Origin of the sequence: Planotetraspora sp. GP83, assembly GCF_041262585.1 — a bacterium.
In the GTDB taxonomy this organism is placed as follows: domain Bacteria; phylum Actinomycetota; class Actinomycetes; order Streptosporangiales; family Streptosporangiaceae; genus JAOEGB01.
In genome coordinates this window covers 1-55,851 of the sequence record NZ_JBGCBZ010000035.1, presented here as the reverse complement: position 1 = coordinate 55,851, position 55,851 = coordinate 1, and the positions used below count along the sequence as shown (strand labels likewise).

General features: G+C 69.3%; 56 protein-coding genes and 2 pseudogenes (1 of these 58 only partly in view). 27 read left to right on the top strand and 31 right to left on the bottom strand.

Annotated elements, in window-relative coordinates:
• The 3 genes from ABH927_RS32330 to ABH927_RS32320 form a co-directional block, all read left to right on the top strand.
• Positions 1-736, top strand: the 3' portion of a protein-coding gene (locus tag ABH927_RS32330; protein ID WP_370027936.1) for an epoxide hydrolase family protein. 521 nt of this gene lie to the left of the window's left edge; the window shows 736 of its 1,257 coding nt (coding positions 522-1,257); its start codon lies off the left edge, out of view; its stop codon occupies positions 734-736.
• Positions 737-842: 106 nt separating this feature from the next.
• Positions 843-2,669 (top strand): multicopper oxidase family protein, encoded by a 1,827-nt coding sequence (locus ABH927_RS32325; protein ID WP_370027934.1) that lies wholly within the window; start codon positions 843-845, stop codon positions 2,667-2,669.
• 139 nt (positions 2,670-2,808) lie between these two features.
• The gene (locus ABH927_RS32320; RefSeq protein ID WP_370027932.1) at positions 2,809-3,231 is read left to right on the top strand and encodes a YchJ family protein; all 423 of its coding nucleotides are present in this window, start codon (positions 2,809-2,811) and stop codon (positions 3,229-3,231) included.
• A gap of 129 nt (positions 3,232-3,360) precedes the next feature.
• Here ABH927_RS32320 and ABH927_RS32315 read toward each other — a convergent pair whose 3' ends face one another.
• Positions 3,361-4,953, bottom strand: coding sequence for an FAD-dependent oxidoreductase (locus ABH927_RS32315; protein WP_370027931.1), 1,593 nt, complete (start codon positions 4,951-4,953; stop codon positions 3,361-3,363).
• Positions 4,954-5,026: 73 nt separating this feature from the next.
• Here ABH927_RS32315 and ABH927_RS32310 point away from each other — a divergent pair, with 73 nt between their 5' ends.
• From ABH927_RS32310 to ABH927_RS32295, 4 genes are all read left to right on the top strand, one after another.
• The gene (locus ABH927_RS32310) at positions 5,027-5,605 is read left to right on the top strand and encodes a helix-turn-helix domain-containing protein (protein WP_370027929.1); all 579 of its coding nucleotides are present in this window, start codon (positions 5,027-5,029) and stop codon (positions 5,603-5,605) included.
• A 115-nt stretch (positions 5,606-5,720) separates the two neighbouring features.
• The gene (locus ABH927_RS32305) at positions 5,721-7,358 is read left to right on the top strand and encodes an ABC-F family ATP-binding cassette domain-containing protein (protein ID WP_370027927.1); all 1,638 of its coding nucleotides are present in this window, start codon (positions 5,721-5,723) and stop codon (positions 7,356-7,358) included.
• Positions 7,359-7,905: 547 nt separating this feature from the next.
• Complete coding sequence (locus tag ABH927_RS32300; RefSeq protein ID WP_370027925.1) at positions 7,906-8,319, top strand: ribonuclease domain-containing protein; 414 nt, start codon at positions 7,906-7,908, stop codon at positions 8,317-8,319.
• A gap of 8 nt (positions 8,320-8,327) precedes the next feature.
• The gene (locus ABH927_RS32295) at positions 8,328-8,702 is read left to right on the top strand and encodes a barstar family protein (RefSeq protein ID WP_370027923.1); all 375 of its coding nucleotides are present in this window, start codon (positions 8,328-8,330) and stop codon (positions 8,700-8,702) included.
• A 166-nt stretch (positions 8,703-8,868) separates the two neighbouring features.
• On the opposite strand, the gene ABH927_RS32290 is transcribed toward ABH927_RS32295, so the two are convergent.
• Positions 8,869-9,267 (bottom strand): RidA family protein, encoded by a 399-nt coding sequence (locus ABH927_RS32290; RefSeq protein WP_370027922.1) that lies wholly within the window; start codon positions 9,265-9,267, stop codon positions 8,869-8,871.
• A gap of 54 nt (positions 9,268-9,321) precedes the next feature.
• Here ABH927_RS32290 and ABH927_RS32285 point away from each other — a divergent pair, with 54 nt between their 5' ends.
• Together ABH927_RS32285 and ABH927_RS32280 are read left to right on the top strand one after the other, a co-directional pair.
• Positions 9,322-10,221, top strand: a complete 900-nt coding sequence (locus tag ABH927_RS32285; RefSeq protein WP_370027920.1) for an NAD-dependent protein deacetylase — start codon at positions 9,322-9,324, stop codon at positions 10,219-10,221.
• Between the two features lie 137 nt (positions 10,222-10,358).
• Positions 10,359-10,517, top strand: a pseudogene (locus tag ABH927_RS32280) (cyanate hydratase); the annotation flags it as partial.
• Between the two features lie 685 nt (positions 10,518-11,202).
• Here the strand turns inward: ABH927_RS32280 and ABH927_RS32275 are convergent.
• A complete protein-coding gene (locus tag ABH927_RS32275; protein WP_370027918.1) occupies positions 11,203-11,358 on the bottom strand; it encodes a hypothetical protein in 156 nt (51 codons plus the stop codon).
• Positions 11,359-11,399: 41 nt separating this feature from the next.
• Between ABH927_RS32275 and ABH927_RS32270 the strand changes: the two genes are divergently transcribed.
• A complete protein-coding gene (locus tag ABH927_RS32270) occupies positions 11,400-11,837 on the top strand; it encodes a hypothetical protein (protein WP_370027916.1) in 438 nt (145 codons plus the stop codon).
• A gap of 188 nt (positions 11,838-12,025) precedes the next feature.
• Here ABH927_RS32270 and ABH927_RS32265 read toward each other — a convergent pair whose 3' ends face one another.
• The 12 genes and pseudogenes from ABH927_RS32265 to ABH927_RS32210 all read right to left on the bottom strand — a co-directional run bounded on the left by ABH927_RS32265 (position 12,026) and on the right by ABH927_RS32210 (position 22,998).
• On the bottom strand, positions 12,026-12,892 hold the full coding sequence (locus tag ABH927_RS32265; protein ID WP_370027914.1) for an ATP-grasp domain-containing protein: 867 nt from the start codon (positions 12,890-12,892) through the stop codon (positions 12,026-12,028).
• A 350-nt stretch (positions 12,893-13,242) separates the two neighbouring features.
• Positions 13,243-14,397 (bottom strand): NADAR family protein, encoded by a 1,155-nt coding sequence (locus ABH927_RS32260; protein WP_370027912.1) that lies wholly within the window; start codon positions 14,395-14,397, stop codon positions 13,243-13,245.
• A 30-nt stretch (positions 14,398-14,427) separates the two neighbouring features.
• Positions 14,428-14,769, bottom strand: a complete 342-nt coding sequence (locus tag ABH927_RS32255) for a CoA transferase (protein ID WP_370027910.1) — start codon at positions 14,767-14,769, stop codon at positions 14,428-14,430.
• The gene (locus tag ABH927_RS32250; protein ID WP_370027908.1) at positions 14,757-14,894 is read right to left on the bottom strand and encodes a hypothetical protein; all 138 of its coding nucleotides are present in this window, start codon (positions 14,892-14,894) and stop codon (positions 14,757-14,759) included. The genes ABH927_RS32255 and ABH927_RS32250 overlap by 13 nt, the downstream gene beginning before the upstream one ends.
• Before the next feature lie 357 nt (positions 14,895-15,251).
• Complete coding sequence (locus tag ABH927_RS32245; protein ID WP_370027906.1) at positions 15,252-15,953, bottom strand: hypothetical protein; 702 nt, start codon at positions 15,951-15,953, stop codon at positions 15,252-15,254.
• Positions 15,950-16,408 (bottom strand): annotated as a pseudogene (locus tag ABH927_RS32240) (sigma-70 family RNA polymerase sigma factor); the annotation flags it as partial. The gene ABH927_RS32245 and the pseudogene ABH927_RS32240, both read right to left, overlap by 4 nt.
• Before the next feature lie 494 nt (positions 16,409-16,902).
• A complete protein-coding gene (locus ABH927_RS32235) occupies positions 16,903-18,117 on the bottom strand; it encodes an RNA polymerase sigma factor (protein WP_370027905.1) in 1,215 nt (404 codons plus the stop codon).
• Positions 18,117-18,497, bottom strand: a complete 381-nt coding sequence (locus ABH927_RS32230; RefSeq protein WP_370027903.1) for a YciI family protein — start codon at positions 18,495-18,497, stop codon at positions 18,117-18,119. The genes ABH927_RS32235 and ABH927_RS32230 overlap by 1 nt, the downstream gene beginning before the upstream one ends.
• A 222-nt stretch (positions 18,498-18,719) precedes the next feature.
• Positions 18,720-19,112 (bottom strand): hypothetical protein, encoded by a 393-nt coding sequence (locus ABH927_RS32225; RefSeq protein WP_370027901.1) that lies wholly within the window; start codon positions 19,110-19,112, stop codon positions 18,720-18,722.
• Positions 19,113-19,433: 321 nt separating this feature from the next.
• Positions 19,434-21,221: a biotin carboxylase N-terminal domain-containing protein gene (locus tag ABH927_RS32220; RefSeq protein WP_370027899.1), complete on the bottom strand. Its 1,788-nt coding sequence runs from the start codon at positions 21,219-21,221 to the stop codon at positions 19,434-19,436.
• Positions 21,218-21,436, bottom strand: coding sequence for an acyl-CoA carboxylase epsilon subunit (locus tag ABH927_RS32215; RefSeq protein ID WP_370027898.1), 219 nt, complete (start codon positions 21,434-21,436; stop codon positions 21,218-21,220). The genes ABH927_RS32220 and ABH927_RS32215 overlap by 4 nt, the downstream gene beginning before the upstream one ends.
• Complete coding sequence (locus tag ABH927_RS32210; protein ID WP_370027896.1) at positions 21,433-22,998, bottom strand: acyl-CoA carboxylase subunit beta; 1,566 nt, start codon at positions 22,996-22,998, stop codon at positions 21,433-21,435. The genes ABH927_RS32215 and ABH927_RS32210 overlap by 4 nt, the downstream gene beginning before the upstream one ends.
• Positions 22,999-23,095: 97 nt before the next feature.
• On the opposite strand from ABH927_RS32210, the gene ABH927_RS32205 reads away from it, so the two are divergent.
• The 5 genes from ABH927_RS32205 (at position 23,096) to ABH927_RS32185 (ending at position 27,309) form a co-directional block, all read left to right on the top strand.
• Complete coding sequence (locus tag ABH927_RS32205) at positions 23,096-23,785, top strand: TetR/AcrR family transcriptional regulator (protein WP_370027894.1); 690 nt, start codon at positions 23,096-23,098, stop codon at positions 23,783-23,785.
• Between the two features lie 254 nt (positions 23,786-24,039).
• Entirely contained in the window at positions 24,040-25,500 is a 1,461-nt protein-coding gene (locus ABH927_RS32200) for a radical SAM protein (protein ID WP_370027892.1), read from the top strand.
• A gap of 178 nt (positions 25,501-25,678) precedes the next feature.
• Positions 25,679-26,440, top strand: coding sequence for a hypothetical protein (locus tag ABH927_RS32195; RefSeq protein ID WP_370027890.1), 762 nt, complete (start codon positions 25,679-25,681; stop codon positions 26,438-26,440).
• Between the two features lie 450 nt (positions 26,441-26,890).
• Positions 26,891-26,974, top strand: a complete 84-nt coding sequence (locus ABH927_RS32190; RefSeq protein ID WP_370027958.1) for a hypothetical protein — start codon at positions 26,891-26,893, stop codon at positions 26,972-26,974.
• 59 nt (positions 26,975-27,033) lie between these two features.
• Positions 27,034-27,309 carry a hypothetical protein gene (locus ABH927_RS32185; protein ID WP_370027888.1) on the top strand — a complete coding sequence of 92 codons (276 nt, stop codon included), beginning with the start codon at positions 27,034-27,036 and terminating at the stop codon, positions 27,307-27,309.
• Positions 27,310-27,422: 113 nt separating this feature from the next.
• On the opposite strand, the gene ABH927_RS32180 is transcribed toward ABH927_RS32185, so the two are convergent.
• Positions 27,423-27,782, bottom strand: a complete 360-nt coding sequence (locus tag ABH927_RS32180; protein WP_370027887.1) for a hypothetical protein — start codon at positions 27,780-27,782, stop codon at positions 27,423-27,425.
• A 497-nt stretch (positions 27,783-28,279) separates the two neighbouring features.
• Positions 28,280-30,877 carry a rifamycin-inactivating phosphotransferase gene (gene rph / locus ABH927_RS32175; protein ID WP_370027885.1) on the bottom strand — a complete coding sequence of 866 codons (2,598 nt, stop codon included), beginning with the start codon at positions 30,875-30,877 and terminating at the stop codon, positions 28,280-28,282.
• Between the two features lie 628 nt (positions 30,878-31,505).
• Between rph and ABH927_RS32170 the strand changes: the two genes are divergently transcribed.
• Positions 31,506-31,772, top strand: coding sequence for a DUF2399 domain-containing protein (locus ABH927_RS32170; RefSeq protein ID WP_370027883.1), 267 nt, complete (start codon positions 31,506-31,508; stop codon positions 31,770-31,772).
• Here ABH927_RS32170 and ABH927_RS32165 read toward each other — a convergent pair.
• The 3 genes from ABH927_RS32165 to ABH927_RS32155 are packed head-to-tail and all read right to left on the bottom strand — an operon-like array spanning position 31,760 to position 37,114.
• A complete protein-coding gene (locus ABH927_RS32165; RefSeq protein ID WP_370027881.1) occupies positions 31,760-33,244 on the bottom strand; it encodes a hypothetical protein in 1,485 nt (494 codons plus the stop codon). The genes ABH927_RS32170 and ABH927_RS32165 overlap by 13 nt on opposite strands.
• The gene (locus tag ABH927_RS32160; RefSeq protein ID WP_370027879.1) at positions 33,241-35,496 is read right to left on the bottom strand and encodes a tetratricopeptide repeat protein; all 2,256 of its coding nucleotides are present in this window, start codon (positions 35,494-35,496) and stop codon (positions 33,241-33,243) included. Before ABH927_RS32160 ends, ABH927_RS32165 begins: the two co-directional genes overlap by 4 nt.
• A gap of 1 nt (position 35,497) precedes the next feature.
• Complete coding sequence (locus ABH927_RS32155; protein WP_370027877.1) at positions 35,498-37,114, bottom strand: trypsin-like peptidase domain-containing protein; 1,617 nt, start codon at positions 37,112-37,114, stop codon at positions 35,498-35,500.
• A 359-nt stretch (positions 37,115-37,473) separates the two neighbouring features.
• Between ABH927_RS32155 and ABH927_RS32150 the strand changes: the two genes are divergently transcribed.
• The 5 genes from ABH927_RS32150 (at position 37,474) to ABH927_RS32130 (ending at position 41,549) form a co-directional block, all read left to right on the top strand.
• Positions 37,474-38,463, top strand: a complete 990-nt coding sequence (locus ABH927_RS32150) for an extracellular solute-binding protein (RefSeq protein ID WP_370027875.1) — start codon at positions 37,474-37,476, stop codon at positions 38,461-38,463.
• The gene (locus ABH927_RS32145; protein WP_370027873.1) at positions 38,460-39,740 is read left to right on the top strand and encodes a hypothetical protein; all 1,281 of its coding nucleotides are present in this window, start codon (positions 38,460-38,462) and stop codon (positions 39,738-39,740) included. The genes ABH927_RS32150 and ABH927_RS32145 overlap by 4 nt, the downstream gene beginning before the upstream one ends.
• 23 nt (positions 39,741-39,763) lie before the next feature.
• A complete protein-coding gene (locus tag ABH927_RS32140) occupies positions 39,764-40,837 on the top strand; it encodes a transporter substrate-binding domain-containing protein (protein WP_370027871.1) in 1,074 nt (357 codons plus the stop codon).
• Between the two features lie 27 nt (positions 40,838-40,864).
• Positions 40,865-41,242 carry a CU044_2847 family protein gene (locus ABH927_RS32135; protein WP_370027869.1) on the top strand — a complete coding sequence of 126 codons (378 nt, stop codon included), beginning with the start codon at positions 40,865-40,867 and terminating at the stop codon, positions 41,240-41,242.
• 127 nt (positions 41,243-41,369) lie between these two features.
• Positions 41,370-41,549, top strand: a complete 180-nt coding sequence (locus ABH927_RS32130) for a hypothetical protein (protein ID WP_370027867.1) — start codon at positions 41,370-41,372, stop codon at positions 41,547-41,549.
• A 168-nt stretch (positions 41,550-41,717) separates the two neighbouring features.
• Here ABH927_RS32130 and ABH927_RS32125 read toward each other — a convergent pair whose 3' ends face one another.
• Complete coding sequence (locus tag ABH927_RS32125) at positions 41,718-42,086, bottom strand: DUF427 domain-containing protein (RefSeq protein WP_370027864.1); 369 nt, start codon at positions 42,084-42,086, stop codon at positions 41,718-41,720.
• A 71-nt stretch (positions 42,087-42,157) separates the two neighbouring features.
• Here ABH927_RS32125 and ABH927_RS32120 point away from each other — a divergent pair, with 71 nt between their 5' ends.
• Together ABH927_RS32120 and ABH927_RS32115 are read left to right on the top strand one after the other, a co-directional pair.
• Positions 42,158-42,436 (top strand): DUF1905 domain-containing protein, encoded by a 279-nt coding sequence (locus ABH927_RS32120; RefSeq protein WP_370027863.1) that lies wholly within the window; start codon positions 42,158-42,160, stop codon positions 42,434-42,436.
• Between the two features lie 125 nt (positions 42,437-42,561).
• Positions 42,562-42,729 (top strand): hypothetical protein, encoded by a 168-nt coding sequence (locus ABH927_RS32115; RefSeq protein ID WP_370027861.1) that lies wholly within the window; start codon positions 42,562-42,564, stop codon positions 42,727-42,729.
• A 665-nt stretch (positions 42,730-43,394) separates the two neighbouring features.
• Here the strand turns inward: ABH927_RS32115 and ABH927_RS32110 are convergent.
• Positions 43,395-44,000 carry a class I SAM-dependent methyltransferase gene (locus ABH927_RS32110; protein WP_370027859.1) on the bottom strand — a complete coding sequence of 202 codons (606 nt, stop codon included), beginning with the start codon at positions 43,998-44,000 and terminating at the stop codon, positions 43,395-43,397.
• Between the two features lie 208 nt (positions 44,001-44,208).
• Positions 44,209-44,508, bottom strand: a complete 300-nt coding sequence (locus tag ABH927_RS32105; RefSeq protein WP_370027857.1) for a hypothetical protein — start codon at positions 44,506-44,508, stop codon at positions 44,209-44,211.
• Between the two features lie 586 nt (positions 44,509-45,094).
• Between ABH927_RS32105 and ABH927_RS32100 the strand changes: the two genes are divergently transcribed.
• On the top strand, positions 45,095-46,624 hold the full coding sequence (locus ABH927_RS32100; protein WP_370027855.1) for a carboxylesterase/lipase family protein: 1,530 nt from the start codon (positions 45,095-45,097) through the stop codon (positions 46,622-46,624).
• Between the two features lie 843 nt (positions 46,625-47,467).
• Here the strand turns inward: ABH927_RS32100 and ABH927_RS32095 are convergent.
• From ABH927_RS32095 to ABH927_RS32080, 4 genes are all read right to left on the bottom strand, one after another.
• On the bottom strand, positions 47,468-48,265 hold the full coding sequence (locus tag ABH927_RS32095) for an SDR family NAD(P)-dependent oxidoreductase (RefSeq protein WP_370027853.1): 798 nt from the start codon (positions 48,263-48,265) through the stop codon (positions 47,468-47,470).
• Between the two features lie 284 nt (positions 48,266-48,549).
• Entirely contained in the window at positions 48,550-49,671 is a 1,122-nt protein-coding gene (locus ABH927_RS32090) for an aldehyde dehydrogenase family protein (RefSeq protein ID WP_370027851.1), read from the bottom strand.
• A gap of 246 nt (positions 49,672-49,917) precedes the next feature.
• Positions 49,918-50,235, bottom strand: a complete 318-nt coding sequence (locus ABH927_RS32085; RefSeq protein ID WP_370027849.1) for a hypothetical protein — start codon at positions 50,233-50,235, stop codon at positions 49,918-49,920.
• Positions 50,232-50,915 carry a hypothetical protein gene (locus ABH927_RS32080; protein WP_370027847.1) on the bottom strand — a complete coding sequence of 228 codons (684 nt, stop codon included), beginning with the start codon at positions 50,913-50,915 and terminating at the stop codon, positions 50,232-50,234. Before ABH927_RS32080 ends, ABH927_RS32085 begins: the two co-directional genes overlap by 4 nt.
• Before the next feature lie 182 nt (positions 50,916-51,097).
• Here ABH927_RS32080 and ABH927_RS32075 point away from each other — a divergent pair, with 182 nt between their 5' ends.
• Positions 51,098-51,790, top strand: coding sequence for a TetR/AcrR family transcriptional regulator (locus ABH927_RS32075; RefSeq protein WP_370027845.1), 693 nt, complete (start codon positions 51,098-51,100; stop codon positions 51,788-51,790).
• Between the two features lie 523 nt (positions 51,791-52,313).
• Here the strand turns inward: ABH927_RS32075 and ABH927_RS32070 are convergent.
• The 4 genes from ABH927_RS32070 to ABH927_RS32055 form a co-directional block, all read right to left on the bottom strand.
• On the bottom strand, positions 52,314-52,457 hold the full coding sequence (locus ABH927_RS32070; RefSeq protein WP_370027843.1) for an alpha/beta fold hydrolase: 144 nt from the start codon (positions 52,455-52,457) through the stop codon (positions 52,314-52,316).
• A gap of 55 nt (positions 52,458-52,512) precedes the next feature.
• Complete coding sequence (locus ABH927_RS32065) at positions 52,513-53,409, bottom strand: alpha/beta fold hydrolase (RefSeq protein ID WP_370027841.1); 897 nt, start codon at positions 53,407-53,409, stop codon at positions 52,513-52,515.
• Between the two features lie 99 nt (positions 53,410-53,508).
• A complete protein-coding gene (locus ABH927_RS32060; protein ID WP_370027956.1) occupies positions 53,509-54,426 on the bottom strand; it encodes an RNA polymerase sigma factor in 918 nt (305 codons plus the stop codon).
• 11 nt (positions 54,427-54,437) lie between these two features.
• Positions 54,438-54,650, bottom strand: coding sequence for a hypothetical protein (locus ABH927_RS32055; protein WP_370027960.1), 213 nt, complete (start codon positions 54,648-54,650; stop codon positions 54,438-54,440).
• Positions 54,651-54,870: 220 nt separating this feature from the next.
• Between ABH927_RS32055 and ABH927_RS32050 the strand changes: the two genes are divergently transcribed.
• A complete protein-coding gene (locus tag ABH927_RS32050; protein ID WP_370027839.1) occupies positions 54,871-55,002 on the top strand; it encodes a hypothetical protein in 132 nt (43 codons plus the stop codon).
• A gap of 331 nt (positions 55,003-55,333) precedes the next feature.
• Positions 55,334-55,522 (top strand): hypothetical protein, encoded by a 189-nt coding sequence (locus ABH927_RS32045; RefSeq protein WP_370027837.1) that lies wholly within the window; start codon positions 55,334-55,336, stop codon positions 55,520-55,522.
• Positions 55,523-55,851 lie beyond the last annotated feature (329 nt).

Genomic DNA, 55,851 nt, shown 5'->3' with positions numbered 1-55,851 from the left:
CTGGCACACCCTCATGACCCGCACCCTCGGCTACGACAAGTACGCCGCCGCCGGCTGCGACGTCGGAGCGCTGGTCACCGGCCAGCTCGGGCACAAGTACGCCGATGAGCTGCACGGCATCCACATCGGCTCCGGCCAGAAGCTCACCATGTTCAACGGCGACCGGGCCTGGGACCTCAGCGGTGGCCGGCCCATCCCTGACGGGCTGCCCGCCGACATCCACGCCCGGATCGTAACGTTGGAGAAGCGGTTCGCGGCCCATCTCGCCGCACACGTGCTCGGCCCGAGCACGCTCGCCCACGGACTGTCCGACTCACCCGCCGGAATGCTCGCCTGGATCCTGGAACGCTGGGTGAACTGGAGCGACAACGGCGGCGACGTCGAGACCGTGTTCACCAAAGACGACCTGCTCACCCACGCCATGATCTTCTGGGTCACGAATTCGATCGGCACCTCCATTCGCACCTACGCCAACAACAACCGCTACCCGTGGACCCCGTCCCACGACCGGCAGCCGGCCATCGAGGCGCCCACCGGCATCACCTTCGTCGGCTACGAAAACCCGCCCGGCGTCAGCACCGGCCAGCGCGTGCAGAACTTCCTCGACGGTGACCGCGCCGCTTGGTACAACCACGTCAACCTCAACGCCCACGAGCACGGCGGCCACTTCATCCCATGGGAAATCCCCGGCGAGTGGGTTGACGACCTCCGCCGAACCTTCCGCGGTCGCCGATAACGAGACCCCCAGAACGTCTTTAAGGGGCTTTGACCGGCCGCCGTCTAGCGTTGGCAGAAAGGGGCTCCGCGAGGCGTGCCGGAATGGGCCCATCGGAGGCGCGGCGATGTTGAGCAGACGGGAGTTCGCGCGCCTGGCCGCGGTGGCGGCCGGTGCCGGAATATCCGGAATATGCGGTGTGGGCGTGACGGCTCGCAGGCTCCGCAAGTACGCCGACCCGTTGCCCCGTCTGCCCGTGGCCGTTCCCGACGTGTCCGTGGTCCCCGGCGCCGACCACTACGAGCTGACCATGCGCCAGCAGCCGTGGCGCTTCCACACCGACCTCGGCACCACCGTCGCCTGGGGTTTCTGGGCATCCGACCCGTCCGGCCGGGGCAGGGCCGCCGGGCTCGGCTGTCTGGGGCCGACCCTGGTGGCGCGGCGGGGCCGGCCGTCGATCGTCCGGTACCGCGACCGATTGCCGGCCACCCATCTGCTGCGCCGCTCCATCGACCAGACCCTGTGGCGACCACTGCCCGGCGTCCCCCCGGATCCGCCGGGCGGCCGGCATATGGACATGCCACGGGACGTGACGGTGTGGAACGTCGTCCACCTGCACGGCGGATGGAGCCCGCCGCAGTCGGACGGCAACCCGGCCGCCTGGTTCACCCCGCAGGGCCTGCACGGCCCCCTGTACGGCACGCTGCCCGGAGCCGCGCCCAACGAGGCGATCTACGCCTACGGCAACCGCCAGCGGGCGACGATGCTGTGGTATCACGACCACGCGATGAACCTCACCCGGCTCAACAACTACGCGGGACTGGCCGGGATCTACATGATCCGGGATCAGGCCGAGGAGACGCTCGGACTCCCGCAGGGACGCTTCGAGGTCCCCCTGATCGTGCAGGACCGCACGTTCAACCGGGACGGCTCGCTCTTCTACCCCTCGAAGGGAGTGACCTCGTACCATCCGATCTGGTCCCCGGAGTTCTTCGGGGACACGCCGGTCGTGAACGGCAAGGCATTCCCGTTCCTGGCGGTCGAGCCGCGCCGCTACCGGCTGCGCGTGCTCAACGCCTCGAACTCGCGCTTCTACCACCTGTGGTTGGGCGACGGCCGGACGCGGCTGCCGTTCTGGCTCATCGGGATCGGCGGCGGCCTCCGCGGTCACCCTTTGCCCTGCACGGACCTGGTGATGGCCCCGGCGGACCGGGCGGACATCATCGTCGACTTCGCCTCAGTGCCCGTCGGCAGCGCCCTCACCCTCATGAACGACGCCGCCGCGCCGTACCCCGGTGGAGGGGGCGGGCCGGCCATCCCCGAGATCATGCAGTTCCGCGTGACCGAGCCCCTGAGCGCCCGCGACCCCACCACACCGCCCGGCAAGCTGGCCCTTCCGCCGTTCGAGCCGCTCCAGCCCGCCACAGGGACGAAGTGGCGGGAGCGCGTCCTGACCGAGACGACCGACCGGCACGACAACTCCGTCCACATGCAGATCAACGGACGCTACTTCTTCGAGCCGGTGGACGACTTCGTCCGCGCGGACGCCACCGAGGTCTGGGAATACGTCAACACCACCGCGGACGCCCACCCCATGCACGTGCACCTCGTGCAGTTCCACATCTACAACCGGCAGAAGTTCAGGGCCGAGGACTACAACAGGGACTACGGCCGGTGGCTGGCGGCGGGCCGCCCGCACGGGAGGAGGCCCGTCCTGGCCAGGTATCTCACCGGGCCGCCCACGCCCCCGGAGCCGGACGAGCAGGGCTGGCGGGACAGCTTCATCGCCTTACCGAAGATGGTGAACAGGATCATCGCCACCTACACCACGGCACCGCCGGTTCCCGGGATCGACGGCACCGGCACCACGTTCCCGGCCGACTACATCCACCACTGCCACATCCTCGAACACGAGGACAACGACATGATGCGCCCCTGGCAACTCGTCGGCTGACGGACCCCGCCTCGGTGCGGCCGGCCCGCCTGAGGCCGGTGGCGGGTGTGGTTGTCCGGGCCCGCCCGCCACCGGCGGATCACAGGTGACGGCTGCCTGATCGGCGTCACCGGCGAAGCGGTAACGGAGAATGGACGGCATGTCACGCACTAGGCCGAGCCGCGCCTCGGCGCTCGTCAACGCCGCGGCAGGCTGCCCCTGCGGCCTGCCGGCCACCTACACCGAGTGCTGCGGGCGGTACCACGCCGGGCAGGCCGCTCCCACCGCAGAGGCCCTGATGCGCTCTCGCTACGCCGCGTTCGCCGTCGAGGAGGAGACCTACCTGCTGCGGACCTGGCACCCCAGCACGCGCCCGGCCGGTATCGGCTTCGAACCCGGCATGCGGTGGACCGGACTGGAGATCGAAGCCACCTCAGGAGGAAGCCCCTTCCACACGACCGGCACCGTCACCTTCCGTGCCCGCTACACCTACCGGGGAAAGCCCGGTGAACTATACGAAAAGAGCCGCTTCGCCCGGCACGAGGGCGCCTGGGTCTACCTCGACGCCATTCTCACAACCTGACCCAACCGCAAGTGCGGTGTCGCGACCAGCAAGCCGATCCACGTACCGGACCAGACCCGCCGACCGCCGAGATCCGACTGACCGCCAACCTCCCAAACCCCACCATCTGCGCCCCCTCGGCGGCCTGTGCTACGAAGGCGAGAGGCGGCGTGCGACCAGGACGGCGTCGTGGATGGTGATGGCGCGCCCGTCGGGATCCACAGCGGCGCGCGGACGGGTCTCGGCCGCCAGCACCCGCCACGCGGTGGGGTCGAGCGAGGCGGCGACTTCCTCGGCGGTGAACATCATGTCCGGGAAGTGCATCCGGTGGGCGGTGGTCCGTAGGTCGGAGGGGTGGTGTCCGACGATCAGCAGGATTCCGCCAGGAGTCACCGCGGCAGCCAGCCGCGCGTACAGTCCCCGCCGCGTGTCGCCGGGCAGGTGCATGAACTGCGACGACACCAGGTCGTACGCGCCCTCGGCGGGAGGCTGGTCGCGTAGGTCGGCGTGCGTCCATGTGATGCGGCTGGCGACCTGCGCGCCCGCGGCCGCGGCGTGGGCGGCGGCCCGCTCCAGCGCGGTGGTGGAGATGTCGACCGCGGTGACGGTCCACCCGCGTTCGGCGAGCCAGATCGCGTCGGCGCCTTCACCGCTGCCGACGTCGAGTGCCCGTCCGGGGGCGAGCTCGGCGGCTTCGGCGACGAGCTGCGGGTTGGGGCGTCCACTCCACAGCGCCGGGCGGGCGCTGTAGCGCTCCTCCCAGGCGTCCTGCTCGAACATGGTGCGCGCCTGGTGCCGGTACGCGTCGACGGCGTCGCGGGTGTCCTCGGCGACGAGGTCGGCGTTGATCGCGGCACCGGCCTTCAGGCCCGCCGCGGCAGCCACGATCACCTGAGCCTGTACGTCGGCCACGTTGCCCGCCACCCACACGCCCGGCACGCTGGTGGCTCCGGTGGGGTCGGCGGGAACCTGGCTGCCGACGACCTGACCTCCGAACTCCACGTCGACCGGTTTCAGCCCGAGCGACTCCAGCACATCCGCGCGGGCGGACAACCGCGGCGAGACGACCACTCCGTCGAGCGCGACGATCTCGCCCGAGGCCAGCCGTACGCCGGTGAGCGTGTCGCCGGCCACCTCCAGCCCCGCGACGGGCCCGTCCACGACGGTGATCCCGCGCGCCGCCAGCCGCTCGGCCTGCTCCGCACCCGGTGCCGGAGTGTGGTGCAGCAGGACCAGGACGTGCGGGCTCCACTGCCGCCACAGCTCCGCCTGGTGCCAGGCCAGCGGCCCGGTCGCCAGGACGCCGATGCGCCGGTCGCGGACCTCCCACCCGTGGCAGTACGGGCAGTGCAGCACGTCCCGGCCCCAGCGCTGGGCCAACCCCGGCACGTCGGGCAGCTCGTCGACGAGCCCGGTGGCCACCAGCAGCCGCCGCGCCCGCACGGAGCGCGCGCCGTCCAGCGTCACCAGGAAGCCGTCGCCGTCCTTCGCGGCGGCCTCGACCCGCCCGGCGACGATCCGGCCGCCATACCGGGTCACCTCGTCCCGCCCGGCAGCCACCAGCTCGGCGGGTGGCGTGCCCTCCCGGGTCAGGTAGTTGTGCACGTGCCCGGCAGGCGCGTTGCGCGGCTGCCCGGCATCGACCACCAGCACCGACCGCCGCGCCCGCACCAGCGCCAGGGCGCCACTGAGCCCGGCGGCGCCACCGCCCACCACGACCACGTCGTACGCCTCGTCCACCATGAGTCTCCCTACACTCGTTGCCTGCGCCCACGGTGCACCCGGCCTGCTTGAGTCGACAAGTAACATTGCCGACATGGCAAAAGCCGACGCCGCGGTCCTGGCCTTCGTGGGCCCGCGGCTGCGCGCGCTGCGCAAGGAGCGCGGCACCACCCTGACCCAGCTCGCGGAGACCACCGGCATCTCGGTCAGCACCCTGTCCCGCCTCGAATCCGGCGAGCGCAGACCCACCCTGGAGTTGCTGCTGCCGCTCGCGCGCGCCTACCAGGTGCCCCTCGACGAGCTCGTCGGCGCGCCGCCGGTCGGTGACCCACGGGTGCGGTTGAAGCCGATCAAGCACGCGGGCATGACGGTCGTGCCGCTGACCCAGCACGCCGGCGGGCTGATGGCGTGGAAGATGGTCATCGGCGCCACCCGCCAGGAACCCGATCCACGTACGCACGAGGGCTACGAGTGGCTTTACGTGCTCAGCGGGAAGCTGCGGCTGGTGCTCGCCGAGCACGACGTCATCCTCAAGTCGGGGGAGGCCGCGGAGTTCGACACCCGGGTACCGCACTGGTTCGGCAGCACCGGAGACGCGCCGGTGGAGGTCCTCAGCCTGTTCGGACCGCAGGGCGAACGCATGCACGTCCGCGCGAAACCGCGCGGCACGTAATCCGGCGGCGCCGCCCCGGGTTGATCGCCGCGCTCCCCCAGGCACTGCCGGGGGAACCCGTGGCGGTGGTAACCGTTAGCTTCCGCGCGGGGCGCTGGATAGCATCGGTCAGGATATGAGCGCAACCATCGTCGTGAAGGACCTCGCGGCCGGGCACGGCGAGCGAGTCCTGTTTTCCGGGCTCGACCTCGTGGTCGCCCCTGGCGACGTCATCGGGCTGGTCGGGGTCAACGGCGCGGGCAAGTCGACGCTGCTCCGCCTGCTCGCCGGCCTCGACGCGCCGGAGCAAGGCGACATCCGGCTCTCCCCGGCCACGGCCGTCGTCGGCCACCTTCCCCAGGAGCCGGAGCGCAGGCCGGACGAGACCGTCCGCCGGTTCCTCGCCCGCCGTACCGGCGTCGCGGAGGCGCAGCGCGACCTCGACGCCGCCACGCAGGCACTGGTCGAGGGCTCGCCGGGCGCCGACGACGCCTACAGCACGAGCCTGGAGCGCTGGCTCACACTGGGCGGCGCGGACCTCGACGAGCGCGCCGCCGAGGTGGCCGCCGACCTGGGCCTCATGATCGACCTCGACCAGCCCATGACCTCGCTGTCCGGCGGTCAGGCGGCCCGCGCGGGGCTCGCCTCGCTGCTTCTGAGCCGCTACGACGTCTTCCTGCTCGACGAGCCGACGAACGACCTCGACCTCGACGGGCTCGACCGGCTGGAGAGGTTCGTGACCGGCCTGCGCTCGGGCACGGTGCTGGTCAGCCACGACCGCGAGTTCCTGGCGAGGACCGTCACCAGCGTGCTGGAGCTCGACCTGGCCCAGCAGGAGGTGCGGTTGTACGGCGGCGGCTACCAGGCATACCTGGACGAGCGCGAGGTCGCGCGGACGCACGCCAGACAGCAATACGACCAGTACGCCGAGACCCGCGCCCAGCTTGAGCTGCGCGCCCGCACCCAGCGTGCCTGGATGGAGAAGGGCGTCAAGAACGCGCGCCGCAAGATGAGCGACAACGACAAGATCGGGCGGAACGCCCGGGTCGAGACGACCGAGAAGCAGGCCGCGAAGGCTCGACAGACGGAGAAGCTGATCGAGCGGCTGGAGGCGGTGGACGAGCCGCGCAAGGAGTGGGAGCTGCGCATGGAGATCGCCGCCGCGCCCCGCGCCGGAGCCGTCGTCGCCACCCTGCGTGGCGCGGTCGCGCGCCGCGGCTCCTTCACCCTTGGTCCCGTCGATCTGGAGATCGGCTGGGCCGAGCGGGTGGCCATCACCGGGGCCAACGGCTCGGGCAAGTCCACGCTGCTGGCCGCGCTGCTCGGCCGGCTCCCGCTGGAGGAGGGCCACGCCGCGCTCGGCCCCGGCGTGGTGGTCGGAGAGGTGGACCAGGCACGAGGACTCTTCCTCGGAGACGAGCCGCTGCTCGACGCCTTCGGGGCGCTGGTCTCGCCGATGCCGCCCGCGGAGGTGCGCACGCTGCTGGCGAAGTTCGGGCTGAAGGCCGCGCACGTGACGCGCCCGGCGGCGACCCTGTCACCCGGCGAGCGGACCCGGGCGGCTCTGGCGTTGCTGCAGGCCAGGGGCGTCAACCTGCTCGTGCTCGACGAGCCTACCAACCATCTCGATCTGCCCGCCATCGAACAGCTTGAGTCGGCGCTCGCGCACTACCCCGGCACGCTGCTGCTCGTCACACACGACCGGAGAATGCTCCAGGCGGTACAGGTGAGCCGCCACCTGAAGGTCAGCGCGGGACGGATCACGGAGGTCTGAGTAAGGCACCGGGGGCGAGGAACAGGTCGCGCGTCACCTCTCACTAGGAGGGTGAGCCGGGGTGACATGGTCCCGAACCGCGGCGGCCCGGGCCGAGAGGAGCGCGCCAAGGGCGTCGCACTCATCCGGGGTGAGCGGGGCGCGGGCGAAGAGGTAGAGCATGTCGCCGGGCCCGTCGACGAGTTCGACGGGCAGCGGGCGGGGAGGCGTCTTGGTGGTCATGATGGGATCATTCTTGCGGGTGCCACCGACAGAACCACGGCCCGTGGCGAGGGCCGGCGGTCGATCTGCGGTCGGGGCCGACCGTCCGCGATGCGGCCATCGGCACCGGCCATGTCAGGATCGTGGCGGCGCACCGGCTTCGTGAGGTAACCGGCTTCGTGAGGTAACCGGCATCGACTACGTGCCGACGGGCCCGGTAATGCCGGAGGCGCTTTCCGGCCGCGAAGAGTTCACCTACCTTTGACGGTCTTTCCCTTCTTTTGGCCTGATTCCACGGTGATCATGACGGGTGTCTGCCGCCCTCCCTCCCCCTCAAGGAGGCTTCATGCACACCCCGCATCGCCCCCGAGCTTCGTGGCCGGCACGGCTCACCGTCGTGCTCGCCGCCATCGTCTCCCTGACCGGTGTGGCCGGTATCGCCCCCGCGCAGGCGTCGGTCTACAACTCCTGCACCATCTCCCGATGCTCCGACGCGCGTACGGCCAACTCGATCTGGGCGTCCAAGGGCTACCCCACCACCAGTGGGTGGTACTCCTGGCCGGACGGCAAGTACAACTACACCGGTGGGCGCTTCTACAACCGCGAGGGCCAGCTCCCCAGCGGCGCCACCTACTACGAGTACGACGTGTACTCCCGGGCGCGGGGAGCGGCGCGTGACGCCTACCGGATCGTCGTCAACCGCAGCACCGGCGTGACCTGGTTCTCCCCCAACCACTACACCGACTTCTACAGACTCTAGGAACTCCCATGACCGCCGCACGTCCGCTGCCGCAATGGCTGACGGTGTCCACCGGCCCGGCGCCGGCGGTCATCGACGGGAGCGCATGCCCGACCCGCGCCGCCTTCTTCGAGGAGGCGGCGCGGGTTCTGCGGTTTCCCGGCTACTTCGGCCGTAACTGGGACGCGTTCGCCGACTCCCTCGGCGATGCGACTCGTGCCGGGAAGGTCGCCCTTGTCGTGGAGCACGCCGAGGACCTCCTCAACGCCGAACCCCCCGAACAGTTGGCCACACTGCTGGCCGTACTGGCCGAGATCGCCGGGGCCGGGCTGACCTTGACGCTGTGCACCGACCCGGACCACGAAGCCCTGCTCCGCCGGCGGGCCGCCGAAGCCCTCACCTGATCAGGTTGTTCGGGTCCTCATCGATCTCGCCGACGACCTGCTGGGTATGCGTGCAGCCGTCCTGCTCCCCGCGGGCCGCCGTACTTGCCGCGCGCGGATGTAGAGGTCGGTGCCGCCGTGCGGCAGCCGCCCGCTGCGCTTCAGCCTTCAAAGCGGAGTGTCAGCTTCATCGTGGATCCAGCACGGCGTCGAGCTCCACTTCGACGAGCCATGCGGGGTCGATGAACCGCGACACCTCAACGAAGGTGCAAGCAGGCCGGACTGCGGCGAATCGCTCGCCATGAGCGCGAGCCGCCTCCTCCCATCTCGTCACGTCCGTCAGCATGATGCGGGTTCGGATGACATCCTCGATCGACGCGCCCACATCGCGAAGCGCCCGCTCAGCGATGTCCAGGCACCGCACCGTCTGGGTGTACACGTCGCCCGGCCCGATGGTGGAGCCGTCGTCTCCGATTGGGGCCGTGCCAGCTACGGCGACGTGCTGTCCTGCCCGCACCGCCCGCGAGAAGCCGATTCGAGGCTCCAGCGGTGATCCGGAGCTAGCCCTCTGCCGCGTATGGTCCATGTCGTCATGGTCCCAGCGGCCTGTGCAGGTGCGTATGTCAGGCACCATGGAGGGGTGACTTGGGCGATAGACGAGGGTCCCGGTGGCGTGTTCGGCGCGTTGCCTGACCCGTCGGGTGTGCTCACCAGCCCCCCGTTCAGACTGCTGGTCGATCTCATCGCAGACGGCGACGTGGTGATCCTGAGCGGGGCCGGCCTGTCGACAGAGTCCGGCATTCCGGACTACCGAGGGGAGAGCGGGCTCAAGCGGCGGGCCGAGCCGATGACGTACCAGACGTTCGTCGGCAGCGCCGCAGCTCGCCGGCGGTACTGGGCGCGCAGCCACGTGGGATGGCGGCACGTCGCTCGCGCAGTCCCCAACGCCGGTCATCACGCGGTCGCGGAACTGCAGGCCCGCGGGCTGATTGCCGGGATCATCACCCAGAACGTCGACGGCCTGCACCAGGCCGCCGGCGCACAGCATGTGATCGAGCTGCACGGCGGCCTCGATCGGGTCAGGTGTCTTGACTGCGGTCAACGTACCTCCCGCCACCTGCTCGACCAGCGCCTGCGAGCCGCCAACCCCGGCTGGGACGCCCAGGTCAGCGCGATCAACCCCGACGGCGACGCCATCCTGGCTGATGACCAGACCGACGCCTTCCAGCTCGTGGACTGCCACAGCTGCGGCGGCCTGCTCAAACCCGACGTGGTGTTCTTCGGCGAGAACGTGCCACGACCCCGCGTCCAGAAGTGTTACGCACTGACCGAGCGGGCCAATACGCTGCTGGTTCTCGGGTCCACGCTGACCGTCATGTCCGGCTACCGGTTCGTACGCCGCGCCACCGAACTCGCCATACCCGTCGCGATCATCAACCGAGGCCGGACCCGAGGCGACGCCCACGCCCTCCTGACCTTGGACGCCCCCCTCGGCTCGACCCTCACCGCACTCCTTGCCGGGCTCGGCTCGACACGGTGACATCCGCCGGGCGCTCGCTTCATCGGTCGCGACACTGCCGATAACGCGGGTCGCGGTATGTCCATCCCCATGCCTCGCACGTGACTTCACCCAGGTCAGGTGCGGGCCGGCCTGGGCCTGCGCTGCGGAGTGGCCGCCACGGCACCACCCTCAAGGCCCTGATCCACGAGCAGTTCGGTGACGGCATCATCAGCGCGATCAACTTCAAGCTGGACGTGAAGGTCGAGGACCCCGAGGGCGGCTCCCGGGCGGTGATCACACTCGACGGCAAGTACCTGCCGACCAAGCCGTTCTGACCCCCATCGGTAGGCGGGCTCCGGACGACCTCCCGGTCGTACTCCGCCGCGTCGAACCGGACCTCCTGCGGTGGATCGCCCGCCATCGACGAGCGCCAGTCCTTCCAGACCACCTCTGGCCCCTCGCGCACGATCGTGACATAGAGCCCGCCGCAGCACCCCTCGGTGCAGCATGCCTCGGCGAGCCTGATCTCCTTCGGTTCGCTCGTGGCTCTGAGCCGCCCGCCGTAGACCAGCCGCTCAGGATCCTCGGCGGGACCCTTGTCGAACGCCGCCGCGACGATCGGCATCCCGTCGATCACGATCCTGGCCTCTACCTGAGGGAAGCCGACCGGATTCGGATCGGGCACCACGACCCGGACAGCGAACCTTCTCTCCGGTATGCCGTTCCGGGTCACTTCTTTACTGATCCAAGCGGCACGCCTGGCCTCGATCGGATCGCTGGAAGGGACGGCCGCCGTCAGGTAGCGGCCCGTCCGGGGTTAGCCGGTGCAGTCGCTGCGCGTGTTCGAACAAGGAAACCGGGCGGTCGAGCGTCCTTTCGGCTCTCCCCCAGCGGTCCGAGGACCGCGACGGTGACGGTATGACCACGAGTTCGAGCGCCACGCGCGGCGCAGAGAAGCGGCCTCAGGCGCGGGGGTCGCGGACCCCACTGATGAACCGGCTGGTGGTGTGGCTGCTCGGTTCAGGGATGCGGCCGCTCCTCGATCAGGCGGTAGGCGTCCTGCGCTACATCTCCCGCGCCGGCGCGCAGGTCGTCCTGCCGGCGCAGGTCGCCCGTGACGACGGCCGGATCGTGGTGCCGGCCGCCGATGCCGCGAGGAAGCGGTGGTGGCGGCATTTCACCGAGCCCGCTTCGGTCGAGGTGTGGCTCGACGGGCGGTGGCACAGCGGGACCGGCGTCGTGGTGAAGGGACGGGAACGCGCCGGCGCGGATGGATCGCCGCCACGGCGGGCGCCGCCGTACCGGCGTACCTCATCGGGCTGGTCCCCTCCCTCTATGGGGAGTCGCTGTCGGCATGGCCGCCCGCGCTGTTCGTCGCCACAGCGACGATCCTCGGCGGGGTCCTGCTCGCCTCCATAGGCACAGCTCAGTGGCTGATCCTGCGCCGCCACATCCGGCACGCGGCCCGCTGGATCGCCACGACCGCCGCTGCGTGGGCCGTCGGCCTCGGTATCTTCATGGGCTTCACCATGCCTCTGTGGCAACCGGGACAGCCGTTGGCCGTCATCGTGGCGATCGCCGTCGCCGGCGGCCTCCTGATGGCGGAGGCGACTTCGGCGATCACCGGCTACGCCGTGCGCCGGCTCCTGCCGTAGCCCCCTTCCACACGCCGACGGCATGTCCGCGAGTCCCAGAGCCCCGGTCCGGCCGCGGCGGCCGAAACCGGCGCGGGCCGCCGCGGTGGGCGACGAAGCGGTGCAGGCGCACCGACGAGCCGGCGCTCCCCGCGCTGGTCGTAGCTTCCCCTCGGGTATCGAGGGCACCGGGCGTTCCGGCGATCGAGTCAGGGTGCGGTAACGGCACCTTCGAGCAACGCGGCGTACAGCACGGCCGGGTCGGCGTGGCGCGGCCAGTCGCTCACCTGGCCGTCGCCGACCTCGATCACCCGCCAGACGCCGTCGGTCCGCCGCACCAGGTCAGTGGTGACGAAGCGGCACCCGAGCCGTCGCACCGCCGCACGCACGTCGCTCAGGTCGTGCGGTGACTCAACGTCGGCTTCGGGGGTGTCGGGGTGCGGACCCGCGAACACGGGCTTGCCATCGACCCACCAGACGCGTACCTGGCCGTCTTCAAGATCTTCGAACCGGCGGATGACCAGCCCGCCGACCAGGTCCTCACCCTGACGCTCGACGAACTTTGCCACCACGCCCCGCAACCGGGCCAGGTCCGCCGCATAGCAGGCGTCCAACCACTCATGCTTGCGTGACTTGACGTAGTCCTTGATCACGAAACCACCGTCGCCCAGCCCCGCCGCTGCGCGCGTGACATCCGGGCAAGGGGCGCCCGGCGCCATCGGCACCACGACAGTCTCCGGCGTGAACTCCCGGAAACAGTCGATCCAGCCGGGCAACTCATGGCCCGCCCGATACTCCCGCCCGCTGGTGAGCAGCCGGCAACCACGTCCGAGCAGCGCCTCCTCCATCGCCTCGTACTGCTCGGCCCGCAGCATCCAGCCCCGATACCAAGCTGGGCCGAACCCCAACGGCACCCCCGCCACGGCCTCATCGATCCGGCCGGCCACGATCGCGTCATGGTCGATCAGCGCCAGCCGCCCACCCAGATCCCGTACGGCGCGCGTCTGGGCCCCGAAATGCGGATCGCCCCGCCGCGGCCGGAGCGGATCGGCGCAGAACAAGAACCCCACCGTCATGATCGGCAGCATAGAAGCCACCCACCCGCGTCTCATCCGATAATCGGTTACGGATTTGGTGCTGTGTCGCCGGTTGGCGGCTGCGACGTGTAGGACCAACGGGACCCCCTCCCGTATCGAGCGTCCGGAAATGTCGAAACAGGACCTGACCCCGCATGAGCAGACGCACCAGCGGCGGCGGCAGGCCACCCCGACCGCGCCCACCGCGGAAGGAGAATCGCACCCGACAACATGAGGATCGCTAGGGCAAAAGCGCGCAGTGATAACCTGCCCGCACGAGCGCAGCACCCCCGCGCCGTGAGCAGCACAGAGGTCCAAGAAAGCGCACCAGAGTTTTGTCGCGCGACAGGTCATATCAAGTGAATTCCCTCGCGGGAGGCGACCAGTTCGGCGCGGACGAGTTCGAGCAGCCGACCGATCCAATTCCTGCCCTGCGGCGATCCCGCGTGCCAATAGTCTGAGCCGGGCGGACCGTAGTGAATGCGCGCGTCTCCGGTGGCGATCAGAGCCTCGGCCAGATCCGGGTGCTGATCGTACTTGGCTCGCAGCAGATCGGCCATCACGGCGGGACGTATGGCGGGCCAGTTGGTACGGCGGGTCGCCTGTCTGGCAAGTTCCTCGGCCTGATGGGGCGCCTCGGCAGCGCGGATCTGCTCGCGCGCGGCGGGATCAGTGGTGGAAAGCGCCCAGTAGGCGTGGGCGACGGTCGGGTAGGTGACGGAGGCGACCACGATCGGCGTGGGGTATTCGTTGCGAAGCATGCGATCGGTGTCGGTTCGCTCCAGCTTGCCGAAGTGGCCGTGATGTAGGTAGAGGGTTGGTGAATCGGCGCCGTCCGGCCCGTCGGCGTGCGGGCGTTCACGGGCGGCTTGTAGGTCGCGGTCGCGTTCGGTGAAGTACTCGATGGCCCACTGTCGTTCCTTTTCGGTCACGATCAGCGGCCCGTCGCCGTCGGCTTCGTCCTCCAACTCTGCGACGGCGTAGTCCTCCAGCGGTTCCCCCAGATCGGCGCACAGCACGCGCAGCGGGACATCGCGGTAGTCCATGTCGCCCAGCGCATACACCCGCAGGTGTTCGGGGATGGCCTGGTAGGTCGCCCGCAGCGCCACCCTGTCGGCCTCGGCCCGAGTCTGGAGGAACCGCTCGAGCGCGAGCAGGCAACGGCCGGTGGAATCTGGACGATCGTTGAGCCGGTCGATCTCGTCGGCCACCTCGCCGAGCAGGTCCTCGGCCGTGATCCATACCTGCGGGTCGTCGAAACGCCAGGTGGCCAGGTGATGCGCCGACGCCTGCCCGCCCGGCTCAAGCTTGGTCGCGACCCATCCCGACCGCAGTTTCTCGCGTAGACCGTCCAGGTCCACCCACTCCCAACACCAGATGGCCCCATCGGCGTAGATCTTTAGCTCCGAAAGGAAGTAGCTGGATCCGTTCCGGATGAAGATCGGCCGCCAGGTCCCCTCGATGCGTTCGCCGTCAACGTCGCGATAGGTCCTATTGCGTGACACGCCGCCAGCCTAGAGCCCCGACATGCCTAGTCACCGGAGCCGTCCGCTCATCGGCATGACCGTGCACCTGCTCGGCAGGATGAAGGTAGAAGGCGGCGTTGCCGCGCCGCGCCCCGTCCGCCCGCTGGGGAGTCTCGACTTGACGATGCGCGCGCCGGCCAGCCCGAGCAGATGGGCGCAGAGCGGACCCGCCCAGAGGGCGCTGAAGTCCACCACCAGCAGGCCCTTCAGCGGTCGGGGGACGAGCGGCCGCGGCAGAGCCGGCGTGCCGGCGGGGAATCGCACCGGTACCGCGGCGACGCCGAGCAACGTGGCGCGTTCGATGAGCTCGGAGCCCGCGTGCTCCCGCAGCCATCCGCCTACCCCGGCCATGGGTCGTCGCCGACATCGGCGCAACCCAGGGCGCCGAGAAGAGCCGCGTCGTCAGGGCGGGCGCAGGAGACGGCCGCCCAGCCGTCGGCGCTCGGCAGCAACCGGCACGCGCCGCCGGCGGACACACGGCTCCACGCCACCCATGGCCGGTGAACGCGACCCGATCGGACAGCAGACGGGCGCCGTCCAGCCGTACGCCGGTGAACTCGGCGAATCGCTCGGACAGCTCCCGGGCGAAGGTGGCGGCGTGGCCGCCGCCCGTGGTCCAACCGCGTCTCCAGCCGGCAAGGCCAGCCGCCGGTCGGCAGGCCGTCGACCGCCCCGGTTCCGGACGCGCTGGTCGGCGAGGCCGTACGGGGATCAGCGGAACAGAGCGGATAGCCGCTGGTCCGCGGGTCCGGGCGGGACGGAAATGATGGCAGAGGTGCCAGGCGACCATCCGGGTCACCTGGCTACCTGCCGTCTGGAGAACTCTTGGTGATCTAGGACTTGGACGGCTTGGGCTCGCGCGGCGGGCCGCTCGGGACGTCAGTGGTGCAGGTCAGCGGGGCATCGTCGGGCACCAGGCCCATCGAGACCGCGACCCGGCTAGGGGAGTCCGGCTGGTAGCCGGCTGTCCTCATGCCGATGATCAGCTTGGTCGCCGGGGGCATCGCCGATGGCGTGATGACCATCCAGGGGGTTGTGTCAGGCTGCTTCTCCTTTCGGATGGCCTCCTCGGAGTTCTCCTGCCGGACGTCCTTGTTGGAGTTCTCCATCCGGACGACCTTCTCGAAGTCCGCTTCCAGATCCTGCGACGCGTTCGACGGCTGGCACCACTTGTTGATCGTGATCTGCGCGGGGATGCCGGCCTGGGCCAGCGTTCGCTGCATGACCTCCGGATCCAGCGACTGCTGCTTGGTCATTTTCACGGTCACCGTGCCGTCGGGGTTGGTGTCGACCGAGAAGGCTGCGAGGTGCACGTGCACCTGATTGCCGGTGGCCGCCGGCGGCGCGTTCACCTGGGGGCTGTCGATCGCCAGCGTCAACGCCAGCCCCGTCGCCAATGCGGCGCCGGCCACCGCGCCCCCGATTCTCCGGCGGCGGCGAGACCGGCCCGCCGCCACGAGCTCCTGCACCGGCGTGTGCATGTGCACTCCGGCCATGGCGTCGCGCACCGTGCCCAGTACGTCATCGTCGTTCATCGTTCGCCCTCCTGGCTGTTGACTGTTGCGAGGTCGCCACGCAAAGTCGCGACAGCGCGCGACAGATGTGCGGTGACGGTTCCGGGAGCGACCCCGAGGGTCCTGGCCGCGGTCTCGGTGTCCAGATCGAGAAAGACGCGCAGCGCGACCACCTCCCGCTGCCGTGGCGGCAACCGCCGTAACGCCGCCAGCAGAGCGGGGTCCACGTCGACCCCGTCGGCCGCCGTGGGGTCCACGGCTTCGTGACCTGCCAGGGCGACCTCATGGCGGCGCCGTCGCCACCAGGTGACCCGGGTGTTCAGCGCCACGCGAACGATCCAGGCGTGTGGCGCTGGATGCCGGCTCACCTTCCGCCACGATATCCACGCCCGCGTGAATGCCTCAGATACCAGGTCCTCCGCCAACTGCCGGTCACCTGTGGTGGCGAGCACCGCTCGGAGGCAGGCATCCCGGTTTCCTGGTAAAAATCCTCGAACTCCAGATGCTCCACATCCCCTATACGTACAGGGACAGTAAGACGCTTACGTACTTCTCACATCTCGCTTGGGCCCGCGAAGCACGGCGTTGCCGCTCACGGACACTTTCCGCTGTCCGGTTTGTTTCTGGGAGAACGATGGACAGGACGACCACGATGCTGACGAAGTTCGCGCTGGTCCCAGCTACGAGCTGAGCCTCAGCGGCCCATGGGCACTGCCCGGCGCTCCATTGCGGGGCTGGAGCGGAAGTGGCCCGGCCGGCGTGCGGGTGACGATCGTCGAACCCGGCACGTTCGCGACCGACTTCGCCAGCACCGCCCACGTCGTCGCGCCCGACGAGGTCTACGCGCCGACCGTGGACGAGTTTCTCACCGGGTTCTCCGCGCTCCCGCCGTCCGCATTCGGGGATTCGGCCGACGCGATCGACGGCATCCGGGCCGCACTCGAATCCCGGCCGGCTGAGCTGGAGAAAGTCAGCCCAGCGCGGCCGCCTTGCGCAGCAGCACTGAGCGTTCGCGCTGGTTGGCGCACAGCCGAGCCGCCAGCTCCAGCTCGGCGCGCGCCTCCGGTCGCCGGCCGAGGCGGGCCAGCAGCTCCCCGCGTACGGTCGGCACCAGATGCGAACCGGGGAGCCGGTCCAAGGCGATCAGCTCGTCCACGATGGCCAGGGCTTGCGCCGGCCCCGAGGCCATGGCCACCGCGACGGCCCGGTTGAGCTCGACCACCGGCGAGGGCGCGACCCGGCCGAGCGCCTCGTAGAGCACCACGATCCGGTCCCAGTCGGTCGCCTCGACCGAGGGCGCCGACGCGTGGGCGGCGGCGATCGCGGCCTGCAGGCCGTAGGGGCCGAGGCCGCGAGTCGATGCCTTGGCCAGCGCGGCCAGCCCGCGGCGGATCGCCGAGAAGTCCCACCGCCGCCGGTCCTGGTCCTCGAGCAGGATCGGCGAACCGTCCGGGCCGGTCCGGGCCGGGAAGCGCGCGGCCGTCAGCTCGCACAGCGCGAGCAGGCCGTGCACCTCCGGCTCGTCCGGCTGCAGCGCGGCCAGCGTGCGAGCCAGCCGGATCGCCTCGTACGCGACGTCGGGGCGCAGTAGCCGGTCGCCCGACGTGGCCGTCGACCCCTCGGTGAAGATCACGTAGAGGACGCTGAGCACGCCGCCCAGCCGCCCCCGGCGCTCGCCGGCCGGCGGCAGCTCGAACGGCACCCCGGCCGCCGCGATCGTCTTCTTGGCCCGGGTGATGCGGGCCTGCACGGTCGGCACAGGTACGAGGAACGCGCGGGCGATCTCCTCGCTGGACAGGCCGCCGACCACGCGCAGGGTCAGCGCCACCCGGGCCTCGGAGGAGAGCACCGGGTGGCAGCTGACGAACATCAGTGCCAGGACGTCGTCGTCGATCCTGTCGGGGTCGATTTCCTCGTCGACCGCCGGGTCGGTCGCCAGCAGGGCGTATCGGTCCTGCAGGGCGGTCCGGCGGCGGATCGCGTCGATCGCCCGCCGCCGGGCCGTGGCCATCAGCCAGCCGGCCGGATTCGCCGGAGAGGCGAGCGGCCACGACACCAGCGCCTCGGCCACGGCCTCCTGGGCCGCGTCCTCGGCCAGCCCGAAATCGCCGGTGAACCGGGTCAGCGCGGCGACGATCCGCGCCGACTCGATCCGCCAGACGGCCTCGACGTCGGCCGTACCCATCAGCGCTGGCCGGTGCTGTCCTGCGGGACCTCGTCCTCCTCGGGCACCCGCCGGATCTCGATCTTGGACCCGGGGGCCGCCGGGACCCGCTTGGCCCACTCGACCGCCTCCTGTTTCGAGACGACATCGAGCAGGAAGAAGCCCCCGAACAGTTCCTTGGTCTCTCCGTACGGCCCGTCCGTGACCACTGGGGCCTCGCCGCTGAAGTCGACCACGGCACCCTGGCCCGGATCGTCCAGCCCTTCGGCCCCGAGGAGAACACCGGCCTTCATCATCTCCTCGATGAAGAGTCGGGTCCTGGCAATCCCCTCCTCGATCGAGGCCATCATGGCGGCGTTCGACTCATCGGTGCCCCGCATGATCAGCATGTACTTCGGCATCGCGTTCTCCTCATCCGGCGGAGCCGCCTCTCGGCCCTCGCACCCACACGTCGAACGAGCGGCCCGCGGATCGACACGGCCCCGGAGAAATCTCTCGCCGCGACGCAGCCGAATCCGTCCGACCCGCGTTTCGCCCGTCAGACCTGGCCCTGAGCGATGGCTGACGCGGACGCCCTGCTGATCAGAAAGCTTATCGTCGCAGCTTTGGAAGGCGGCGACGATTCAGCGGCCCTTGCCCACGGTGGTGAAGAGGGTGGCCAGACCATCTGACTGCAATCGCTCTGCCCAGTCACACAGCCGGCGGAGCAATTCGCGATGGGAGGGATCAGCGCTGTCGATGCTGTCGCGGAAGGAAGCCGATCCTGGAGTCGGCTTGGCTTCCCGTTGAATCCCCGACGGCGAAACCGAGGCCGCCAAAGCGCGCTCCGGCTCGACCAGTTGCGGGACGAGCACCTGGCTCCCACGCACGTCGTAGGCCATCACCGTCACCAGATCGATATCCAGACGATCGTTGGTGACGGTCTGCAGGTACCCGGCAAGCTCGATCAAGTCGGTCGGCGCGGCATCGAGGACCACGACACAGCGGGCATTCCTTTTCTCGAATTCGTCCGCCATGCCGTTGCGGAGGCCTCGATGTCGAATGATCCGTCACCGATCTCCGCAGCCACCACGTCGGCGACAGTCGCGTGCCCGCGTGCGGCCACATGAGGCTGCATCAGCTCTTCGAACGCGGACGCCGACAGCCGAAAAACATAGGACGCGTTCTTGCCGCGTGATCATGCACATGCTCCCGCACGCACCGCCCTACCCGGCGCTTTGTGCGGCGTGATCATGCATGACTAGGGTCCATGCATGATCACGATCCGGGGAACCCCACGTCCCCGAGCTTCCGGGAAACCCCGCATGATCACGGCGACGGGTTACCTGGCCGGCTCTCTAGTTGTCCTTGATCTCGCAGATCGGCGAGCCCGCGGTGACCGTCGCGCCGACGACGGCGGACAGGGCGGTCACAGTGCCGGCCTTGTGCGCCGTCAGCGGCTGCTCCATCTTCATGGCTTCGAGCACCACGACGAGGTCGCCCTCGGAGACGGTCGCGCCGTCCTCCACGGCCACCTTGACGATGGTCCCCTGCATGGGAGAGGTCAGCGCGTCGCCGCTCGCGGCGGCACCCGGCCTTCCCCGGCCCGCACGCGCGGGCCTCCCGCCGCGCCCGTTGCCGGCCGTCTGCCGGTGGATGCCCAGCCCAGCCGGGAGGACGACCTCCAGGCGCTTTCCCCCGACTTCGACGACCAGACGTTCCCGCTCGCCGGGCTCGGCGGCTTCGATCCCGCCCTCGTAGGGAGGAATGGTGTTGTCGAACTCCGTTTCCATCCATCTGGTGTGAACGCCGAACGACCGGCCGTCTCCCACGAACGCGGGGTCGTCGAGCACGGCACGATGGAACGGGAGCACTGTGGGCATCCCTTCGACCACGAACTCGGCCACGGCCCTGCGTCCGCGCTCAAGGGCCTGGGTGCGGTCCCGGCCGGTGACGATGAGCTTGGCCAGGAGGGAGTCGTAGGCGCCGGGGACCGTCTCGCCCTCGGCGTAGCCGCCATCCAGCCGCACCCCGGGCCCGGACGGGGGCTGCCAGCGGGTCAGCGTCCCGGGAGCGGGGAGGAAGCCGCGGCCGGCGTCCTCGGCGTTGATCCGGAACTCGATCGCGTGGCCGCGCACCTCGGGGTCGTCGTATCCGAGCGGCTCCCCCGCGGCGATCCTGAACATCTCCCGCACCAGGTCGATGCCCGTGACCTCCTCGGTGACCGGGTGCTCGACCTGCAGCCGGGTGTTGACCTCAAGGAAGGAGATGGCGCCGTCCTGGCCCACGAGGAACTCACAGGTGCCGGCCCCGACATATCCGGCTTCCCGCAGGATCGCCTTGGACGACTCGTACAGGACGCGCGTCTGCTCGGCCGTCAGGAACGGCGCCGGCGCCTCCTCGACCAGCTTCTGGTGGCGGCGTTGGAGAGAGCAGTCGCGGGTGGAGACCACGACCACCTTGCCGTACCGGTCGGCCAGGCACTGCGTCTCGACGTGCCGCGGCCGGTCCAGGTAGCGCTCGACGAAGCACTCACCCCGGCCGAAGGCGGTCACGGCCTCGCGGACGGCCGACTCGTACAGGGCGGGGATCTCCTCGATCGTGTGGGCGACCTTCAGTCCGCGGCCGCCTCCGCCGTACGCCGCCTTGATCGCGATCGGCAGACCGTGCTCTCTGGCGAAGGCCACGACCTCGTCCGCGCCGGACACCGGGTCGGCCGTGCCCGCGACCAGCGGCGCGCCGACTCGCTGCGCGATGTGCCGGGCCTGGACCTTGTCGCCGAGGGCGTCGATCGCGGCGGGCGGCGGGCCGATCCAGATCAGGCCCGCGTCCATCACTGCCTGGGCGAAGGCCGAGTTCTCGGCGAGGAACCCGTAGCCGGGGTGCACGCTGTCGGCTCCGGAGCGCCGGGCGATGTCGAGGATCTTGTCGATCGACAGGTAGGTCTCCGCCGGCGTGGCTCCGCCGAGAGCGTAGGCCTCGTCTGCCATGCGCGCGAAGACGGCGTCGCGGTCGGGGTCGGCGTAGACGGCCACGCTGCCCATGCCGGCATCCTTACAGGCACGGATGATGCGAACGGCGATCTCCCCTCGGTTGGCGACCAGCACCGTGCGGGGTGCCCGGGAGTGGGTCCGGGAGTGGGTCATCGAAGGCCTCCTAGCTTCCACATCGATCCACGCCAGGCACCCGGCCCGGCGGTCAGGGGCGTGCGCAGCGCGCGGTGCCGGACCGCCCAGCCGTGGCGGCCCGGGGGCGCCGGGGCGGGGCCGTCCGCGGACTTCCACATCACGGCGAGCGCTGTCAGGAGCGCGGCCAGTTCCTCGGCCGTCGGGCGTCCCCCGACGATCAGTGCCTCGCTCAAAGCGGGATGTTCCCGTGCTTCTTGGGCGGGAGGGCCGCCCGCTTGCTCCGCAGCAGCCGCAGGGACCGGACGATCTCCCGCCGGGTCTCGCGCGGCGGGATCACGGCGTCGACGTAGCCGCGCTCGGCGGCCTGGTAGGGGTTGGCCAGCGTGTCCTCGTACTCGGCGACCAGCTTGGCGCGCAGGGCCTCCGGATCGGCGGCCGAAGCCAGCTCCTTGCGGTAGAGGATGTTCACCGCCCCCTGGGCTCCCATGACGGCGACCTGCGCGCTCGGCCAGGCGAGATTGACGTCCGCGCCGAGGTGCTTGGACCCCATGACGTCGTACGCCCCGCCGTACGCCTTGCGGGTGATGACGGTCAGCAGCGGGACGGTGGCCTCGGCGTAGGCGTACAGGAGCTTGGCCCCGCGGCGGATGATCCCGTTCCACTCCTGATCGGTGCCCGGCAGGAAGCCGGGGACGTCGACGAGCGTGAGCACGGGGACGTTGAAGGCATCACAGGTCCGAACGAACCGGGCGGCCTTCTCCGAGGCGTTGATGTCGAGGATGCCGGCCAACTGCATGGGCTGGTTGGCGACGACACCCACGGGCTGGCCGTCGACACGGCCGAAGCCCACGATGATGTTGGGCGCGAACAGGGCCTGCACTTCGAGGAAGTTCGCGTCGTCGAGGATCGACTCGATGATGATCCGCATGTCATAGGGCTGGTTCGGCGAGTCGGGCACGAGCGTGTCGAGCCCTCGGTCGGTCTCGCCGATCTCCAGGTCCGCCTCGTGTCCCTCCGCCGGAGCATCGTCCAGGTTGTTGCGCGGCAGATAGGACAGCAGCGCCTTGACGTAGTCGAGCGCGTCGTCCTCGTCGTCGGCCAGGTAGTGGGCGTTGCCGCTTCTGGTGTTGTGGGTCCGCGCCCCGCCGAGCTCCTCGAAGCTGACGTCCTCGCCGGTAACCGTCTTGATGACGTCGGGGCCGGTGACGAACATGTGCGAGGTCCCCTCGACCATGACGGTGAAGTCGGTGAGGGCCGGCGAGTAGACATGGCCGCCGGCACAGGCGCCCATGATGAGCGAGATCTGCGGGATCACACCCGAGGCGTGGACGTTCCTGCGGAAGATCTCGCCGTAGAGCCCGAGCGAGACCACGCCCTCCTGGATGCGCGCCCCGGCGCCCTCGTTGATTCCGATGATCGGCGATCCGGTTCTCAGCGCGAGATCCATGACCTTGCAGATCTTCTCGCCGTAGACCTCGCCGAGACTGCCGCCGAAGACGGTGAAGTCCTGGGCGAAGACGCACACGGCACGGCCGTCGACCGTGCCGTGACCCGTGATCACGCCGTCGCCGTCCACCCGGTTCCCGTCCAGGCCGAAGGCGGTGCTGCGGTGCCGGGCGAGCGCGTCCAGTTCGACGAACGACCCCGGGTCGAGCAGCCGCTCGATCCGCTCCCGCGCGCTCAGCCTGCCCTTGGCGTGCTGCTTCTCGGCGGCCCGGGCGGCATTGACGTGTACGGCCTGGTGCAGCCGGTCGTCGAGCGCGGCCAGCCTGCTCGCCGTCGTGTGCCGATTCATTGATCACCACTCGGATCGCGGATTGAAACTCAGTTTTACATGGACGATACTGAGTTTCAGGACGGCGGACAACCCCCGGGCCTGGGAGACTGAGCGGATGCCCCGATCACCTGTCAGCCAGCGACTCGCCGAGGCGGCGACGGCGCTCTTCGACGAGCGCGGCTACGACGAGACGACGGTCGACGACATCGCCGCCAGAGCCGGCGTGAGCCGCAGCACGTTCTTCCGGTGTTACCGGTCCAAGGAAGACGTGATCTTCCCGGACCACGACGCCCTGCTCGACCAGGTGCGGGCGCGCCTCGCCGCCTCGACCGCCGACACCGCGATCGTGGCCGTGTGCGACGCCGTCCGCATCGTGCTGACGCGCTACGTGGAGGACGCCGAGGTCTCACTCCAGCGCTACCGCCTGGTCGGCAAGGTCCCCGCGCTCCGCGATCGGGAGATCGTCAGCGTCGCCCGCTACCAGCGCCTGTTCCGGGAGTTCGTCGGCGACTGGCTCGGGGACTCCCCCGATGCCGCCCTGCGCGCCGAGCTCATGGCCGCCTCCGTCGTGGCGGCGCACAACCAGGTGCTACGCGGATGGCTCCGGGACAACGGCCGCCACGACCCGTTCGGGCCTCTGGACCACGCCCTCCAATATGTCATCACGACATTTCGGCATCTGGAGAAATCACGGGACGAGCGCGACCACGACACCGGCCAGATCGTCGTGGCGACCTTCCGAAGCTCAGCGTCGCCGGACACCGTCATGGACGCCATCCGGGCGCAGCTCCACGCGCCTTCCTGAGCGACCCCAGCATGAAATCGACCAACGACAGACTACGTGCGGCCAGGGGCGCCGGGCGGTCCCCGTCGATGACCCGGGTCGTCGCGACCCGGCCGCCAGGGGCGCTCGGGCCGCAACGCATGGCGGCAGGACATCAGCTTGGGGGTCGCGACGCACTTCTCGAACCGCTCGGTCTTAATGCATGTGCGAGATCTGCACCGGGTTGGCACACGACAAGCCCAGGGGCTCCACATCTGCTCTCTAACATCCGGAGCATGCGCGTCACCATGGTGCTGCCGGCACTGACCGAGGCCACCAGCCCGCTGTTCCGGCCGGTCAAGTACTCGCTGTTCCCGCCCCTGGGGCTCGCCACCCTGGCCGGCTACCTGCGCGACGACGACGAGGTGCGGATCTGGGACGAGCACGTCCAGCGGCTGCGCCTGGACGACGACCGTCCCGACCTGGCGGTGATCCAGCCCTACATCACCTCGGCCCGCCGGGCGTACGAACTCGCCGACGCGTACCGGGCCCGAGGCGTGTACGTGGTGATGGGCGGGCTGCACGTCACCTCCCTGCCCGAGGAGGCCGCCGCGCACGCGGACACCATCGTCACCGGCCCGGGAGAGGACACCTGGCCCGAGTTCCTGGCCGACTTCCGCCATGGACACCCGCGAGCCCGCTACCACTCGACCCGCCGGACGCTGACCGACCTTCCGCCGGTACGGCGGGACCTGATCGACCGGCGCCGGTACCTGGTGCCCAACTCGATCGTGGTCTCGCGGGGCTGCCCGCACCACTGCGACTTCTGCTACAAGGACGCGTTCTTCACCGGTGGCCGGTCCTTCTACACGCAGACCGTGGACGCGGCGCTGGCCGAGATCGACCGGCTGCCCGGGCGGCATCTGTACTTCCTCGACGACCACCTCCTGGGCAACCGGCGCTTCGCCGAGGCGCTCTTCGCCGGAATGGCCGGGATGGGGCGGCTCTGGCAGGCCGCCGGTACGGTCGACTCGGTGCTCGCCCCGGGGCTGTTGGAGCAGGCGGTCGCCGCAGGACTGCGCAGCCTGTTCGTCGGCTTCGAAACCATCAACGGGGACAACCTGGCGGCGCAGCGCAAGCGGCAGAACATCGGCCGCGACTACGCCACGGTGGTACGGCGGCTGCACGACCTGGGCGTGATGGTGAACGCCAGCTTCGTGTTCGGCATGGACGGGGACCGGCCCGACGTGTTCGACCGTACCGTCCAATGGGCGGTCGAGCAGGGCATCGAGACCGCCACGTTCCACATCATGACCCCATACCCGGGCACCGCCCTGTACCAGCGGATGGCGGCCGAGGGCCGGATGCTGCACCAGGACTGGGACCGGTACGACACGCGGCACGTCGTGTACCGGCCGGTGGGAATGAGCGCCCAGCAGCTCGAGGACGGGTACTGGCGGGCCTACCGGGACTTCTACCGGTGGAGCGCGATCTGGCGCGGCGCGGCCACCAAGCCGCTCCTGGGCGACCGGCTGCGCCACCTCACCTATGCGGGCGGGTGGAAGAAGTTGGAGCCGCTGTGGGACGTGGCCATCCGGGCGCGGCAGGTGACGCGCGCTCTGCCCTTACTCGAAACGCTTCTGGGAAGTTTCGGCGCACGCCGCTCGGACGGCGGGGCGCCCCGGTCGCGGGCCGTTCCCCCGGACGAGCGACCTGATCGACGGGCTCAACCCGAAGTTCCTCGAGTCGGTCGCTGAGGACGCCAGGCAGGCTCCCCTGCCGGAATTCGACAGAGTGCCGGCCGCGACGCCTGGATCATGCAGCGGCGGGAGAGCCTTTACGCTGCCCAGCACTGTGCCTTTACGCTGTAGATCCCAAGTATGAGGGAGGGCGCTCCGCCCGCGCCGGCCCGCGGCAAACGGAAGGATGTGGCGTATGACGACTGACATGCGCCGGTTCGGGGAGACGACGGCTATCGGCGCGTGCACGCCACAGCCAGCGCTCGACTACTATTTGATCTTTCCTGAGACCCCGGGCGACGATCCATCGGCACAGCCGGATGGAATCGCCGTTGAGGAGTTCATGCTCGCCGATGACCACACGGCGACCGGCCTGAACAACGCCGCGTGGACCTCGGCGGATGGCGGCTGGTGGAGTTCGGCGGCCTTCGGCCGCGGAATGCGCAGCGATCCGGAACTGCGCGCCCGGATCGTCGCGGTCCAGCGACGCGATGCTGAGATCGTCTACCGTCGGCTCGGCGCGGGTGAGCTTCCCGACGAGACGACATTGCGGACCTACTTCCACGACTGTCAGCCGTTGACCGGCTCGGCTCCGCTACGGCTCAGCCCTCCGGAAGTGCCCGAGGGGTTCCACGACAAGCGGGTCTACCGGATCCTGTTCGCCAACGAACTGGGCAAGGACGGCCTGGCATACCTACAGAGGGTCTGGCAGATGACGCTTGCCGATGACTTCGCGGATCCGCGGGCTCGCGTAGTCGGCACTGCTCGCCTGCGGGTGGCCCACGACCTGTTCACCTGGGATCTTCGCCGGATCGGCCCTGGCGTGGCCTGGTGCCTCGACCTGACCGCCTGCCTGGGCGACCGATCCCGCGACATCACGAGGCCTCTGCTGCGGGAGCTGACCACGGTGATGCGTTTCGAAGGGCTGATTCCCGTGACGATCGAGCGCTTCGCCTGACGTCCAACGCGCCGTCGAGGACGTACCGGCCGACGAACCTCGTCGGCGAGCTTGCCTGCGGGATCGTAGTGGCGCGCCGGCTCACCCCGACCTGGTTGGACGCCCAGGCTCTGGGAAACACCGGTGATGAACTGGGTACGGCCCGCTGCCAGAACATCACCGTTGCTTGTCATAGTTGCCACGCTAGGTCGTGTGTATGTGACAGGACGGCAGGTCAGAAAGCAAGGGCAACGCTCCGGCCACCGACAGAGGTGGGAGCCGGCCACGGCACCGAAGGAACATGACCCCCGTGGCGGCGGTTGTACGCCGTCGCCGCCGTCGGCTGAGGGGGTCAGGCGTGAACAGCTTCGGCGACGCCCCGATCGGTGACTGGCACCATGCCGCCTATGCCGCGGTCAAGACGCTGGCGTTGTTCCTGACCGCCGCGGTGGCGCCTACCTCCAGCAGCTCATGATGGAGTCGAACGGCAAGCATGTGACCCGCGACGGCGACCTCGTCGGTTCGGCGGGGGGCCGTACCGAAAAGGACCCGTGACCTTCGGGCACCTCGTGGTACGGCCTACCCAACCGTTCGGGCGGGCGCGGACTGCAACCATGGCCGACATGCAAGACTTCATCGACGATGATCCCGGCTATCTCGCGTGGCTCGCCGTTCATCCGAATGGCTTCGTGCTCAACACCTATCGCAGGCCCACTTCGACATACCTGGTCCTCCATCGCGCCACCTGCCGAAGCATCAGCCTTCTGCCGACCGGCGGATCTGCCTGCACCAAGGACTACAGGGAAATCTGCGGCGCGCGGGAGGAGCTCGAATCGTACGCGCGCAACGCCGTCGGTGGCGACACGCGCCTCTGCGGGCAGTGCCTATGAGTAGACCAATGCGGCATAAGAGCGCGTTGCAGCCCAGCATTGCACGCGCGGGCCCACCGAGCGCGGTGGCAACCGGCCTAAATGGCGCTGGCCGACCCTGTTGCCCTGTTGGGCTACCGCAGCCACCGCAGTGCGGCGTCGGCGCTGTCCTCGGGGCTGCTATTGAAGGCGATGGCCGCGCCGGGCGCATGCTGCCGGACCAGGTTGACCACCTTCTCGAAGAACTCGAGCAACGGCTCGTGCTTGCGGATACCGCCCCCAATAACCACGCAGGCGTAGTCCTTTCGGGTCAGCGCCTCCACGATCGCTCCTTCGGCGTTCTCGTCGAGTGCCACCAAGCACAAGTCGGCCTCGATGCCATGATCGCCAAAACGGGCCTGACCACGTGTTATCGCCGCCTTGACCGGCTCAGCGTCCCAGCCCGGGATCATGGCGGGATCGAGACCGACCACTAGTACTCGCCCCAGTGCCATGCATCCTCCTTCCTACAGAAGGGTCTGGCCCCAGCACCGTGGTCCACGTGGCACCGAGTTCACCAAACATCGTCGACCTCATCCGAATGGCGCGTCACACGATCCTGATGCTGCCACAGGTGGTACCAGACGTGCTCGATTCCCGGACCCTGGGCCGACACCACATTCGTTCTCTCATCGGCAGAGCCGGACGTGTCCCGCACTCGGATCTCCGACGCCCGCCCAGCGGCCGAAGAGTGCGGGGGTGATGGTGTAGGAACCGCTCCCGGGCGTTCTGCCAGTCCGGATCGGTGGTTCGTGCCGCTGTGAGCTCAGTCCGCCATAGTCGCCGTCTGCGTTCAGAGTGGAGCACCTCGTGGGCGTCGCGGCGCAGCGTCGCCAGGTCGACATCACCAACCACAGCACGCTCAGCGGCGGATCCGGATGCCGAGCAGGGCAGTGCCGCTTGGAAAATATGTGCTTGGCAAGGCAGATGGGCCTTCTCGGTGAGTGGTCAGTCAAGGCAGAATCTCGACGTACCCGTCGCTTCCGTGCACGCGGATCCGCTGCCCATCGGGAATCAGCCGGGTGGCATCTACCACACTGACGACAGCCGGCAGGCCGTACTCCCGTGCGATCACTGCGCCGTGTGTCATCAATCCTCCGACCTCCGTCACCAGGCCTGTGATGGCGACGAAGAGGGGCGTCCAGCTCGGGTCCGTGTGGGCCGTGACAAGGATGTCACCCGGTTCGAGATCAGCCTGGGCCATGTCCAGGATGACGCGGGCGCGCCCTTCGATGGTCCCGGCGGAGACCGGTAGGCCGATCAGGGCGCCGGTCGGCACGTCGTCGCGTCGGTACGCCCCGGCGATGACCTCGCCATCCGATGTCAGCACCCGGGGCGGCGTGAGCGCGTGGTACGACCGGAACGCGTCCTTGCGCTGCTGAATTAGCTTGTCATCCACCTGCTTCGAGCGCACGACGTCGTGGAGCTCCTGGAACGTGAGGTAGAAGACGTCCTCCTTCTCGGGAAGCACGTTGGCCTGCACGAGGCGCTCGGCCTCTTCCAGCAAGGCCTGCTTGTAGACGAAGTAGCGGCTGACGATGCCGTACTTCGGGTACTCCCGGTAGCCGATGAAGGTCCGGACCCGGTCGATCATCCGCTTGGTCTCGTCGGCCTTGTGCTCCCCGTCCGGCAGTGCCCGCAGGCGTTCGAGCACCTCCTGCGCCTTCTTCTGCGCCTCCTGCCGTCCTTGCTCGAAGCGCCGCTTGGCGGCGCCCGGCTCGAAGTTCCTGACGTTGTCGAGGATCACGGGCACGAGCGTGGTGGGGCGTTCGCGCCAACGCGGCCTCGTGATGTCGATCTCGCCGACGCAGCGCATGCCGTACCGGTCGAGGTAGGCCTCGATGGCGTCGCGCGCTTCGGTCCCGCCCGCGAACTTCGGCAGCTCGTCCAGGAAGCCGTCGTCCTCGACGCCCTGCAGGAACGCCACCACCTCCGGATGCGGGCGGATCACGTCCGCGACGTCGAGCAGCGCCAGTCCCATCTCCGACGTGACGTTGCCGGGGGCGGACAGCGTGAGCGTGTCGGCCGCGTTCTTCTCGCCCAGCCATTCCCGCAGCCGGTCGTTGAGCCACCAGGTGGCCTCCATCCCCGCCATGATCGCCTGCATGCTCAATGGATCACTGAGGACCCGCTTGTGCTCCTGGAAGGCCTCCAGCAGGAAGTCGAACAGCGCCGGTCCGCTCTTCGTCCGGATGTCGCGCCGCAGGGCGGCGATGGACGCCTGGCTACGCTCGATCAGCTCGGTGACGATGGCCGGATCGGTCTCGATCGGGGCGGACGCGCCGCCGGCCGGCGGCCCGCCGGGACCAGCCTCCGGGAGCGCCAGGACGAAGTCGTGGCGGTCGAGGACGGTCTCCAGCGCGTCCCTGATCAGCGGATCGGACCTCCCCGCCATCTCCAGGAGGCCAGCGCGGCCCACGGGCGAGGCCAGGCGCCGGGTGACGTCGACGAACAGCCTCCCGCCGGCCTCGTGCATCGGCGCCATGGCCGTCAGCTGCCACACCGAAAGCCCCAGTGGCTTCATGGGGTCGGTCATCATCTGCTGATGACCAACGGAGAGGTAGACGTGGTTCTCCCGGTCGCGGGCCGCGGGGATGGGGAACAGCGTGGTGATTGGCCGGCTCTGCACGATCTGGAAGTCATCGTCGACCAGGCACCATTCGATGTCCTGCGGGCGGCCGAAATGCGCTTCGATCCGCCGCCCGAGCTGCACGAGCCGCACGACCTGCGCATCCGTCAGCGCCGGCTGCTCCTGCCGCTGCGGGTCGATCGCCACTTCCTGCGTCCCGCCAGCCGGCAGGGCCTGAACGGCACGCTGTTTGGCGGCGACCGCCTCGGCGACGACCTCGCCGTCGCGCACCTTGAAGACATCCGGGTTCACCAGGCCGGAAACCAGGGCCTCGCCGAGGCCGAAGCTGGCGTCCACGGTGGCGACCTTCCGGTTGCCCGTGACGGGGTCGGCCGTGAACAGGATGCCGGCCGCATCCGGGAAGACCATCCGCTGCACGACCACGGCCATGTGGACCGTACGGTGGCCGATACCGTTGCGCAGGCGGTAGGTCACGGCCCGCTCGGTGAACAGCGACGCCCAGCACCGGCTGACGTGCTGGAGGATCGCGGCCAGCCCCACGACGTTCAGGTACGTGTCCTGCTGGCCGGCGAAGGAGGCCGTCGGCATGTCCTCTGCCGTCGCGCTGGATCGCACGGCGTAGGCGGCTTGCTCACCGAGCTGGGCGAGCGCGCGGGTGATCGCCGCCGCCAGATCGCCCGGGATGGCAATCCCTTCGATGATCCGGCGGATCTCCGCGCTGAGCGTGCGGATCGCCTCCCGGTCATCCGGATTCAGGCGCGACAGCTGATCGAGCCGATCGTCGATCGACGGCGCTTCCGCCATGATCCGCCGGAAGGCGGCCGTCGTCACGCAAAACCCAGCCGGCACGCGGATGCCCTCGATCCGCGACAGCCCGCCCAGGTGCGCGGCCTTGCCGCCAACGACCGCGACCCGCGCCTCGTCAACGTCCTGAAGATCCAACACGTACCGCTCGATCATCGCGACACCTCCGAGGCAGCCGTGCTCCGTCGCACCGCACTGGCCGATCGAATCACCGGCGCCTCGATCTGTGTCGAACCTCTTGTTCGGCACGTCCTCATGTCTGGTTGGCTTCCCTCTGACGAGTCGGCCGGCCGCCGCGCCCGGTCGGGCGGCGCGCACCCCCGCACCTCCGCGTCAAGCGCCCGCAACCGCACCGCCAATCTCATCAGCGGTTCGAGGTCGCCACGTTCCCCGTACATCGACAACACACCCACGTCGTGCCCCCCATTTCCTCGTCGGTGCTGTGTCCGGCCGCCGATTCTGCGGCAGGACCCGGGTCTTGCCGCAAGCCCCCCTGTGCGCTATACGGTAGAAGTGGCGGGAAGTTAGTCTTCTTACGTTGCTTTTGGTCGTCCGCCGCGAGCTGAGATCCTTCGACCGCCTGGAGCGTGCCGGGTACCTCCGGCGGGTGCCGGACCCCCACGACCGCCGCAGCGCCCTGGCACTCTCAGACGCCGGTGGCCACGGCCGCCGAACACGGGGGCAGCGATACAGCTGACCCCATCAGCGGCCTCTTGGCTGTCGGCGGCGCGAGCGCTGGGCGGGAAAACCGTACGCGAGCGAGGGCGGAGCGGACGTCCGCCGAGTGGTCGCCGCCATCGCCTCGGCGGTCCACGAACGGCTCGGCTTCCTGCCGTGGCGGTTCGACACCTCCTCCTACGAGGCGGTGCCCTCATCGGCGCCACTGACCGGCCCTGCCTGTGCGACGCCCTGGGATCCGGAACTGGCCCACGCGATGACGCGGCGCGCCGCACGGGTCGGGGAGGAGCTCGTCCTCCCCGATTTGCTCACCGACCTGGCAGCGGGACCATCCGGCCGCCGGCGGTACGGCGAGGGATCTCAGGCGCTCTGAGCTGGGCGGCGGCCGCATTGGGTGCAGAAGAGGGCGGTTCCGGGGGAGATCCGGCCGCACTCGCAGGTCCAGGGAGAGACGGTGTCCTCCTGCGGAGGTGAAGGAGCCGGGGATGGGGGGTCGGTGTCGCCCGGGTACCGGGATGTATGGGTCACGGCGACCTTGACCACCTGGACGTCATATCTGCTGATGTCGGTTCTGAGGCTGACCTCGCCGGCCGCGAGGTCGACGATCTCCACGAACCGTTGTAGCTGGTCGAGGACCTTCCGGTCACCGGTTTCGCCGGCCAGCTTGACGGCGCGGCCCCAGGCCGCTTTCGCGGCGGTCTCGTCGCCCTGGCCGTACGCGTGCAATCCGGCGTCCACGGCCTGGCTCAGGTCGACGTACGCCGTGTAGTGAGTGGAACGGGGATCCACCCAGGTGGGGACGTTCTCGTCGGTCCAGTGGACCAGCACGAGGCCGGGATCCGCACGCGTCTCCTCGCCCACCACCAGATCGATCCGCGCGACCCGAAGGTCCTCGAAGAGGGGCGCATCCGCGCTCGTGACCTCGAACCCCACCTGATACTCCCTGACCTCGTCGCCCCAGGGGCCGGTGGAGACCTCCGTGACCCGGTCGCTGAGCGCGACCGCGTGTTCGGTGAGGTCGGACATGGTGGGGTGCACCTGCGTGATGAAGCGAAGCTTCGCGGGCGGCGTGGTCGTGACGCGGATCAGCAGGTCCGCGGTCACCTTCCGAAGGGCTGTCCGGGTCATGGCCCGGAACTCGGCTTCCAGGTCGGAGTCGTCCAGGACTGCGTCCGCCGCTCCCCGCAGAACCGAGGTGATCCGCAGCAACTGGTCGGCGTCCCAGTCCTCGCCAATGCCCCGAGCGTCGCACGTGAACTGCCCCTGGCACCTTTTGAGCGCCTGCTCGAGCGCACCGGGAGACTCCATGTTCTGACCGTCCGTCAGCAGGATCGCGTGCCTGAGGTCGGCGGGGTGCGCCACGAACAGGTCGAGAGCCTGGGTGAGCCAGGTTCCGATGTGCGTGCTGCCGCCGTCGACGAGGCGGGCCACGGCGGCCTTGGCCTGGGCCCTGCTTTCCGGCGTGGCAACGGCCATGCGCGGCTTGTGTCGGGGCTCGCGACGAGGCTCGTGCGGATAGACCACCCGGGCTCCGTCCGTGCCCTCGACGACGGCGAAGAGCACTCCGTCGGGCAGGACGTCGATGGCGGCGGCGGTCGCGCGTCTCGCATCGGCGATCTTCGGGCGAGCCCCTCTGGCGTCCGGACGGGCATGCGCGGGCTCGCCCATCGACCCGGAGCAGTCGATGATGAGGACCTCGGCCCATCGGGCGGCCGGAGCCTCGGCCGGGCCGCCGGCCCCCAAGCCCTCGGCGGAGACCTCCAGCGAGGCGTGCAGTTCCGTCCTGGCCGTGAACAGGTGCTTGCCCTGCCGCACGTCGAGATGGAATTCCAGCTCGTTGCTCACACCCAGCTCCACGGCCGCACGGAGTTGGCGAGATCCACCAGGGCGCCCTTGTCGGCGGCTGTGTCCGCCTGCTTGGCGAGGCGCATGAACAACTCCTCCAGCTCTCTGCGTAGATCGTTCTCGGCGGCGGGACCGTCGTCGGACGGCGGGATCCGGCCCAGGGTCTGCTCCAGCACGGCCGCAGTCAGCCGGTCCCGCGCCTTGCCTCTCGGCTCTCCCCCGTCGAGGACCAGGGCGGGCAGCCTGCGCCGCGCCTCGCTGAGCTGCTCCCATGTCGGCGGGCCGCTGGACATCGGCTCGGAGTAGATCCGGACGGCGGCTGCCCGGGCCGCGTCATGGTGCCGCGACACCCGTGGCACCTGGTCGAGCACGGCTACCGCGCCCGCCCTGTCGCCGCCGCGAAGGCGCAGCCTGGCCAGTCCGAACGCGGCGTTCGCGTGCGAGCGGTCGCGCCGCCACACGGCCTGGTAGTAGAGCTCGGCCCGCTCTGGCTGCCCCAGCCGCTCCGCGCAGTACCCGAGCGCCAGCTTCGGCGCTATCTCGCCGGGGATCGCCGCGTAGACCGCGTCGAACCGCTTCTGCGCCTGCCGTACCTCGTCGCGCGCGAGCGCGAGCAGCCCGCGGTGCCAGGCCGTACGCCAGTCGAAGCGGGCCTTGGGACCCAGAGCCGCCTCGGCGCGGGCGGCGCACCGCTCCGCGCCGTCGAGGCCGGCGAGTTCCAGGTAGGCAAGTTCGAGGTAGGCAAGTTCCAGGTGCGCGCGGCAGCGGAGGAACTCCACCTCGGCCGACTCCGGCTCCACCCCGGACAACCGGTCGAGGAGACCGCGCGGGTCCGGCGCGCTCACCGTGGCCAGCAGGTCCGCGGCCGGATCGCCCGGATCGACGTACGGCACGGGCAGACCGACGGCTACGGACGCCGCCGTAGGCCGGAGATCGGTCAGCGCTTCGGCGGACCGGCCCAGGGTCCAGCGCTCCAGCGAGGGAACCGTGCTGAGGCCGCCGTCCAGCAGCGCCGCCGTCGGCGCGAACAGCGTGGACGGCTCCGCGTGTTCCCGGCCGGTCCGCAGCGCGAGCAACTCGCGCAGGACGCCTGTCACCTGCTCGGCCATCCGCGCGGCGGAGGCGAACCTGCGGTTCCAGTCCGCGTCGGTCGCCCGGCTGACCAGTCGCGCGAACGACTCGATCGCCAGCCCGGCCTCACCGGGAGCGTCGGCTCCGCCGGGACGCCAGTCGTCGGCGGCCCGGAACAGCTCCTCCAGCATCTTGCCAACGCTGAAGACGTCCGACTGGACGGACAGGCCTCGCCCCGCGATCTCGTCTCGGCTGACCTGATAGCGGGGCGTGCCGACGATCGGCGACTCCCGGTCGTCGAACCTCCGCACCCCGCCCATGTCGACGATCTTGACGCGGTTGGCGGTCCTGATGACGTTGTCCGGCTTCATGTCGCAGTACAGAAGCTCGCGGCCGTGCAGATACTCGAGCGCGAGGAGGATCTCGTACCCGTAGGCCAGGACGTGTTCGAGCGGAAGCGGCTCCCTGTCCTCGCCCGTACGGCGAGCGTCGTGAAGGATCTCACGCAGTGAGCGCCCGTTGAGGTACTCCATGACGATGTAGCCGCGCCGGTCCCCCGCCTCGGGGTCGTCGTGCGTCACGAAGTTGTAGATCCGGACGATGTTGGGGTGGTCCAAGGAGGACAGGAAGCGGCGTTCGGCGATGCCGAGGTTGACGGCGACCGGGTCGTTGGGCTCGATCAGCCCCTTGAGCGCGACGTGGTTGTCGTCCAGGTGCGTGTCCTTGGCCACGTATACCCAGCCGAGCCCGCCGCGGGCGATGGGCCCGACCACCTTGTACTGGTCGCCCACGACCTCGCCGTTCGCGAGCCGCGGGGTGAAGTCGAAGGGGGTGCCGCACTTGGGGCAGAACCCCTTGAGCAGGGCCGGCTGGTCGGCGTACCGCGTGCTGATCGTGGTGCCGCAGTCGTGCTTGCGGCACCTCCGGGCGAAGCTCAGCGACTGGGGGTCGGTGATGATCCGGTTGGAGGGGTCGTCGCCCGGCGTGACCGGCAGCGACACCAGCCCGTCCACCGCGAGCAGCACGCTGCTGGCGGACCTCGGCTGGGACGCGGCGCCGGGCGCGTCGGTCGAGACGGACTCCGGGAGCGCGCGGCGGCCGCACGTGTCGCAGAAGCCCGTCTTGTCGATGGCGCCGGGGCAGTTCGGACGGGCGCATGGTGTAGGGAAGACGGCGTTCATGTCATCGGCTCCGCAGCGCGCGCAGGTAGTCGTCCACCGACTGGGCGGCCTCCGGCAGGTCGCACGGCCCCCGGGACAGCAGCTCGTGCGCTCTCCGGTACAGCGTGGCCAGGCCGATCTCCCGCTCCGAGCGCTGACCGCCCGACTCGGATCGGTAGGCGTCGAGCAGGCCGCGAAGCCGGTTGCGCTCCTCCAGCAGCTCATCGAGGCGCAGCCGGGTCGCGGCCGCCTCGCGCGCCAGCTCCTCCGCCTCCGCCTCGCACGCCGCCACCTCGTGCAGCACGGGTCTGCCCCGGTCGGCCGCGGCCCGTACGGCGCCCACCCGCAGCCGGAGGGCGACCGCGCCTCTGGGCACGTCCGGCACGGGCCCGACGCGGGCGGCGACGTATCGGTGACGTTCCCGCGCCGCGCGCTCCTCGGCGGTGACCTCGGCGACGCGCGCCGCCAGCGCCTCCAGGCGCCGGCGGACAGACGCGTTGCCCAGCACCTCGCGGATCTTCTCCGACTCCTCGCGGAGCCCGACGAGAATGCGGTGGTCGTGCTCGGCGAGGGGCCTGAGCACCTCGTTCGCCAGGGCGTCGGGGTCGGCCGCCGCGTCCACGCCGTCGATCACCAGCGCCGCCCGCCCCCGCTCCCCGCCCGGCTCACCCGGAGCGGCGTCAGAGCCGGGCGCGATGCCGAGGCTGTCGGCGATGCGCCTGGACACCTCCTCGACTGTCTTGCCCGAGACATCCAGCGCGAGGTCGATGCTGCCCGGAGCCGGGACGGTGTCGTCCGGGCCGATTTCCGCGGCCTGGCCGGTGGCCGAGGGGCGAAGCTCCCGGTTGGACAGGACGACGGCGCGGGCCAGCGCGGCCGACACCGCCGACCCGGCGCCGCCCGTGACGATGACCATCACCTCGCCCGGCGCTCCGCGCTGGAAGAAGCCGGCGATCCGCCTGGCCATGGCGGGGTCCTGGGGCCGCGCGTCGTAGCGCTCGGGGAAGGAGGGATCCACGGCGGGGTCGCCGGTCACGAACTCGGCGACCTGCGGGAGATACCCCACGATGGTGTCGACCGGGATCATCCACGAGTGCCCGCCCGGATCGCGGGGCCACTCGCCCACCACGATCCCCACGACGTCATGGGTGGCGGCGTCGGCCACGGCGGAGCCGCTGAAGCCCCGGCGCACCCGCCTGTCGGGCAGCTCGGCGTCCATCTGGATCCATTCGCCGCCGGGGCCGCTCCGGCCGCTGAGCCGCGACGTCACCCACAGGCCGTTGTCGACGCCCGTGGGGAAGCCGCGCGTGTAGACCTGGCGATTCCAGGGCGGCAGCCGTCGCAGCGTGGCGCCCCGTCCGCCGGGAGCGGGCTCCCGCAACTCCAGCAGGGCGAGGTCGCCGCGCTCGTCGGCGTACGGCGGCACCCAGCAGCCCTCGGCAACCCGTGCGCGTCCCGGCGGGACGTCCGACAGGCCGACGAAGTCGACGTCGACCTCACCCTCGGGCACGGCGACCACATGGGCGCAGGTGAGCACGTGGTGGGAGCCGAGCAGGACGCCCGCGCCGAGGATCTTGTCCTCCCGCCTTATCCGCACCCACCATGGTTCGTCGCCCTGTCGAGCCTGGCCGGTTCCCACATTCCGAAAGGGTACGCATCGGCGAGGATGCCGTGAAGGTCCATGAATAGTCGAGTTCACCGTACTTCATCGCGCTAAATGCCCATAAGAGGCAAGCTCGGCAGAGATAGCCACCATTTTGCCCGAGCGGACCCTCGGACGTTTGGATATCGCTGGACTTGGTCCCGTCCAGCCGTACCCGTAGAAATTTCCCAGCCGATGGTGGAATATACCGCTACGGCCGGACAAGGGGGTGTCCGAGCGAAATCGGATGATCGCAATGTTCGACGGAGATACGGAACGATAGTGTCGCGACGGGAAGACGGGGTCGTTGTGCGCAGTTTCCCCACCAAACCAGACGCTTGAGTAGGAAACTACCCATGAGCTGGAGACTCCGCGTGATCGCACACGGTCTTGCTCTCGTCGCGCTGGCGCCGGCGGCCTGCGGGCAGGCCGAACCTCCGGCTGGCGACGGCCGGGTCACGCTCTCATTGGTGGCCTACTCCACTCCGAAGGCGGCGTACCAGAAGATCATCGAGGAATTCGCGCGCACGCCCGAGGGAAGAAATATCCGGTTCGAGCAGTCCTACGGCGGGTCCGGCGACCAGAGCCGGGCCGTCGAGGCGGGCGCGAAAGCCGACATCGTGGCATTCTCCCTTGAGCCGGACATCACCCGGCTGGTCGAGGCCAGGCTGGTCGCAGGGAATTGGCGCTCGGATGAGTACGGCGGAATGGTCACCAATTCGGTCGTCGTCATCGCGACGCGCGGAGACAATCCCAAGGGCCTGAAAACATGGCGTGACCTTCTCGGCAAGGGCGTCGAGGTGATCACTCCGAACCCCTTCGTCTCGGGCGGCGCCAGGTGGAACATCCTGGCCGGCTACGGCGCGGAGTCGGGGAGGGGCGCGCGCCGCGCCGACGGCGTCGCCTACCTCCGCGCCCTGCTCTCGCACGTGCCGGTGCAGGACTCCAGCGCGCGGGCCTCGCTTCAGACCTTCAACTCCGGCAGGGGAGACGCTCTCCTGGCCTATGAAAGCGAGGTCTTCTTCGCCCGGAAGGGCCGCAGGCCGCTCGACTACGTCGTGCCCGACGCCACGATCCTGATCGAGAACCCGGTCGCCGTGACGACCACGAGCCGGCACCCCGAGGAGGCCAAGGCGTTCGTGAGGTTTCTGCGGACCCCGACGGCGCAGCGGATCTTCGCGGAGAACGGCTACCGCCCGGTCCTCCCCCAACTGGCGGACCCCAAGAGGTTCCCCGTCCCCTCGGGGCTGTTCACCATCAAGGACCTCGGCGGCTGGTCGAAGATCGACAAAGAGTTCTTCGATCCGGAGACCGGCGTGATAGCCGGCATCCAGGGACAGCCGTGAGCACGCCCGTCCCGGGCCGCCGTGCCCGCCGCCCGCGCGCCACGACCCGCAACCGGCTCACCGCGTGGGCGGCCCTGTTTCTGCTGCTCTTCGTGGCGACCAGCGCGGCGGGCCTGCTGGCCGACCGCGCCGTGCGGGCGGCGGGCCGGGAGATGGCGACCAGCGCCGCCCAGATGAGCGACAACGCGCAGGCGATCTACCGTTCGCTGTCCGAGGCCGACACGGCCGCGACCGGGCGCTTCCTGGCCATGGCGAACCCGCGCCAACGCGAGGAACTCGACCGCCGGTACGGCGAGGCGCTGACCGTGGCGCGCGAACGGCTGGCCGCCTCGTCCGCGCTGACCGGCGGCGACCCCGAGCGCGCCGCCGGGATCGCCCGCATCTCTCTGCGCGTTCCCGTCTACACCGGCCTGGTCGACCACGCCCAGGACCTGACCCGCTTCGCGCGTACCGATCCCAAGCGGGCGCTGCTCGGCGCGGCCTATCTCCGGGAGGCGACGGCGTATCTGCGCGGGACCCTTCTGCCCGCGGCCCTGGACCTGTGGAAGGAGGAGATCAGCCGGCTGGGCGAGGCCCGGAACGGCGCACGGGTCGCCATCGGCTCCCTCGCCGTGCTGCTGATCGCGACACTGGGTGTGCTCTGGCTGGTCCAGCGGTACCTGTGGCGGCGCACCCGCCGCCTGTTCAACCGTGGCCTGGCGCTCGCCACGCTGGTGACGCTCGCCACGCTCGGCTGGCTGGCCTGGTCGTTGAGCGCCTCGCCGTACGCGGATGGGCGCCTCGGCGCGGTCGGCGAGAAGCTCGGCGCCCAGCAGTATCTGGTCGGACTGGAGCGCGCGGCCCTCGAGGCCAGGGCCGATGACTACCTGCGCCTCGGCGGCAACAGCACCGCCGTCGGCTCGAACGAGTTGCGCGGCCGGTTCCGGGTCAACGCCGGGTGCGACCATCCGCAGGGGCCTCTCTCCGGCGCCCTGACCAGCCGGATCAACGACTGGTGCACGGCCTACGACCAGGAGATCCACGAGAAGGAGCGCGCCGGACGGCACGAGGAGGCGGTGGCCGCCGCGCTGCCGGAGGGGAAGGTGGCCGTGGCGTACGAGGAGTTCGACGCGGATCTGACCAGGGCGATCGAGAACGGCAAGGCCGCCATCCTCGATCTGGCCACAGACATCCCGGTCGCACCGGACGGGCTGGGAGAGGGGACCGCGCTGCTGTGCCTCGCGGCCGCCGTCTGCGCCGGCCGCGGCATCTGGATCAGGATCAGGGACTACCTGTGAGAAGCCACGGTCAGGGACTACTCGTGAGGAGACCGTCGCCCCCGCCTCGCCGGTCGTCCGTCCGCCGCGTCCTCGCCGGGGCGCTGACCGCCGTGTCGCTCGCCGGATGCGCCTCCGGCTACAGCGGCCCCCCGCCCGGGGTCTCGCCGACGCCCAGTGGAGTCCAGACCGCGACGGCCCCGCCCCCGGCCACCACGCCATCGGCCGCCACGCCCTCCGCCGCCTGCGAGCGGCGAAACAGCCTCGCCCCGGATTCGGCGCCACCCAGGAGCATCACCGGCAAGGGCGGCCAGATCCGGGCCGGCGTGGACCAGACGATGACGCGGATGTCCTACCGCGACCCGGCTACCGGGGAGTACCGGGGCTTCGACATCGACATTCTCTACGAGATCGCCAAGGAGATGTTCCCCGGGCGGGACCCGCGCGATGTGCTCGTCTTCGTCGCGATCACCTCAGGGGAGCGTCAGGAGAGGCTGCGTGACGGCACCGTCGACCTCGTGGCCGACTCGATGATCGCCACCTGCGAGCGCACCGAGGAAGTGGCGTTCTCCACCGACTACCTCGACTCCGGGCAGACCGTGCTGGTGCGCGGCGACTCGGACTACCGGGGACTCCGGGACCTCGCCGGAAAACCCGTCTGCGCGGCGACCGGCACCACCTCCATCGAGGTTCTGCGGAACCGGCCGGAGAAGCCGGTCCCGGTGGGCGTGCCCAACTGGACCGACTGCCTCGTCATGCTGCAGCAGCGCCAGGTTGAGGCGATCTCCACCGACCACAACGTCCTGCTCGGCCTCCAGGACCTCGACCCGTCAACCCGGTTCCTGGAGACCCCGCCGCCGCGTTCGCCGAGCGACCCGTCGTGCCGGTGGTACGACGGGCCGGCGGCCACGTGTACCTGGTTCACCGACGAGCCCCACGCGATCGCGTTCCGCAAGGACGACACCGATTTCGTCAGGTTCGTCAACCACGTCCTGGAGAAGATCCGGAAGAACGGCCGCTGGCGCGCCATCCACGACCAGTGGCTGCTGGACCACCCCGACAAAGGGCCGCCGCCCGCAGCGTACGGCCCGAACCCGACCTGGCCGCCTGGCCGATGATCCCCGAGCCGGATGGAGCGGAGAAACGTGACTGAACTGGTGCGATTCGAGACGGGCCGTGACGGCCACGTCGTCGTCGAGGTGGACGAGGACGAGCCGGGGGTACGGCGCGTAGGCCGGGTCGACGGCCTCGTGGAGGTGAGCAAGCGTTTCAAGGACGTGCTGGGCGGCGTCCGGGACGCCGCCGCGGACGCGCTGGAGGTGTTCCGCGACGAACGGCTCCGGCCGGACCAGATCGAGATCGAGATCGGGGTACGGCTGAACGCCGAGGTCGGCGCCGTGATCGCGAAGACGGCGTCCGAGGGCCACCTCGTCGTCAAGCTGACCTGGGAGGCCGAGACCGGACAGCCGAAGGCGGACCCGAAGGCGGACCCGGCGCACGCGCCGAAGGGACTGAAACGGTGACCGGACGTGCCGCCGACCGGCTGCTCGCGCTCACGGGCGGTGTGCTCCTGACGCTGATGGCGAGAACCTGAGGGACAACCCGCCTGCATACGCGTCGCGTAACGTCGGCGGCACGCGCCATGGTGATATGGCTGCGAACCAGCCCGGCCTGTCCCTTCTCGGGCGGATTCGCAAATTGCCGTCCGAGACTGTGCAGACTCTATGCACTGAACCAAAGACCTGCGAGTACTACGCGGCGGCGGTCCCCGGATACATCGGGCAGGTGACCGGCGAACTCGGCGCGCTCCTGCGCTCCATCGCCCCCTGACAGGAGCCCTCGCCTCCCGAGCACTGGGCCCACCAGCGCCACCCGACGGGAGATACCGCCTCGGACAGCGCACGGCAGCAGCCGCACCTATCGCGGCAGAAGCGGATGTCCAGCGCCGTCAGGGCGGACGGTCTATTGCGCGTGGCGGCGATCGCAACCCCGCGACGCTTACTCGGCCTGTCCATTCACCTCGAGCGTGACGCCTGGCTTCTCGGCCCAGAAGGCGAGCAATCCGGCGATCTCCTCCACCCTCGGGAACGGCTTTGTGTAGGACCAGACCACATCCTCGGCCACACCGTCACCGATCTGAACCGACCAGTAGGTGGCGTCGCCCTTGAACGGGCAGTGCGACGTCGTTGTCGATGATCTGAGCATGTCCATCTTCACGTCCGCCGACGGCAGGTAGTACCGCGGTGGACAGCCCGTCTCGGTGAGCACGATCGGCCGGGAGGAGGTCGCGACGACCACGTCCTTGACTCGCACCACGACCTGATCCGATACAGGCGTGACCTCGATTTCATGTCCTCGTACGTTCATAGACGGATCCCCTCAATCGTCCCCCGCAGCCGCCAGCGTAACGCTTCGCGGCAAGCCAGCGCGTTCGACCAGTGCTGCTCACGTCGACAGGGAGCGCTTGGTGGGCGCACCACGGACCACCCAGGACTGTCGTACCCCAGTGTCATGATGTTCGTCAGCCTGTCTACCGAGGCATCGAGGAGACCCGTGACCTGGCAGGTGGACCGCGTCGCGGCTTCGGTTCCATGCGGGTGCGGGTCACGGTCGGCGGGAGCACATGGAAGACCTCGATCTTCCCGGACAGCGCGTGGCAGCTACGCGCTGCCCATCGCACGTGCTGTCCGCACAGCCGAAGCCCTCGACGCAGGTGACATCGCGACCGTAACCGTCGTACTCATCGACTTTGACCACCGGGCCGACGAACCAGCATCAGAGCACGATCAGCGGCATGAGCGGATGTTTGCCGTGATGTGAAGGGCTTGTGCATCATCGACCGATGAGCGCCGAGCCCTTGCTGACACCCGGCATCGCCACGCCGGTCGTGGTTCCGGAGATCTCCTTGACCTGGGTCGCGGTGGTACATGACGTCGCCCGCGAGATCGGCGTGCGCGCTGACACGAGGCTGGAGCCACCGGGCCCCGGACGTAACCACTGGTTCGATTGAACCCCTCAAGGACCCGTTGAGCCACATGTATGCCCGACCAGCGGCATGTGAGTGTCGTGCTGGTCGGTTGCTCGGGCAGCCGCAGGTCCAGCATGCTCCGGGCGATGTCGGCCTAGGCGATCGCGGCGCCGAGCTGAGGTTGAAGGCGATTCGAACTTATCGCCGCCTACGCCGAGGCGGGGGCCGACCGCGTGGCGCTTACGCTGCCGACCCTGCCCGAGGCCGAGACTTTGCGCGTCGTGGACACGTTCGCTGCGCTCGTCAGTGACTTTCGGTAGCCATGCGGCTGGCGGGGCGGGGCTCACGGCCTCAGGTGGCACGCAGACTCCAGCCTGAACGACTCCGACTCGATCACGCACCCGGTTGAAGTCCTCGATGAGGTCTTGGACGACGTCGACGTCGCAGGCGCGGCTGGCGGAGACCAGTTCGGCTGCGGTGTCATGTTCAGAGGTGTCGACGTCGACACGTTTCGGCGGGCTCGATGCTGAAGGCGAGGGCGGCGGTGAGGTGCTGCTGCATACACACTCGCGCTAGCGGGTGGTCTTTCCAAGGGTCCGGCGGAGTGGGACGACTCATCGTGGAAGCACACGTCGAGGTGGTTAAGGCAGGCATCGGAGATCCCTCCAGGCCCGCGAGAAACACAGGATGAGTGAGTCTCCCACAGGTCATGTGGTCTTGCGCAGGAGGAGTGTGCCGCCGGGGAAGCGCTGGCCCGGGTTGGGCTGGCGAATCAGCCTGGCCAACTCGGTGAAGCCTGCCTGTCGGCTGAGTTCGGCGAGCAGGTCGATCGGCCAGCGGTAGGCGAGGACGACCTTGTGGTCGAAGGGTTCAAGCTCGGGCCCTTCGAAGAAGCCGAGGAGCAGGTGCCCACCGGGGGTGAGGATCCGGTGCATCTCCGCGAGGATTCCCGGAAGCTGCTGGGGCAGGGTGTGGATGATCGAATACCAGCTCAGCACTCCGCTGACGGAGGCGTCGGCGAGATCGAGGGCTGCCATGTCGCCGACCTTGAAGCGCATCTGCGGGTGGGCCTGCCTGGCGATCTCGATCAGGCGCGGGGACAGGTCGATGCCGAACGCGTCGACGCCGAGGCTGTGGAGGTGAGCGGCCATGCGGCCGGGGCCGCAGCCGAGCTCGACGACCGGGCCCTGCACGAGTTCGGCGAACAGGCCAAGGAGCGCGCGATCGAGCGGGTCCTCCTCAAGCTTGCCGCGGACGAAGTCGGTGTAGATGCTGGCGAGGGCGTCATAGGCATCGCGGACCTGGGAGGGCATGGCTGGGGATGGTAGCCCACGGCGGCGATCGTCCCAACCCGTACGGCGCAAGGACATCGCGGCCGCCGCGAGCACATGAGCGACACCGTTCGGGCCAGCGCCGGCCTGCTCTCCATCAGCAGACCGCAGACCTGATCCCAGTCCGGCAGATGTGACACCAGTCCCACCGAAGGCCTCAACGTCCCACCGCCAACCATGCACGAGCTCGTTAGACGCGGGTGTTCTCCACAAGCGCCCTCGTCATGTGCATCACCTGCGTAGGCGACATCCCCGACACAAGCAGGCGCCCAGGATCAAAAGCGTGGCCGGCCGCGCTGAACACCGCCGCGCACCTCTCGCGGACGATGGCATCCGGGTGCACCGCCGACCGGAACGGCTCGGTCACGGCCCAGGGACCGTGCGTTCCGACAACACTGACCTTGACGACCTGATCAAGCGTGGGTGAACCTTCGAGTCGGATGTCCGTTTCGGGGATTGACCGCGGATCGGCCGCCCGGAAGTAGTTCACGTCGTGCTCCCGGCCGGAGAAGACAGCGCCTACCGCGCCGCCCGCGCTGGTGCCGAGACAGCGAGTGCCGCATCGGTCCGGGACTCGTCAAGGTCCAGCAGGAGCGAGGCGGCCATCGCCGCGCCGAGACGCCCGGTGACGGCTCCGGGCAGCCACGCGCGCCGGTACAACCGGGTGCCGCCGAGGAGTTCTCACGTCGGCAGAGTTGGATGTCCTCCCCCGGCAGGGAACGACGCCCGCTCGGCGGCAGATGAGTGCATGCCCGCACGCGCGTGGCTAAAGAGGTTGAAAGGTCGGGGTCTCATGGCGGAGCCGGGTCGGTGATCAGGCCGGTGTGAGCCACGAACGCGTCCATCAGAGCGGGGCAGGTCGCGCTCCCCGGGGAGTGTCCGGGACGGATTTCGGGATAAGAGCTGGCTGGTCCCCCGAGGGAGGGCTTCGGCGCGTGGGGGATCGTTTCCGGAAAGCGTTCAAGATCAACTCAGTGTGGGTTTCAGGCTCATGTGGGCTGCCCCCTAAATGGTTTGCCCGCAGATGGCCCGCGCTGGGATGCTCGTCCGAGCAGGAGCGGAGAGGAAACCGCAAAGTGGCCGTCAGCGCATCCAGCAAGCCGTCCGAGTCCGAGCCGGAAGTCCGCACGGCGGCCGGCGTCCTGCGCGGCGGCCGGGAGGCGGGTCTGGCGGTCTTCCGCGGCATCCCGTTCGCTGAGCCGCCGGTCGGCGCCCTCCGTTTCGCCGCGCCGCGGCCGGTGCGCAGCTGGGACGGTGTGCGCCCGGCGGTCGCGTACGGCCCGCCGCCCCCGCAGTCCGGCGTGCTCGGGGTGTCCCAGGACACCGCCGGCGACGACTGGTTGACGATCAACGTCTGGACACCGGAACCGGATCCGGCGGCAGGGCTCCCGGTGATGGTGTGGATCCCCGGCGGCGCTTACGCCATGGGCAACTCCAGCCTCCCGCAATACGACGCCGGGCACCTGGCCGGGAGCGGAGCCGTAGTCGTGACCCTCAACTACCGCCTCGGTATTGAGGGTTTCGCGCAGATCGACGGAGCCCCGGCCAACCGGGGACTGCTCGACCAGGTCGCGGCCTTGCAGTGGGTGCGGGACAACATCCGGGTGTTCGGCGGCGACCCGGACCGGGTCACGGTCTTCGGCCAGTCGGCGGGCGGCGGATCGGTCGCCGCGCTGCTCGCCATGCCGCGCGCCGCCGGACTCTTCCGCCGGGCGGTCGCGCAGAGCGTGCCGGGGACGTTCTTCTCCCCCGAACTGGCCGCCGACATCGCCGCCGCCTGCGCCGCCGAGCTGGGGGTACGGCCCACGGTGTCCGGCCTGTCGGCGGTGGCCCCGGCCCGGCTGCCCGCCGCGGGCGACGCGATCTCCGCCAAGACGGTCCAATGGCGGGAGCGCTGGGGGCAGATCACACACCGGCCGATCCCGTTCGCACCGGTTGTCGACGGTGACGTCCTGCCGGCGACCCCTTGGCAGGCGCTGGCTGACGGCGCCGCCCGGGACGTCGGACTTCTCGTCGGGCACACTCGTGACGAGCACCGGTTGTTCAGCCTGATCGACGGCGTGCTCGGCCAGGTCACGCACGAGCAGACCGAGACCGCTCTGCACATGCTCGCCCCCGGCGCGGACGGTGCACGCCGGTATCGGGAGGCATTCCCGGCCGCGGCCGATGAGGAGCTGTATGAACTGGTCAACGCGGACTGGTTGTTCCGCATGCCGAGCCTCCACCTCGCCGACGCGCAGATCGCCGGCGGCGGCCAGGCCCACCTCTACGAACTGACCTGGTCCGCCCCGGGATTGGGCGGTGGCCTCGGCGCCTGCCACGGCCTGGACGTGCCGCTCGTCTTCGGCAACCTGAGCAGCGGACAGCCCGCCATGCTGATCGGCGACCCGCCCTCCCCTGTGGCGGAGGAGCTGTCCACGCAGATCCGCAGGGCGTGGACGGCGTTCGCCGCTCACGGCGACCCGGGCTGGCCTCCGTACGATGCCGACCACCGCCTCGCACAGCTCTTCGACACGCCGTCGATGGTCACCGTCTACCCGGAAGAGACCTCGCGGCTGCTGTGGCAGGACCACACCTTCCCGGCGCTCCCGCTGCTCGCGCGGTAAACGTACAGGCATAAGTTCTGCGTGCATCGGCCGCCGATCTCCTGGTAAGTGGACCGACAACGGTCTTGTCTCCGCCTCGAAGGTCGGCACTCCCCTGGACTCGCACAACGTACGGCGGGCATGCCGGGAGATCATGAAAGACGCCGGGCTGAAAGCCAAGGACTGGACGCCCAGAGAGATGCGGCACAGCTTCGTCTCGCTGCTCTCCGACTCCATCCGGCGTCCCGCTGGAAGACATCGCCCCGCCTGGTCGGCCACAGCGGGACAGCCGTCACCGAGGCGGTCTACCGCAAGCAGATCCGCCCAGTCCTCCTCGGCGGCGCAGAGATGATGGATCGCATCTTCTCCTGACCGCCTGACAACCTGACGGCTATCACTCAGCAATACCAAGGGTGTCACTGATTACAGTGACACCCTTCTGACATGCGCAAGCAACTCGATAGAGCAGGATTTGAACCTGCCACCCCTTTATACGAGAGCATCGCCCCCAACCGCGGTCAGCCAGGCCGTCGCGGAAGCCAGTCCACTGCGAGCAGACCGCCTAGCCCTGCGGGGAATACGGCGCCGGCAGACCCATCTCCGTGTCATCGGTGACAGTCACTCAGTCAGTCACTCAGCTCTTTCGCGCCATGGCAGGTGGGAGAAACGCGGCAAGGGCCGTACGACGCGCTTCTCACGGAAGCGGCCGTACGGCCCTTGTCACACCTCGCGGCGGCGAGTGTCTCGTGGATCTCGCCGTGGAGACGCTAGGTACGCATCACCCTGGACAAGGCGCCCGCGCGACCCGGCCACACGGCGATTTGCCGCCGGACGACCGACAGCGGATCAGGAGACGCGGTCTAGCTAGAGGTTCTTGATGAGACCACCGTCGACGCGGATGATCGCACCGCTCACGTACTCGGCCAGCGGGCTCGTCAGGAAGAGCACGGCGAAGGCGATCTCATCGGGGTAGCCCATGCGGTTCCGGTCGTTCGGGATGAGCTCGGCCGTTGCCGCGGGCTCGATCTCCTCCCAGGTGTTGCCCCACCCACGGGCGGGCCCGATCCCCATGAGCAAGTCCTTGACCGAGTCGACCAGGATCGCGCCCGGAGCCACGACGTTCGACGTCACGCCGGTGCCGGCCAGCTCACGCGCCAGGGAAAGCGCGAGGTTGTGGCGCGCTGCGAGCGTCGCGTTGTACTGCGGGTGCCCCGGCATAGGCACGATGCCGAGCCCTCCGCCGATTTGAATCACCCGTCCCCACCCGCGCTCACGCATCTGCGGCACGAAGTGCCTGATCATCTGCACACCGGAGATCACGTTGACTTCGTAGGCGTCGCGCCATTCCTCAGGGGTGGTGTTGGTCCAGGACACGTGCCGGTAGTAGCCGGCGTTGTTGACGAGGATGTCGATCGGCCCGCCGGCCAGCGTCGCGGCGGCCACGGCGTCGGCGCCCTCGTCTGTCGCCAGGTCTCCGAGCGCGACGTCCGCACGCCCGCCGGCGGCGCGGATGGACTCGGCCACCGCCTCCGTCCTGTCCTTGTCGCGGCCGTGCACCACCACGGCGGCGCCCTCGGCCGCGAGCATCTTGACCATCGCCTCGCCGAGACCGGAGCTCGACCCCGTCACCAACGCGCGCTTGCCCGTGAGCTGATAATCCATGATCTTCTACTTTCCTTCGTTTCGTAGTCCCGCTCATGTGCCTGACGTATCGGGAAGACCTTCCGAGGCCGACGTGGCCGCGGCGCTGTGAGGCGGATGCCACCTGATGCGCGTCGCGAGGGACGGCCAATCGGGCCGGAGCGGAGGTTTACCTCCGATAAACCGGAGGCACTCCTCCACACTAGCGGAGGAGTGCCTCCGCAACAAGTAAAGGTTTCCCTGATGCCGGTCCCTGGCTTTGGCGGCTCACCGGAGCCAGGACGTGAGCTCATCAAGCACCGTGGTCAGACGTTGATGGTCTTGTATTCGATGAACTGGGTCAGGCCCACGGCGCCCATCTCGCGACCGATCCCGCTCGACTTGTAGCCACCGAAGGGGCCGTCGAACCCGACGGGTGCGGCGTTGACCATAAAAAAGCCGGTGCGGATGCGCCGGGCGATCTCAAGACCGCGCTCGGTGTCCGTCGTCCACACGCCGCCGCCCAGGCCGTACGGCGAGTCGTTGGCGATCCGCACGGCGTCCTCCTCGTCCTCGTACGGAATGACGACGAGGACCGGACCGAAGATTTCCTCCCAGGCGATGCGCATGCTGTTGTCGACATCGGCGAACAGCGTCGGACGCACGTAGAAGCCGCTCTCCAGTCCTTCCGGCACCTCGGGGCCGCCGGTGACCAGGCGTGCCCCCTCCTCGATGCCGAGCCTGATGTAGCTCTGGACGCGCTTTTGCTGGTTGGCCCTGACCATCGGGCCGATGAACGTCGCCGGATCGGACGGGTCGCCGACCTTCAGCGACTCGACGAGATCCTTCAGCGCCGCGACGACCTCCTCGTACCGGCTGCGCGGGGCCAGGATGCGGGTGTGGGCCTGGCAGTTCTCCGTGTTGTTCGCGAACGACGCGAACTTCAGGCCTTCGGTCACAGCGGTGAGGTTTGCATCCCGCTCCACCCGGATGTTCCGGGCGGCCGCGGCGTCACAGAAGGCGGCGAAGTGCTCGGCGAGAACGTCGACGCCGAGGGCGCCGCGATCGAAGGCTCCGGCGACCAGGATCGTGTCCAGCCCGAAGGCGGACGCCAGATCGAGGCAGTGCTCCGCCGGGAAGTCGAAGCGTTCCTTGATCCAGGGCAGCGGATCCGACTGGTACCACAGCGGCGCCCAGCTGGAAACGCCCTCCAGCTGGGTAAACCTGATCCCCCTCGCCTGCGCCTGGGCGACGATGTCGGCGGCGCTGCGACCGGAGGAGAGCAACTGGTGGATCATGAGCGGACTGATCGTCGCGCTGGTGAACCCGCCCGCGGCGGCGGCTTCGATGATGGCGTCGAGGCCACGCGACCCGAGGCTTCCCGGCCAGAACAGCAGCTCCGGCGAGGACCAGCCTTGCTCGACAGGGGGACCGTCCGTGTGCGTCATGATCAGACCTCACCATCGGCGTCGGCGACGATCGCGGTGAAGCCCTCCGGGCGCTCTCCCCTGGCCGCTCTCAGAACGCTTTTTGATGCGGCGCGGATCAGGTGGCACTCCGTCCTGTCCGATGAAGCATCCGGCCGACGCGATGGCGGTCTGCATGGTCCTGTCTCCTCTCGATTGGTGATGGTTGGTTGGGATGCCGCGCGGCCGGCACGCCAGGGCAATCTCGCTCGGCGGACGACGTACGGGCTAGCGGGTCTCGGCCGGTGACGGGACGGTGGTCTCGCCCGGGGTGGGGACCGCGACCGCCGCATGCGCTCCCGTGCGATGCGCTGCCGGGACCAGCAGCGCCACAACGACGGTGACCGCCGAGATCACCGCCAGCAGAACGAACCCATGGGTGAAGCCCGACTCGGCCGGCACGCCATCACGCTGTGGGTGCGCGATGACGATGGAGCTGACGACGGCGGTGCCGATCGAGCCGCCGATGTTACGGATGTTGGCGTTCATGCCGCTGGCGGCGCCGGTCTGCCCCGCGGGCACGTTCTGAACGATCAGGCTGGTCATCGCGGAGTAGGCCAGGCCGAGACCGAGTCCGAAGATGGCGCCGGCGACCGCGAGCTGCCACGGCTGGTCGTGGTAGGCGGCGAACCGGCGCACGAGATGACGCCGAACAGCGAGCCCCACACCAGCTGCGCCTTCACGCCGACCACTGGAGCGATCGGACCGCTGAGAGACCCGCTCAGAGCCATCGTCACCAGCATGGGAAGCAGCAGCAACCCGGCCTCGGTGACACTTGAACCGAATCCATAGCCCGCGGCCGGCGCAGTCTGGAAGAACTCGGGCAGGAACGCGACGACCGAGAACATGCACGCACCGAACAGCAGCGCCACCAGGTTGGTCGTCCACACCGCCGGAAGGCGCATCATGCGCATGTCGATCAGCGGGTCGCGGGAGCGCAACTCGACGAGTACCCACGCGACCACGGCGACGACCAACGGCACGATCACCTTCGCCGAGGTCCCGCCCCACGAGGTGGCCTCACTGAGCGGTACGAGCAACGCGACGAGCCATAGCGACAGCAGCGCCGCCACCAGCCAGTCGACCCGCCCAGGCATGCGCACCGGTGACTCCGGGACGTACCTGTGGGCCAAGAACGCGGTGGCCACGACGAAGATCAGCGGAATCCAGAACAGCCGCCGCAGCGACTGCAGCATCGCGAACGTAGCCGCGGCGGCCGACAGCACCAGAATGTCAGCCGTGCGGACGACGTTTTGCTTGGCATGCGAAATCCTTCTTCGGGGGTGAAAATCTACGGGGGGCGGCTCGGCGACCGAGGCCGGCGTATATGCGGCCACATGCGCATCGCCGGACGGGCGGGCGAGCGATCAGCCTGCTAAAGTTGAGGCGTGCCTCCACAATACCGGAGGTGCTCCTCCAGAATATCGGAGGCACACCTCCGCAACAAGTAAAGCTTCCCAGCAGGGAGGAATCGGTGACAGACAAGGCGGAACCACTACCACACGTCGCGGTACGGCGGCCGCATCGGGCCGACGCGCGACGCAACTTCGACGCGTTGCTCAACGCCGCCCGCGAAGCGTTCGCCGAGCACGGCACCGGAGCGTCGCTGGAAGAGATCGCCCGCCGCGCAGGTGTCGGGATCGGCACGCTGTACCGCAACTTCCCGACCCGCCAGGACCTGTTCGACAGCGTGTACGTCGGCGAGGTCGAGGAGCTCTGCCGAGCGGCGGAAGAGGTCGCCGACCTGCCCCCGTGGGATGCCTTCGTCGCCTGGTTGCGGTGCTTCGTCGGCTATATCGCCACTAAGCGAGCCATCTACGAGGCACTCAACCGCGACTCCGAGATGTTTCGGTCTTGCAGGGTCGCCATGTACGCCGCGGGAGAACCCCTGCTGGCCAGAGCTCAGGAGGCCGGAGAGGCCCGCGTGGATGCGAGCTTCGACGACATCCTGCGAATGATCAGCGGCATCACGGCCGCAGGCTATGTCGACGAAACCCAGCGCGAGCGCGTGCTGGGGTTCGCCCTCGACGGCCTGCGGGTGCACGAGCACACGGCGCAAAACGCCGGTGAGCAAAGCACGGAGTCGATCCGGGGCCACTGATCCGGATCGCGGAACCGTATCGGGTCGATTCCGGCGTGGCACACCGCACGGAAAGATCAACGGTGTGCCCACGCGGGCACACCGCTCCGACAAGACTGAGGCGAACGCCGCTGAACCCGGCACAACCCCATGGTCGCGAACTGCCGAAAGACCAAACTCGCAGGTGAGAACCCTCTTACTGGTCCGGTTCGACTCCCGTCACCCGCTCCACTCTCACATAGGCCCTGACCAGGCGATCCCTTGATCACTGGTCACGCCTTTGATCTTCATGGGCATACCGTGGGCATACCGACCATAATGATCTTGCGAATTCCCTTAGGCATGCGATCTGACCAGCTGAAACTAGCTGCGTGGCAAGCATCGAGAAGCGAACAACCAAGCGGAACGGAGTTGACCCTGCGCGGTGGTGGGCGTGCAGGGCCCGCGACAGGCGGTCTTGACGGCAGGGGTCATGGGTTCCCTTCGCGTACGATGCGGCCGGGGAGGCTCCCGATCATCCGCCCTCCTGCCGCGGGCTAGTCCGTCACTCCACCATGGCTGCCACGAAGGCCGTCACGGCACGGGCGAAGGCGTCCGGCTCTTCGACGTGACCGAGATGGCCGCTGTTCTCCAACAGGACCAGCTCGGCGCGGGGAATCCCGTCGGCCAACTCCCCTGCCGGCAGCACACCAGGAGAAGATGGCAGTGCCTTTGCCGGGGCGGAAGCGGCCCGCCCACGGCCGTCACATCGACGACTCCGCGATGAAGTCGACGACCGCGGACGTGAAGGCGTCGGGCTCCTCGATATGGCCGAAGTGGCCGCTGTGCTCCAGGACGGCCAGGCGGGCGCCGGGGATGAGCTTGTGGAGGTCGCGGCCCCAGCGCATGCCGCAGATTACGTCGTAGCGGCCGGCGATCACCAGGGTCGGCACGACCATCGAACCGAGATCCTCCCGGTCGTCGATGACCTCGGGGACGAGGTGCTCGTCGAGGCCGGAGATGTACGTGCCGCTCACCGCCGCCCGCAGGGGTGCGAACTCCTCCTTGCGTCCCCAATAGTCGGCCATGTACGCCGGGAAAATGCCCCGGGCGACGGCGGTGACCTGCTCGTCGCTGGAGATGGCCCCCATCGCCTGGGCGGCCGCGAGAACCTCAGGCAACTCGGGGTTGCCCGCGTTCCGGCGGGCGAAGTCCTCCATCAGGGTCATGGCCTCGGCGATGTGCTCAGGCCCGGTCAGGGGAGCGCTCTCATACAGGATGACGCCGGCGACGCGGTTGGGGTGCCGCAGGGCGCAGTACTGCGCCACAAACCCCCCGTGCGAGTGTCCCAAGAGGTACGCCTTCGGCAGCCCGAGGTGGTCGAGCAAGCCGAGAAGCGCTCGGGTATACCGGGCCCGCGTGTATCCGTTGGGGTGTGAGGGGAGGCGGCCCGAGCCGCCCGTGCCGATCGGCTCCACGTACACCATGGTCAGGTGGCGCTCCAGGGCCGGCTCCCGCAGATATTCCCAGAAGATTCCCGGTCCGCCGGGGTGGGCGAGGCAGACCGGCCCCGTGCCATGAACGTGGTAGCGCTGGGCGATTCCGTCGATCTCCACGGTATGGACGCCAGAGGTCAGGGAGTCGGTCGTGCGGGTGTCCATATGTTTCTCCGGTCAACGTAGTGTTACGGACACCGACAAGACGTGGAGAGCGCGCCGAAGTTCGAACGCCGGGCTATGACGTGCATCACAGTCCGAATGTCACGCGGCCTGCACGTGGAACAGGCGGAGCTGGCTCACGCGACCGTCTTCCAGGGACATCACCCAGGTCACGGCGGGCGGACAATGCTCGGGGTCGTCGACCGGGTTGATGAGGTCCATCTCCCAGATGGTGGTGTCGCGGCTGGTGAACCCGTCGACGAAACGCTGGTGCACCCCCGCCTCCAGGTCGGACTCCATGCCCCGGATCAGAAGCTCGCGTCCCCCGACTGGCTGCCGCCCGGCGAAGAAGGTGACGTCGGGCGCCCACCGCTCGGTCAGAAGCCTGCGGAACTCGCCTTGCTCCGCGGCGGCCAGGGTCTCCAGGGCGTCCTTGCGGCTCGCCGCGGCGAGCGCCGCCGCGTCGGCGTGCGCCTCGCTCGCGGTCGTCGCCAGCGCCTCGGCGAGCTTGGCCCTCGCCTGGCTGAGCCGGCTGCGCACGGTGCCGATGGGCACCCCGCACACCGCCGCGATCTGCTCGTACGACGTGACCCTGCTGCTGAAGTGCCTGAGCATGACGGTCATGCGCAGCGGCGGAGACAGCTCCTCGATCGCGCGCCAGATCCAGTCCCGCATGGCGTGCCGCTCCAGTAACCGCTCCGGACTCTCGTCGTCAGCGGCGGCCAGCACCAGGTCGTCTAGGGGGCGCGGCTGCCAGGCGGAGCGCAGCCGGGTGCGGCAGGCGTTGCGCACGATCATCCGCAGCCACGCGCCGACGGCCTCCGGATCCCTGAGGTCGCCGATGCGCCGGAGCGCGACCACCGCCGCGTCCTGCACGGCGTCCTCCACGTCGGAGCCGTGCCCGAGCAGGCTCAGCGCCACCGCCCGCATGCCGGCCTCGTGCCGCAGGAGCAGAGTCCCCAGCGCGTCGACGTCACCGGACCCGGCAGCACGCGCGAGTTCCCCGTCCGACAGCCCCATGCTGGTCACACTCATCCCCCTGGGGCGAACAGCGCCGATTCAGTTCCCTCGTCGTCCGGCAGCTCGACCAGCTCGGACTCGATCTTGGCGTCGAGGAACACCGCCTCAGCCGGGGCGACGATCGCCGGCAGCTTGCCCGCAAATCGGCGTCCACCAGCTCGACGATGCCGATGCTCAGGCTCACGTAGGCCGAGTTTACGGGCCGAAGCCAGTGCGCCGGACATCAGCCGCGTCGGCGACGGCCTGTGCGCGCCTCCCCCTCCGAGAGTGGACGACCTGGGATCATCGGCCTCGGGGATCAATTGAGCAGCCGTTAGCGGTAAGGCTGGGACGCGACGCCGCCGAGCTCACCGCGCTGGCGGACCACCTCACCGCGCATGGCCTGGTCCTGGAGATGCTGGCCGGTCCGCTGCCCGGCATTACGACCCGTCCGGCCCCGGCCGGATGCTCTTAAGGTTCTTCGCGGCGATGGCCGAGACCGAGCGCGAAAGCATCCGCGAAGCCACCCTCGAAGGGCTCGCCGCCCGCCGCCCGCAAGGGCAGGCACGGCGGCCGGCCGCCCGTCATCACCGATGACATGCTGCACCCTGCTGCGACGCCGGGCGAACGGCGAGTCTGTCGAGCAGATCCGCCCGGACCTGAATCATCCCCACCGGCAAGCGCAAGGGCCAGAACCCCGGCCCCGCCAGCATCTACCGCGCACTCGCCGAGCACGAGAAGAAGAGGGCCTACCCGGGAAGCCGTCGCCCAGGCCCACGCCGACTTCGCCGACCTTCAAACCGCTGGGGCCCCGGAGCGGGCTTAGCGCTAACGGCTGCCCCATTGATCCCCGACGCCGTCGGCGGCGGCGAATGCTCCTGCTGGGCGTGCGAACCGAGCAAAGCCCTGCTGCGGCCCGCACTCCTGCGTGCCGACGCCGGAATTCTTCGACGTGCTCATCCAGGCTGCCGATGAGGTTGAACGAGCTATCGTCAAGTCGAAGCTGAGTCCTGAAGAGCAGGACCTGCTGCTCTCGTTTTACGGCCACTTCGCCGGCAAGAACTCGTTGCAAAACGTCGTGATCTTGCGTCTCTGTCTAGAAGGGCCCACAGGGTAGCGAGACCGCCGCTTGATCCATCCCGACACGGCCGCGGGGACCCCCGCGACCGTACCTCTCATGCTGAGTGACCTGCGGGAACAGACTAAAGATCATTCCGCAAATACTCCGCGGACAGCGGCCGAGGGCTGCCCAGGGTGGCGTACGGCTGCACATGACCGAGACGAGCAACGGCGTCTGAGCCGAGCGAATCCGCTGGTCAGACGCCGTTTTGGCTGGTTGAGCGGAGAGCGTGGTGTTCTGGTTCAGGACATAGGAAACGGGTGTCTCGAGACATAGGAAACCCCGGTGGAGCATGTCTCCAGAGATAGGAAACACGGGGAGTTAGG

Coding starts and splice junctions, on each gene's coding strand:
- ABH927_RS32130 (WP_370027867.1), top strand. CDS start 41,370: ATGGCTGCGAACCAGCCCGGCCTGTCCCTTCTCGGGCGGATTCGCAAA.
- ABH927_RS32305 (WP_370027927.1), top strand. CDS start 5,721: ATGAGCGCAACCATCGTCGTGAAGGACCTCGCGGCCGGGCACGGCGAG.
- ABH927_RS32160 (WP_370027879.1), bottom strand. CDS start 35,496: ATGAACGCCGTCTTCCCTACACCATGCGCCCGTCCGAACTGCCCCGGC.
- ABH927_RS32060 (WP_370027956.1), bottom strand. CDS start 54,426: ATGGGGCTGTCGGACGGGGAACTCGCGCGTGCTGCCGGGTCCGGTGAC.
- ABH927_RS32320 (WP_370027932.1), top strand. CDS start 2,809: ATGTCACGCACTAGGCCGAGCCGCGCCTCGGCGCTCGTCAACGCCGCG.
- ABH927_RS32050 (WP_370027839.1), top strand. CDS start 54,871: ATGCTCTTAAGGTTCTTCGCGGCGATGGCCGAGACCGAGCGCGAAAGC.
- ABH927_RS32085 (WP_370027849.1), bottom strand. CDS start 50,235: ATGACCAGCCTGATCGTTCAGAACGTGCCCGCGGGGCAGACCGGCGCC.
- ABH927_RS32185 (WP_370027888.1), top strand. CDS start 27,034: ATGGCCGACATGCAAGACTTCATCGACGATGATCCCGGCTATCTCGCG.
- ABH927_RS32290 (WP_370027922.1), bottom strand. CDS start 9,267: ATGGACCATACGCGGCAGAGGGCTAGCTCCGGATCACCGCTGGAGCCT.
- ABH927_RS32265 (WP_370027914.1), bottom strand. CDS start 12,892: ATGACGGTGGGGTTCTTGTTCTGCGCCGATCCGCTCCGGCCGCGGCGG.
- ABH927_RS32295 (WP_370027923.1), top strand. CDS start 8,328: ATGACCGCCGCACGTCCGCTGCCGCAATGGCTGACGGTGTCCACCGGC.
- ABH927_RS32245 (WP_370027906.1), bottom strand. CDS start 15,953: ATGAACGACGATGACGTACTGGGCACGGTGCGCGACGCCATGGCCGGA.
- rph (WP_370027885.1), bottom strand. CDS start 30,877: ATGATCGAGCGGTACGTGTTGGATCTTCAGGACGTTGACGAGGCGCGG.
- ABH927_RS32230 (WP_370027903.1), bottom strand. CDS start 18,497: ATGCCGAAGTACATGCTGATCATGCGGGGCACCGATGAGTCGAACGCC.
- ABH927_RS32065 (WP_370027841.1), bottom strand. CDS start 53,409: ATGGACACCCGCACGACCGACTCCCTGACCTCTGGCGTCCATACCGTG.
- ABH927_RS32095 (WP_370027853.1), bottom strand. CDS start 48,265: ATGGATTATCAGCTCACGGGCAAGCGCGCGTTGGTGACGGGGTCGAGC.
- ABH927_RS32220 (WP_370027899.1), bottom strand. CDS start 21,221: ATGACCCACTCCCGGACCCACTCCCGGGCACCCCGCACGGTGCTGGTC.
- ABH927_RS32110 (WP_370027859.1), bottom strand. CDS start 44,000: ATGCCCTCCCAGGTCCGCGATGCCTATGACGCCCTCGCCAGCATCTAC.
- ABH927_RS32205 (WP_370027894.1), top strand. CDS start 23,096: ATGCCCCGATCACCTGTCAGCCAGCGACTCGCCGAGGCGGCGACGGCG.
- ABH927_RS32325 (WP_370027934.1), top strand. CDS start 843: ATGTTGAGCAGACGGGAGTTCGCGCGCCTGGCCGCGGTGGCGGCCGGT.
- ABH927_RS32190 (WP_370027958.1), top strand. CDS start 26,891: ATGATGGAGTCGAACGGCAAGCATGTGACCCGCGACGGCGACCTCGTC.
- ABH927_RS32200 (WP_370027892.1), top strand. CDS start 24,040: ATGCGCGTCACCATGGTGCTGCCGGCACTGACCGAGGCCACCAGCCCG.
- ABH927_RS32315 (WP_370027931.1), bottom strand. CDS start 4,953: ATGGTGGACGAGGCGTACGACGTGGTCGTGGTGGGCGGTGGCGCCGCC.
- ABH927_RS32210 (WP_370027896.1), bottom strand. CDS start 22,998: ATGAATCGGCACACGACGGCGAGCAGGCTGGCCGCGCTCGACGACCGG.
- ABH927_RS32275 (WP_370027918.1), bottom strand. CDS start 11,358: ATGCCGCCACCACCGCTTCCTCGCGGCATCGGCGGCCGGCACCACGAT.
- ABH927_RS32225 (WP_370027901.1), bottom strand. CDS start 19,112: ATGGCGGACGAATTCGAGAAAAGGAATGCCCGCTGTGTCGTGGTCCTC.
- ABH927_RS32180 (WP_370027887.1), bottom strand. CDS start 27,782: ATGGCACTGGGGCGAGTACTAGTGGTCGGTCTCGATCCCGCCATGATC.
- ABH927_RS32125 (WP_370027864.1), bottom strand. CDS start 42,086: ATGAACGTACGAGGACATGAAATCGAGGTCACGCCTGTATCGGATCAG.
- ABH927_RS32115 (WP_370027861.1), top strand. CDS start 42,562: ATGAGCGCCGAGCCCTTGCTGACACCCGGCATCGCCACGCCGGTCGTG.
- ABH927_RS32195 (WP_370027890.1), top strand. CDS start 25,679: ATGACGACTGACATGCGCCGGTTCGGGGAGACGACGGCTATCGGCGCG.
- ABH927_RS32255 (WP_370027910.1), bottom strand. CDS start 14,769: ATGGCCGGGGTAGGCGGATGGCTGCGGGAGCACGCGGGCTCCGAGCTC.
- ABH927_RS32300 (WP_370027925.1), top strand. CDS start 7,906: ATGCACACCCCGCATCGCCCCCGAGCTTCGTGGCCGGCACGGCTCACC.
- ABH927_RS32055 (WP_370027960.1), bottom strand. CDS start 54,650: ATGTCCGGCGCACTGGCTTCGGCCCGTAAACTCGGCCTACGTGAGCCT.
- ABH927_RS32150 (WP_370027875.1), top strand. CDS start 37,474: ATGAGCTGGAGACTCCGCGTGATCGCACACGGTCTTGCTCTCGTCGCG.
- ABH927_RS32310 (WP_370027929.1), top strand. CDS start 5,027: ATGGCAAAAGCCGACGCCGCGGTCCTGGCCTTCGTGGGCCCGCGGCTG.
- ABH927_RS32235 (WP_370027905.1), bottom strand. CDS start 18,117: ATGGGTACGGCCGACGTCGAGGCCGTCTGGCGGATCGAGTCGGCGCGG.
- ABH927_RS32090 (WP_370027851.1), bottom strand. CDS start 49,671: ATGACGCACACGGACGGTCCCCCTGTCGAGCAAGGCTGGTCCTCGCCG.